Raw genomic sequence first — 57,363 nt, 5'->3', positions numbered from 1 at the left:
GGACAACAAATTACATATAAAAGCTTTAAAATCGCGTATTTTGTGCTTGTAGGTGTTATGTTCCTTATATTACTCTGCTCGGAAGGATTTTCTATGGGTTCCAATTTGGATGGTGTAAAAAACCTTCCACTCTTTATTGCACTCTGTTCTTCCTTTCTTATTTTCCCTATTGTTGAACTCATTGTCGCCAAACAATATAAATAAAAAAAGTGGTTTTCTAAATGCAGAAAACCACTTTTTTATGTTTAAATACCTTCTGCTATTGCTTTCAGCTTATTCACAGTCCGCCAGTTCCTTACTGTAGCTGGCGTATGTAATTTTTGAAACTGGTTCATTAGTTTAGAATTACGAATGCTTTTTTTGAAAAATAAATACACTACTCTTCCTTCGATATGGCAATCTTCTATGTCACTTTTGTACATAAGTAACCGCTTACTGTCTTCTTCAGAAAGTGGATTAGCTAAAAAGGCCACATGTACACTTTCTCCTTCTAATAACGAATGGGTCTCGTAAGGACACTTTTTAATAATATTAATAAATTCATCATTTGCTCGTAACATGACTGGAACATTGAAATCAAAAACGTTCTTAATTTCACATTCAATTCGTTCCTTTAAAAAACTTATCTCTTCTTCTGACTCAAACACTACATTTCCACTTTGAATATATGTTTTCACTCTTTTTAACCCTATTGATTCAAACATTATTTTCAAATCTGCCATTTTGATTACTTTATGTCCACCTACATTAATTCCCCGTAGTAGTGCAATATAAATTGTCATATGATTACCCCTCACGTATTTAAATGCTTAACAATCGAATTGTTTTGCACCTTTATGCTTCTCGAATACTTACTTTAATACATCTAACATATCATGTACGGAAAATATCTCAAATTAAAAAACTTACTACATGATTTTTTTCAAGAGTAAGCTTTGTTATCTCATTATCTCGTTATAGGTAAATGTAATATGAATTGTTGTCCAATTGGTCCCATTCTTCTAAACCCTTTATCTTGAAATCCAACTTTCTCATATAACTTTTGTGCCGGAATGTTTTTTTCATTTACAGCAAGAATCACTTCATTTTTTACTGGATAATAATATTTTACAAAGTCTTGTAATAACGCCAATGATTTCTTAGCATATCCCTTATTTTGTTTATTGTGATTAATGGAAAAAGAAGTTAAAAGTATGGCATCCTTATTTTCTGTAAACTCCTGTACCCTATCACCTGTTTGTAATATAAATACACCGACAGGTACTCCGTTATAGTCTAAAATAACAACTACATTTTTCGTTCGATCATTTTTCGCTTTCTCCAGTAATTCACCTGGATTCGCCGTAAATTGAACTTGTTCACTTGGTAAAGTAAATGATTGTATTATCTCTTTATATTGCTCCTTATACGGCACTAATTGTATTTCTCCTGTATGTATGTTCATGCTTAACTCTCCCATTCCTTCAAGTTATTAACTTAAACCTTGCTGTGTTTTAGAATGCACTTTTCCATCCAAAAATGTTATTTTAGCAAATGATTTTGGATCGTTTCCTTTCCAAGCAAAAATTTGCTTAATTCGTGTAGAATGTTCTTCCCCTTCTTCTATGAGTAAATCCCCTTCAAAACCGATTAAATCTTTCACTTCTAAATAAGTCATTCCTTCATTAATATTTGAGAAATGATTTATATTAATGGTCTCTTGCTTTTTATTTTCCGTTATAGTAGAAGACATAGCTGTTTTCTTCTTCACTTCTTTCTTCTGGTCACACGCTGTCATACTAAAACCTATGCATAAACTACCTAATATGAGTGCGCTTTTTTTCATCATAACGGCTGTCCCTCCCCTCATTATTAAACCATATATTCCCTTAAAAATAAACTGAATATTTAATCTTGAAGAAAAACCCCGTACAATTTAGTACGGGGTTTTCACTATTTTTTCAAATGGTTATTTGACTGATCTTCTTGTTCTTTTCGTAGTTCTTGTTCTTCATCTTTTGGTAATTGTTTATCATTATCTTTAATCGGATTCGTTTCTCTATTTTCAATCATATCATTTGGAACTTGCGGCATTACTCGGCCAACAATTGCTGCTAATTCATCAAGTATGCCTTCACCAGTTTTACCTTTTTTAATTTGCTTGCCTATTTGTTTTAGTCTTTCATACGTATCAACATCTGCTACAACGACTGCATTTGCACCGTTTGGGTCATTCTTCAAACTCTCTGCAACAGAATACTTAATTGACTCAACGCGAGTTCGATCAAGTTTCGCTTTCACATCAATACCTACAACAGCATACTTCCCAACTACTACTGCTGTCGCATCGTTTACACCAGGTATACTTGCAGCTAAAGATGCCAGATGATCAGCTGCTTTTTCATTTGGCTTATTTGATTTATTTGTATACGTAACATTTTTCATCGAGACATTTTTTTGTTCTGGCTTTTCATTAGGATTGTCTTTTTTTCCAATGCTACATCCAGTAATAACGAAACAAAGCATTAACATATATATAATGATTTTCATTATTTTCACCACTTTATCATTGATGTTTAATCATAAATTTTCTCAACAGCTTGCATCTTCTTCACTTTTTCTTCTGCACCGCTATTTGCGTTAATGAAAATTTGGTACGTATCTTTCCCTAAAGTACCAATATATTCATAACAAAGTACTTCATTATGCAAGTCATTTACTACTACAGCTTTACGTTCTTCCATAACTTTTACATCGGGGTTAATTTTCTTTCTCGCCTCAGCAGCGGTTAGCTTCGCACTCGGAATCGTTCGTTTTTGATGTGATGCTAAATATTCCTTTGCGGAAAAACCAACAATCGACCCATCATCTAAGGCAATTTTCATTTGGATTGCTTCTGGATAAATACGCACTCCATTTTCATTTACAACGTACGTAAACACACCGATATTATCATATTGAGAACTATCAAACAGCTCCATATTTGTAAACTTGTGATCCTTTAAAAATGTTAATCCTTTACTTCCTGCATCATTTAAACTGATTTTTTGCTCTTTAATTTCTCGGTTGTTCATTACCCAAATTGGATATCCACCTTTTCCGGTAATATCCATATAATACTCATTGTTCGTTGCTGGATCTTGAATTTTCACACTGTAGAATGATTCTTTTGCACCTTTTCCACTTTTCTCAACTTCTACTTTTTCATTCCCTTTTAAGTTTAAAAATGATTTCGCGATTTTTTCCGCTTCCGCTTTCGAAATCGCCTTTCCTTTTGCTTCAAATCCGCCTTTTTTATTCTTTTGTGCACTTGTAAAAGTCGGTCCAAAGTTTGTGGACGAGTATGATGTTACATTCTTTTCTACCGTCTTTAATCCATCGATAATTGTGTTATCTGCTGGATCTTGGTTTGACGCAAGAGCCATTTCTACATCCATCCAGCGAAGATTATTTTTCAATACAAGATGCTGCACTTTTCTCAGTTCATCTTGTATATTTGCTGCATTTGAATATAAACCTTGTAACGTTTTATATTCTTGATCATTTAACGGATCTTTTTCTAAATCACGAACCGCTGCACGATAACTAAAATCACCGATATTCGCCAGGAACTCTTCCGTTTTATTAAATGGCATTAATGTTAAAGGTAATTGTCCTACATCAGAACGAGCCTCTGATGTTAAACGCCATACATCTACTAAAGCTGGCGATAATGAGGAACGTGAATTCATCGCCAGTGTTGTTCCAATTTTATCGTGTAATAAATCAACTTCATATGCTAAATCATGAAACGCACGCTGATAACTATTTTCCGCTCGAATTAATACTGCATTTTTCTCTTGATGCTCTTTATAGCCCCAATACCCTGTTCCAACTACACCTACTGTTAACAATACGATGATAATACCTCGTAACATGTTTCCACCTCCGCTCTATTTACAGAAAATATGCTTACCAATTTTTTTAATTTGTGGACGAGTCCAAATCCATTTACTTGTCGCAGTATCTGGGTTGAAATAATATAATGCATTCCCAGTTGGGTCCCATCCGTTGATCGCATCTAATACGGCTTTTTTCGCATTTTCATTTGGCGTTAAATATATTTGTCCATCTGCTACTGCTGTAAATGCTCTCGGCTCAAAGATTACTCCTGAAACAGTATTTGGAAATGATGCACTTGTGACACGGTTTAAAATAACCGCAGCTACTGCAACTTGTCCTAAATACGGCTCACCACGTGATTCTCCGTATACAGCGTTTGCCATTAACTGAATGTCATTTTGAGAATAACCGTTTGGAACATTTGTCCCTGTACTTTTTGGCGGCTTATTTTCCTGTTTACCTCCACCACTGTTCCCTTTATTAGTTGTAGTATCTTTATTAGCGGTCGACTTATCATACTTCGTTGCCTTTACAAGCATTTGCTTCGTTTTAGCACCCGCTAAACCATCAACTGGCAATCCGAATTTTTGCTGAAAGTTTCGAAGTGCCCAATATGTACCCCATCCGAAAACACCATCAACTTTCCCCGTATAAAATCCGTTATATTTCAAACGAGTTTGCAGTTCAATGACATCTTCTCCAGATGCCCCTCTTTGAATCACTTGATTAGAAAAGGCTTCCACATTTTTGGTCTGTATACTACTTACCATTAAAGATAGCCCGATAAAGACAAGCAAAATCGCTATTTTAAAAACAGCTTTTTGACGCATGTATTTCCCTCCTTAATTACGGAAATGATTTCATGGTTATGTTTTGTAAAACCCTCGCTTTTATGTAAAGAAGACAAAAAAATCCAAACTTATATGCTTGAAGAAATATGTAAACAATATACAAAAAGAATAAAAGGAGCTTATTATGAAGCGATTCTTCGTACGTACAGCATTTATATTTTTTTAATAACAACATGTTCAAATATATATACCGACCCATCTATTGTTCACGCACAGCCGCCATATGCAAAATGGGGTAAACTAGCCGTTGAAAAAACGAAAGAACAATATCCGAAAGCTGAGATTATCGATTACCTTCATATAGGTAGACAACCAAAAACTGTTCAAATAACAGTTGAAAAGTTTAAATTATGGCTACGTGAGGGTGGAAAAGAGTATGGTGTTTTTGTGGATGTAGAGTTTGATACGAAAACAGAGGAATTTTTAAAGATGTCCTTTCAGAAGACAAGTCGGTAAAACAAAAAAACCTCCGTCTTTACATACAGACAGAGGTTTCTTTATGTACTTCTTCCTTAATAAGGAGGATTATTTTTTATATGCAAAGATCGATTCCCTAATATTTTTACTAATCCGCAAATAGCTCCAATAACAACAGATATCCCTATACTATATAAAAATACTCTCCCATATCCACCTATTCTCGGATCTAAAAACGGATATGGGTACCAATTCACGAATGGCCCGCGTATTAAGCTATAGACAACATATAAAAGCGGGAAAACAAGCCAACTCGCAGCCTGTTTCCATGTAATGGTCTTCGTAGGTGGATTTATAACCCAATCTAAAATCATCGCTAATGGCATGATGTAATGAAGTACAGTATTTACCCATGGTATCGCTGTTTGAAGTGACTCTTCTAATCCCCTTAATAACAAAAAATAAATAAGTCCTGTTGTCAGTATGTATACTGTAGCTGCACCGCGAAGAACTCCAAATTGCTCGGAACGTCCAAATAGAGCTGTCCCCAAACTACTAAATAGTAGAATTACCGCAACTAAAATATTACTTTCAATTGTGAAGAAACTAAAAAAGTTAACTGGATTGAACGGTTTCACTTGTGCCCTTGTAACAAATTGAGTAATAAGTGCACTAAACGCTAGAAGACTTAATAACAGTCTATAAATCGCTATCATTTTTGCACTTCTCATAAAACACCTCATTTCTCTACTTATTTATGATTGGAATTCTCTTTTATATGCTCTATAAATAACTTTAATGGTACGAGGCCACGTTTTGGCATGTGGCTACTAATTACAGCTACGAGCTCTAACTGCGGAATGATAATAATGTATTGCCCTCCGTATCCCATAGCAAAATACATACAATACGGTATGTGAAATCTTTCATTATTTAATACCCACCAGTGATATCCATATGCTCCGACATGTTCATACGTTTCAAATAGAGCCTCACCTGATTCTTCTAACCATTTCGATGATACAATATCATTTCCCTTCCAATATCCATTGTTCAAACATACTTTTCCTAACTTTAATAAATCTATAGATTTCATTTTCATACCGAATCCGCCAACATATATACCTTGCGGGTCTTGTTGCCACTCATACTCCGTAATGTTTAACGGCTCAAATAAATACTTTTTCGCGAACTGCTCCGTCGACATTCCAGTTGCTTGTTGAATGATGTAACTAAGTAAATGAGAAGAACCTGAATTATAATTCATTTTCGTACCTATTTCTTCAATGAACGGCTTTTCTAAAATGTATTGCACCCAATTGTCTGATTCCACAAAATCATTCGGGAAAACAACCCCATTTCCGAACTCTTTCCAATTTTCTCCTGTTGTCATCGTTAATAAATGATACAGCGTTAATTCCCTCTTTTCCTCCGGCACATTGGGAATCCATGTTGTGATTGGTGTATGTATATTATTTATAAATCCTTTATCAATTGCGATACCAATTAATATAGATACGATACTTTTTGTAATCGAATTAATTTTAAATAAGTCATTTGCACAATCTATCGTTTTATAGTACTCAGTCGTTAATTCCCCCTTTTGATAAACAAGAAATGTATTAACCTTTTTCTTTTCAAATTTATTTTGTAATTGCTCGAAATTCAAGAAATCTTCCTCCATCTAAATGGTTATGTAATATTTGTTATTCATTTCGTTCTCTCTATTAAATCATATTTGTTATTAAAACAAAAAATAAACTTGCCAGCATTTAATAGCTGACAAGTTTATTTTTATAATTTCGTTCGAACGTTCCAAAGCTCTGGGAAGAAGCATTGATCAAGCACTCGCTTTAAATAAGATACGCCAGAAGAGCCACCTGTTCCCATTTTATGACCAATAATTCGTTCTACCGTTTTCATATGACGGAAACGCCATTGTTGTAGCCAGTCTTCAATATCGATTAATTTCTCTGCAAGCTGATATAAATCCCAATATTTCTGCACGTCCGCATATACTTCTATCCAAGCCGCTTCTACAGTTGCATCCTCTTCGTAAGGCTGCGTAATATCACGATTTAACACATCTTTATGAATTGGGAATCCTTCTTTAACAAGCGCTTGTATCGCCACATCATACAAACTTGGTGCATGAAGTGCTTTATGAAGACGAGCATGTAATTCTGGGTCCTTTTCATAAATCTTTAATGCATGTGGTGTTTTATAACCAAGTGCATATTCAATCATTCGATATTGATACGATTGAAAACCTGAAGCCTGACCAAGTGAATCACGAAACTCAATATATTCTGATGGCGTTAATGTCGCAAGAATATCCCAAGATTGAATGATTTGCGACTGAATTTTTGATACACGTGCTAACATTTTAAAAGCTGGTGGTAATTTATCTTGTTTAATAGATTCAATTGCAGCATTCAATTCATGTAAAATTAGTTTCATCCAAAGCTCACTCGCTTGGTGGATAACGATAAATAACATTTCATCATGATGATCTGATAATCTTTGTTGACTAGATAATAAGCTATCTAGCTGTAAATACTCTCCGTACGTCATATTCTCCTTAAAATCCGTATGAATCCCTTTTTCCATAATTACCTTTTCATTTTCTTTCATATTAGCCAAACGCCCCTTTGTGTTCATTTCTACTTATATTGGTCTAATAACAGCTCGAACTGGACTCCCATCCGCATCTGTTAATGCAAGTGGTAATGCAATAAGTTCGTAATCGCCGTCTACTACGTGATCGAGTACGACATTTTCTAAAATGTGAATTCCATGTTTAAATAATTGATGATGTGCTGCTAGTTCTTTATCATCTAAAGGATCAACAGATGGTACGTCCACCCCGATTAAACGAATTCCCTTTTCAGAAAGAAAGGCTGCAATATCTGCGCGTAAATGCGGGATTACATCTGGGAATTCATTTGCTTTACCATGTGAAGATGTACGTAATAACAATCGTTCTACACCTTCTAAATGAAAGTTTTCTAATTCCTTTTTCCCGATGCTTTCAAGATTAGAAACGTCAATGATCCGTGCTGGACCAACATAAACTTGAATATCTAAATCCAACACCTTCTTACCGTCATTATCAAAATGAAAAGGTGCATCAATATGAGTACCTGTATGGATACTCATCGTTAACTTTCCGACATTTACTGAACCACTGTTTTCTTTTGACCATGAAACTTCATACGAGAACGGTGTATCCCCTGGCCATGTCGCGATATCATTATTTAGTGGTTGTGAAATATCAATCCACTGCGATGTTTTCATGCTTACGCCACAACCTCTCGCTTATTTTCAAAGTTTTTATATTCTTCATTTTTCATAATTTTCTTTAAGATTTGTACAGAGTTCCATACTTCCTCATACGTATTGTATAAAGCAACAGGCGCAAGTCTAACTCCATTTGGAGCTCTAAAGTCTGGAATAACCCCATTTGCTTTTAACGCTTTACAAATACGCGCCGCCTCAGCATGTTCTAAATAAATATGCCCGCCTCGTTTTTCATCCTCTAATGGATTTCCAATTGTAAATTCAAAGCCTTTTAATTCATGTTCAATTAAATCAAGCATATATCTCGTAATATGTAATGATTTTTCACGTAACTTCTCAATACCAGCTTCTTTAAAAATTTCAAGAGAACCGATTAATGGTGCAGTACTTAATACGTGAGGTGTCCCTATTTGATAAGCTCCAGCATGGTCAGCCGCAGTCAATGAATGCTCCATATCAAATTGCTTATCTTTTCTAGAACTAAACCAACCAGATAATCCTGGGAGTCTATTAAAGTGTTTATTATTTACATAAAGGCCCGCAACACCACCAGGACCTGCATTTAAATATTTATAATTACACCATACAGCGAAATCTACATCCCACTCTTTAAAATGATGCGGAATGGAGCCCATTGAATGACATAAATCAAAACCGATATGAATACCACGTTTATGAGCTTCAGCTGTTAATCGCTTCATATCAAGAATTTGTCCACTTCTATATAGTACAGAAGGCAATAATATTAAAGCGATATCATCGGTCATCGCATGAATAATATCATCTTCAGAAAGTGTTCTTCCATCTCGGCTTTTCACTCGTACTAAATGTTCATCTGGATCTAAGCCTTTTAAACGAATTTGACTCTGAAGTGCATAAATATCTGACGGAAAAGTTAATTCATCCGCAAGAATTTTTGTTCGTATTCCTTTCGGCTCATAAAACGTCGCAATAACTTGATGTATATTCGCAGTCGTAGAACCGGTTACAATCGTTTCTTCCGGTAAAGATCCAATAAGAGGTGCTGTCAATTCACCCAATTTCTCCGAAAGGAAAAACCATGGATGCTCACCTTCAGTCCATCCATCAATCCCAAACTCTTTCCATGAATCTAGCAAGGTGAGTAACGATTTCTCTGCTCTTTTTGAAAGCAACCCTAAAGAGTTACCATCTAAATATATTGTTCCTTCTTTTTTATAAAATTCAGATTGAAAATCTTTCAGTTCATCATGTTTATCACATTCAAGCGCATACTCATAAGTTGGTTGAAATGGTTCTTTATACATGGTGTCACCTTCTTTTAATTTTCTTTTTATTCTAACTAATTGAAATATATCATTTAAATTGATATAACGTCAATGATATTATGTCAGTTGACTTTATATACAAACTTCTTTTACAATACAATTATATTTTCAGATATTTCAGTATAAAGAGGTGATTCCTTGAAAAATTCTACTCTTTCAACAAGAAAACACCGCTCCTTAGAAACAAAAAAGAAACTATTACATTCCGGTTATACTATGTTTATAAAAAACGGATTTCAGAAAACTACAATCACGCAAATTATTAAACATGCAGAAACTGGTTATGGAACAGCATATGTATATTTTAAAAATAAAGATGCTCTCCTCGTCGTTTTGATGGAAGATGTTATGAATCGCTTTTATGATATTGCTGATCGCTCTTTTTCCCCTCAAACAAAGGCCGAAGCACGAGATATGATTCAGAATCAAGTGCGCGCTTTTTTACAGTTAGCACAAGAAGAAAGAGCTATATTACAAGTTGTTGAAGAAGCAATAAGAACCTCAAAAGAAATACGTCAAAAATGGGATGAGATTCGCGAACGCTTTGTAACACGGATTATACAAGACATTACTCATTCCCAGGAAAATGAATTAGTACGAACTGAGTTAAATAAAGAGATTGTCGCATGCGGCTGGTTCTCTATGAATGAAACGTTTCTTTGGACAATCGTGCAAAATGATAAAGAACTAGAATTAGAAGAAATTGTACATAATTTAACGGTAATGTATACGACGGGGTTATATAAATAGCACATTATAACCTCAATAAACCGTTACTCAATATGCTTAGTAACGGTTTATTTAAAATATTTTATTAACGATACAATAATACAAAAAAGTGATGTAAGTAATAGCAAAAGCCCCATATTCTTATTCTCTTTTTCATCCTTCTTAACGTTGTGTATCCCCATACCGGCAAGCATAAAACCTAAAAGTAATTGTAAAATGAGCATACTTTGCTTCGAATCATCATTCCAACTGTAAATAGAATAGCCCATTATAATAAAAGCGAGTATAAATGTGATAATTCTAATCATAAAAACACCCCCCTGTGTGATTCTATTGTTTTAACCTACTCACCATTCCAACAATAAACTTATACTCAGCTCTACTTTTTCTTACTTTCTTAAAGCCCTCTTTCGTATCAAAAATAAAACACGTTTTCCGAAACCAAATCCGTACATATAAAGACTCAAAATAAATAGGTTTAATAATTCCTCGTTCCTCGAATTCAGTTCCATCTTTATTTTCGGTTTCCGTTCGAATGAACCACCTATTCCCGATTCCAATTTCAATATACTTCACATGCTAACCCCCTTCAGGAAATCTTCTTTCTAATTATTCTATTATTTCCCTGGCAAGCGCACATTCCGACAGAACGTGAGCCCATAAAGAAAAAGTAGATTACAAAAATCTACTTTTATAGCCTAAATTTTTGCATACGTTTATAAAACGTACTGCGTGGCACATCTAATAGTTTTGCAGCTAATGAAACATTTCCGTTCGTCTTTTCTAGCGCTTCAATCATGCTATCACGCTGTATTTTTTCACGGAAATTTAATGTATGCTCCGTTTTATTTTCTGCTTGCAATTCAAGTTGATGTTGATTTCCCATCATTGTTTGTAATAAAAAAGAGATTTGTTTTTCGCATATTTCCCGTCCTTGCGACAAAATGTATATGCGTTCTAATACATTTAATAATTCTCGAATATTTCCGGGCCATGTATGCTGTGAAAATTGATTACAAATACTCTTTGGAAATACAACATTCCAATCCTTTCGTTCACAAAAATGTTGTATGAAGTACGGAATATCCTCTTTTCTTTCTATTAACGACGGAACATATAGCGGATAAACATGTAAACGATAATATAAATCTTGACGGAATTTCCCTTCTTCTACTAATCTTAGTAAATCTTTATGTGTCGCAGTAATAATACGAATATTTACTGGTACCTCTTTTGAACTACCAATTGGGGTTACTGTTCGTTCTTGCAAAACACGCAATAATGCCACTTGCATCTTTGGCGGCACTTCACCAATTTCATCTAAAAATATTGTTCCTCCGTCTGCTTGTTCGAATTTCCCTTTATATCCTTGGCGCCGCGCACCTGTAAACGCACCTTCAGCATAACCGAATAATTCACTTTCCATTAATTCTTTCGGTAATGAACCGCAGTTAACAGCTATAAAAGGACCATTTTTTCTTGGACTATTTTCATGAATCGCTCTCGCTACATATTCTTTCCCTACACCTGTTTCACCACATACATATACACTAGCGTCAGTTGGTGAAACAAGCTTAATTTCTTCTAAAGTATGTTGAAATACGCTGCTTGTCCCAATAACTCCAGGGAAAGTAATTCCGTTTATAAACGGGTAAGTAGAAAATAAATTTTCTTGTTTATTTTCCTTTAAGTAAATACATTTCCCGATCATTCTATCATTACTATATACCGGTACCTCTAATTTAGGTTTCAATCCATTGTGCATTAAATCTTCAAGTTTCATTCGTGACCAATTACATACTCGTTCACGAACCCTCTTGCTCGCAGAAACGATAACATCACGATGGTTACAAATAACAACTTGTTCATCACTGTCAATTACATCTAAAAAACGATGGATTAAATGCAGTTCATTTTGATGTACTCGAATACTACATTCACGTTCAATCGCATGCGCGATCGAAGTTACCATTCCGAGCATATATGGATGTGAAAACTCAATTGGACAAGAGAAATCTAGAACACCAATTAATTTCCCGTCATCATTATGAATCGGAGAGGCCGCACAGCTCCAGCTATGAGATGCGACAGAATAATGCTCTGTACCACTTATCATAATAGCCTCTTCAATCTGTAACGCTGTTCCTATCGCATTTGTACCAACAGCTGCTTCCGTCCATTTCACACCTTCAATAAAATTAATATGTTTCGCTCGTTTCAACGTTTGCTGATTTCCACTTAATGATAGAACATAACCATCTGGATCAATTAATAATGCCATCATTTGCAGTTCATCAATGGTTTTTCTCATATTTTGTATTTGAGGTATTGCTATATCAAGGAAGATTTCACTCTTTTTCTTTTGATCCTGAAAAATATCAGAAGACAAAATTTTCTGACCTTTATTCATATGAGGATTCACATTTGCTTGTTTACATCGATGCCATGACTCTGAAATTCTTTCGTTTATACGGTTCGAATCAAGGACTCCTTCATCCACAAACTTTTTCCATGTATGTAAGTAAAACGGTGAAGCTAACATTGTATCATCTCCCCTATTAATTGTTTTGGAGATTTATAAAACATACTTTTATTATAAAACTGAATAAAAGCGTTTTCAATACAACTAGAAAGATGACACAAATATGTTAATAATTTGAATATCTTAATGAACTTCTTTATTCTTTTTTAGTAGAACTATATTTTGTATAATGGACGCAAAGAAAATACATAACCAAAACCACTTTTGTGGATTGCCGTTTATAAAGAAAACTATCACCGCTATTGCAAATAAAATAGTGGATGCTAAACTAAAATATAATTTTGTTTTAATTCCCATTATTCCCCACCCCTCTATCACTTTACAGTACATACTAACTCTTCATTTTTTAACTCTAATATGTACTCCTGTAAAACATATTCTTTCCCGCCATGTTTTTCATACCAATCGTGTATTCTTTTAACATGTATCTTGTCGCTTCTAATTTTTGATTCAATTTCTTTATACTGTTCATAACTATCATATTCCCATAGTGCAAATACTTCAGTCGTACCATCATTATTATCTTTCATCCAGCGCCCTATTAAACGAGAACCATATTTTATTTGATTAGGTAAATTAGTATCATTGAAATGATCATTAAATATTTCTATGAATTCATTTTTTACTACATAGTATTTCCTTCTGTAAAACATACTTCTTCACCTCTTTTATGAAAAGTATCAGTAAACCTTCCCATTACTACCGTATTATAATACTTACCATCCGACAGTTTTTTATCATTTTTTAGAATACCTTCTACCTCCAAACCTAATTTTTTATAAAGTTTGATGGCTTTTTCATTTGTCTCTAACACTTGCAATGATATCTTTTTCACTTCATTTTCATCAGCCCACTGAATAGATTGTTGCAATAGACTCTTACCCATTCCATATCCCCAAAACTCTCTTAAAATACAAACACCAAACTCTACTTTATGAGATAATCTCTTCAAATTTGATCCTTCACATCTCGAAAATCCTACGATTCGATTGTGCACTTCTACAACTAAAAAAAGATTCTTCATCTCTTCACTATCTGTTTTTACTATTTTTTGAAACCCTATCTTATCAATAAACCCCTCTCCAGCTTCTCTATCCATATTTTCAGTTTCGCCATCGATCTGAACTCTAATTTCTGATAACTGCTCAGCATCCGTTTGAACTGCAGAACGAACTGTATAAGTTAATCCATTTATATGAAACTCTTGTCCTTTTATAATCATTTCAAACTCCCTTTTAATTGAGGTCTATTGACGCTATTACAATTTCTTTACCTTGTTTCTCAAATTGTTGAATCGTTTCTTTACTAGCCCCTTCATCTGTTATTATAAGGTCAATTTCTATTAGTGACTCTCCTTTTATAAAGCAGTCTATTCCAAGTTTATTATGAGGAGCTAAACAAATATTTCTTCTAGCAATTTTACTTACTGTTTTTCCAAAATAAGCAACTTCCGGTGTCGCAGTACTTATACCATTCAATGAAATACCGCCACCTGTAGAGAAATAAAGATCAATAGAGAATCTACTTATCAATTCAGAGGCCAGTGTATCTGTCATATTTCCTGATGGTTTCACTTTTCCACCAATTAAGTACGTATCAATGTTCTTATATTCCCGTAACTTACTAGCAATTTCTAAAGCATTCGTAATAACTGTAAATGATGTTTCAGGTAAATACTTTAACATGGCATAATGAATGGAAGCCCCGCCAATAAAAACGGAATCTCCTTCTTGTATGTAGGATACAGCAACTTTCGCAATCGCATCTTCATCTATTGAACTATCACGATAACGTTTCGATGGTTCGGCAGCTAAGTTTCTCACTCGCGTAAGTTCAACTGCACCTCCGTGCGTTCTTTTTAATAAACTCTCTTTCTCCATAATAGATAGATCTCTTCTTATAGAATCAATAGACATATCAAAACTTTCCGCAAGATCCTTTGCGATTACTCTTCCATCTTTCTTAAGTAACTCTAAAATTTTCTCTCTACGCTCTTCAGTGAACATGTTATCACCACCATTATTGAAGATTCAGAAATTTAATCTTTATTTTAATTATATGCATGCTTTTTCTGTATTACAATATTTTCAATTCTTATTCATTCCGTTTTATACAGTTTTCTCCCTCTTTCTATCCCATTAACTTGAAAACGAAATAAGTGTATATTTGCATATTCCACAAACATACTTCCATTTACTTTCCTATTGATGTAAAATTATTCCTATGTTTTACTTTTTAATACAGAAAGGGATTACTATGAAATCTATAATTAAAGTAACTTGTACAGCATTATTATTTACAGGAATAATGGCAGGATGTAGTGGAAATACTGCACCAAAACACGAAAAGAGCGCTTTTGAAAAGAATGCAATGCACTATGGGGAAATATTTAAAAACGAATACTATAGAGCAACTGTTGAAAATGCAAAATTCGATAAAATAGACAAAGAGTGGCGTCTCACAGCTCGCGTTACTATAAATAATGCTCGTGCTGACGGACAAACGATAGATCTTTCAGAAATAAAATATTTCATAAAAGATGAAAAAACGGGTGAAAAATACGAAGGTGAATTTATACAAAATGAAAATGCTAAAAAGGTTCCATCTGAGTTTTCTTTAACTACCGACATTGTATTTAATATGAAAACTTCTCCAAAAGATTTAAATAATATGTATTTATACATAGATAGCAAAGCTGCGCCGTTAACAGATACATATTGGAAACTTGATAATTTAGCATCTAAATAAAAAACAGTCATATAAGACTGTTTTTTTGTTTGTAAAGTTATAAAGTTTACTAGTTACTTTTCTCAAGCAATACATCTTTTGCACAAATCGTCACTTCTTCAAATGGGCAATCAAATAAAACACCCAATTCGAAGCCTTCATTAGTAAGATCTATTTCATGACATAACCACCAAGCACCTTCAAAATTTTCCGGAATAGAACATTTCGTTACGCCTGTAAAAGTTACTTCCAGTTTGTCAAATTCACTGAAAGTACCACTGCAATCTAAAGTTATAATTAGCGTATCTTTTGATCTTCTCTCTACTGATTTGACTACACTGTCATGTAGTGAGTATTCATGTAGTTGAACGACATTCTGCGTGAGCTTTTCTTTTATAGCATTATAATTATCTATATAAGCTTGTTCTAAATCATTCATTCTTTTCTCATAATCTTCTGTCCAATCAAGCATAAGTTTCTTTAACTTTTCTGATGGGTATTCTGACTTAATTGTATTGTCATGAATGTATGGATGTAGTGACTTAGGTAGAAACTTTAATAAATCTTCTTTCTTTTCTTCCATGTCTTCTCTCAAACTTTTCTTATAATCCATTCCTACCTTTTCGCTCTCTCGCAAAATCTCTTCCCATTCTTCTAATGTTTCTGAGAAAATTAAAAATCCAGATACTTGCATTTCTTTATACCAATCTTTATTGAAATACTTCAATGGCTTTCCTCCTAAAACATTTCAACATCCAACAAAAGCAATATATCTATTTATTATATCATTCCAATAGCTATTTTTTCTAAAGAATAAATGCAAAAATGTAAATATTCCGCCTATTATTTCTAAAACTTCAGAATATTTACAAAAATGTGAAATTAGAATACATTTTACATGTACAAGTTTTACCTGTACAAAAATCTAAACAAAAAGGGATGGTTATATGTTGAAGAAATTAGTAGCAGGGGCATTAGTAGCAGGTTTTGCATTAACTGGAGGATTAGGAGTAGTAAGTGCTGCAGAAAAAGATAATACAATTAAATCATTTGATTATTTAAAAGTTGATGAAAAGAATGTTAATTCATTCACAAAATTAAGCGATCAATCAAAAAAAGACATCCAAATTACTATGGTACTACCTAAGCAAAATGAAAATGGAGATTGGTTAGCTTATGGCTTTACTAGCAGAGAAACATTGAATGCTTTTATTGAAAAGGATAAAAAGGCACTTAAAAATCAAATTAACCCTTTAGGTAGTGGTGCTGGTAGTACCGATTTTTATGAGCATCAAAATAAAGGTGGACAGTATATTTATTGGAGCAGTGGCTTTAAAAACCTACCTTCTAGCTGGAACGACAGAATTTCTTCTGTAAGTACAGCTTCACCTTCTGCAAGTTATTCAACAACACTATGGGAACATTCTTCAACTCAAGGATATGGAAAAGGTGTCTCCTTTAGACACTCTGATTGGTATGGTCAAACTGCTAATTTAGCTGCAGATTGGAACGATATAACTTCAGCTATTGAAATTAAATAGTAACAGCGCTTTTCAATTAAATAAGTGAAGAAGTTTCAAAATCACTATACTCTCATCGATTAAAAAAACATGAGAGTATAGTGATTTTTCTAGTATCTTTTTATACATATTGCTACTTAAATATTATTTACTAAAAAGACCAGTCATATTAGACTGGTCTTTTTACCTTCAAGCATGTACAGCATGTCCTACTGCCTGCAATAATGCTTCATGGATTGCTTCAGATAAAGTTGGATGTGCTGCAATATAATCTCTCATTATATCAGCGGTTACTTCTGTATGAATCATCACCGTTCCTTGTCCGATTAGTTCGGTTGCACGAGGACCGATAATAGAAATCCCTACAATTTCTTGATATTTAGGTTCCACAATAACTTTTACTTTCCCCGTTTGTTCTCCAATAATAAGCGCTTTTCCGTTCGCTGTAAATGCGAATTCTCCGATGAGGATGTCACCGTATTGCTCTCTTGCTCCTTTTTCTGTTAAACCGACACTAGCAATTTCTGGAGCTGTATAAATACAGCGAGGTACAGCATGATAGTTTACTTTCACATCTTCTCCGCTCGCGTGTAATGCCGCTGTCGTTCCTTCATGGAAGGCAACGTGAGCAAGCTGTATTCCACCAATCACATCACCCGCTGCATAAATATGTGATCTGTTTGTTTGCATATGTTCATTCACATAAATTCCTTTATTTGAAAATTGAATGCCTGCTTTTTCTAAAGCTAATTCTTGTACACGTGATTTTCGACCTACAGAAACGAGAATGAATTCCGGGTTGGCTTCTTGGATACTTCCTTCATATTCAAATGAAGCCTGCTTCTTATAATTATTTAATCCTTTTAAAGCCGCTCCTGTAAATATTTTTACGCCATCATTTTCTAGTTTCTCCCTTAAAATTTGTGCGATATCTTCATCTTCACCAGGTAATAATTGCGATGCCATTTCAACAATCGTAACTTTTGTTCCAAGACGACTATAAATGCTTGCAAACTCGCAACCTATTACACCACCACCAACGATTAATAATGATTTTGGTATATTTTCTAGGGACATTGCATGACTACTATTTAAAATCCACTTCCCATCAAATGGAGCAAAAGGTAATTCAGTTGGTTCTGATCCTGCCGCTATAATGAACTGTTCTCCATCTACTACATCTTCTTTATCACCGTGTGTAACTCGCATACGGTGATCCGTTTCAAATTTCGCTTTACCTTGTATAACTTTTATTTTATTTTTCTTCATTAAATATTGGATTCCTTGGACGAGCTGCGTTACGATTTGTGATTTTCTCGTCTGTATTTGTTTCCAATCAATTGATATATTCTGCTTATCTACTAATACTCCAAAACGATTCGCATGATTAACAATATCGTATACTTCCGCACTTTCTAACAATGATTTCGTAGGCATACAACCGACATTTAAACAAGTCCCGCCAAGATCAGCTTCATCAATAAGAGTGACATCTTTTCCATTTTGAGCCGCGGTAATTGCCGCTACATAACCAGCAGGTCCGCCCCCAATAACAACTAAATTACTCATTTTCTCACCTTCTCTTTATAAAAGAATTGTTACAGGCTCTTCTAAATAACTTTTAATTGTGCGTAAAAATGCAGCTGCTGGTGCACCATCTAATACACGATGATCGAATGTTAAACTTAAAGGTAACATACTTCCTTTTCTTAATTTTTTCCCTTTATATACAGGAACATGTTCAATTGCACCTACACCTAAAATACCAGTTTCAGGTGTATTTAATACTGGTGTGAAATATTCAATCCCGAAGCTACCTAAATTACTAATTGTAAATGTTGTCCCTTGCATATCATCACTACTTAAACTGCCTGCTCGTGCCTTTTGTGCCACATTTTTAATCTCTTTAGATAACTCTACTAAAGATAGATTATTAGCAAAGCGAATAGCTGGAACGACTAATCCTTTTTCTAACGCGACTGCCATACCCAAATGAATATATTCAAATTGATGAATGGCATCATCTATATAAGCGCTATTCATTTCTTTATGCTCCCCAAGCGCTAATACAACAGCATGAGAAACGAAATCCGTAATGGTTAGTTTGTTATCGTATCGTTTTTGTACAACTTCCGCTATTTCTTTATGTAAAGCAACTAAATCTGTAACATCTACTTTCATCGTTAATGTTAATTGCGCACTATTTTGTAAGCTTGCATGCATACGGTTCGCAATTGCTTTTCGCATACCAGTAATAGGAATGACTTTACTTTCTTCTTGTTCAAGTACTTCTGGAATTGCTACTCTTTCTTCAAGCGCCTTTAATACATCTACCTTTGTAATTCTTCCGCCAGGTCCTGTACCAATTAATGATCTAATATCGAGATTTTCAGTTTTTGCAATTTTCTTTGCTACTGGAGATATTTTAACTCTTTGCTTCGTCACATCTATCGCATATGGTTCTGGATGTTGTACCTTTTTAGGTTCTGGATTAGATGCTTTTTCTTCTACAACATGTATGTTTTCATGAACTTCTACTTTTTCGTCCGGTCTACCGATGTAGCAAATTACAGTACCCGGCGGCACTCCCTCATCTTCACTTACAGCTATATCAAGAACAGTTCCATCAGCTGGTGCTTCTATTTCAGTTTCGATTTTTTCCGAGTTAATACTAGCAATTAGTTCACCTTTTTCTACATTATCACCTGCTTTAATATTCCAGCTCGTAATAATACCTTCTTTCATCGCCATACCTAACTTCGGCATTACAACTTCTACAGCCATGTTTCTCTCTCCCTTCTCATCGTTTCATTACACACGTAATAAAGATTGGTCTCCGATCATTTCTGATACAGTTTCAATTACTTTCTCCGGCGTTGGTAAATATAACTTTTCAAGTGGTGGCGAAAACGGAACTGGTGTATGTGGTGCTGTAATTCGTTTAATAGGTGCATCTAACAAATCGAATCCTTTATCCGCTACAATTGCCGCAATATCTGTTGCGATACTACATCTTGGATTTGCTTCGTCAATAACAATCAGGCGATTCGTTTTTTCAACAGATGCTAAAATCGTATCTTCATCAAGTGGTGATAAAGAACGCGGATCGATTACTTCTACTTCAAGTCCTTTTTTCGCTAATTGCTCAGCAGCAGCGAGCGCTGTATGAACTTGTTTTCCAATTGCAACGATTGTTACATCAGAACCTTCACGTTTAATATCTGCTTTTCCTAAAGGAATTGTATAGTACCCTTCTGGTACTTCGCCTTTCATATTGTAAAGTGTTTTATCTTCAAAGAAGATTACTGGGTCGTCATCTTCAATTGCCGCTAATAATAAGCCTTTTGCGTCATAAGGAGTGGAAGGAACGACAACTTTTATACCTGGAATGCTCGTAAATAACGCATATAAACTTTGTGAATGCTGTGCCGCTGCGCTAAATCCAGCACCGTGCATCGTACGTACTGTAACTGGCACTTTCGCTTTTCCACCGAACATATAGCGGAACTTTGCACCTTGGTTTAATACTTGATCAAGACAACTACCGATAAAATCATTAAACATTAATTCAGCTATCGGGCGTAAACCTGTTGCAGCAGCTGCCATCGCCGCTCCCATATAACCCGCTTCTGAAATTGGAGTATCTAAAATACGATTTCGACCAAATTCTTGTACAAGTCCTTTCGTAACACCGAGTACACCGCCCCATGCTTCATCATCTTGCAAGTGATCCACTTGTGCACCGCCTGCAACATCTTCTCCGATTAAAATTACATTTTCATCACGACGCATTGATATTTTCATCGCTTCATTAATTGCAGTTGACATACTTACTGTTCTAGTCATTATTTTTCACCCTCCTCTTATTTGTAAGAAACGTATACATCTTTTAATAATTCTTCATCCTCTGGATATGGACTGTTTTCACTAAATTCAATTGATTTTTGTACTGCTTCATCTACTGCCTTTTCCATATCCACAAGTTCGGATTCCGTTAATAAAGCTTCATGAATTAAATGCTTGCGGAAATGCACAATCGCATCTTTTTCATTTAAATGTTCTTCTTTTTCTTCCGCTGTTTTATACGTTTGTGCTTCTCCTTCAAAATGACCGTAATTACGATATGTCATGCATTCAATTAAAGTTGGGCCACCGCCATTACGTGCACGCTCAACAGCCTCTTCCGCCGCTTTATATACTGCTAATAGATCTTTTCCATCTACTTGAACACCCGGAATGTTATATGCTTTTGCACGATCAGCAATAGAGTTACAACTAGAAGCATATTCAAATGTTGTTGCTTCACCATAACCGTTATTTTCTGCGATAAAAATAACTGGTAACTTCCAAATCGCTGCTAAATTAACCCCTTCATGGAATGTTCCTTCATTATTTGCTCCGTCACCGAAGAAGCAAACACTTACATCTTTCGTTCCTTTATATTTAGCTGTTAATGCTGAACCGCAAGCAAGTGGAAAACCTCCGCCTACAATCCCATTTGCACCAAGCATTCCTTTATCTAAATCGGCAATATGCATTGAACCACCTTTACCTTTACATAAGCCTGTCGCTTTCCCAAAAAGTTCGGCCATCATGCCATTTAAATCACAACCTTTTGCGATACAATGGCCGTGACCTCTATGCGTACTTGTAATACTGTCACTATCTGTTAAGTGGGCACATACACCAACTGCTACTGCTTCTTCACCAGCGTATAAATGAACGAAACCTGGCAGAACGCCTTGCGCGAACAATTCATGCACCTTGTCTTCAAACTTACGAATCTCTAACATTTTTTCATACATCCAACGAGCTTGTTCTTTCGTAATTTCATTCCCTTTACTTTCAGTTGTTTTTAACATGTCCAGCCCTCCTATTTTCTTGTTCATCTTTTATATTGCAAGTACTGTGCCAAATTCTAATCCCTGATTTAATAGGTTTTCTCTTTTCTTTCATAATAAAAAAGTGGACAAAATGAGACATCTGTCTCGTTTTGTCCACTTTTGTTCACCTAATTTGAGAATTATTATCTTATTCATTATCAAAACTCTTCTGTAATTTCCGAATGTAAATAATTTGACCAATGTGATACGCGTTATGAGTCGTTACATTAGCTAATACTTCCCACCACTTCGCAGATACAGGAAATCCAATTACATCACTTTCAACCTTGTCTTCATTTATGAGACTTTGCCATTGCAACAGTTTCTCTAATAGTTTTTCTCTTAACTCTTCAAATGTTTGATTATCTGAAAGCATAAAACTTTTGTTATTATCACCAATAGCAGGCACAGCATTAACATTTGATTCTTTGTACCTAGTTTGCCACGTCGTATTCCAATACAGTAAATGTTGTACAATTTCAGCTATACTATTACACTCTTCATTCGGTTTCCAGAAAGCTTCTCTCTCAGATAAATCCTTAACTGCATCTGAAAATGGAATATACCAACTGGGATCATTCGCATTTGCTAATAACTGATCTGCTAATACGTCTTTAACATGGAACACTTTGCTTCCCCCCATTAAAAAGATTCATTTCAAGACAATACTCACTTCTCTATATACGCTGAGTTTGCCAGATCCCCTCTTTTTAGCCTTAATCCCAAACATATGCACATAAAGAAACCGAAAGCACCTAATCCATAAGCTGTTGTATATCCACTTTCCCCGATAATCCATCCTGCAAGTCCTGGTCCAATCATTTGACCAACTGCATAGAAAACGGATATAAAACTAATTGCCATTGAGACATATTTCGGAGATACTTGCTTTGAAGCAGCAACTTGAATTAATAAAAGGATACCTCCGAGGCTGGAACCCCAAATAATTGCCGACACGATAAAGCCAATGATATGTCCAAATATAATTGGAATCATATCACCTATTACAGCTAATAAAAGTGCAATACATAACGTCTTCTTTATACCAATCCGATCCGAAATCAATCCCCAGACAGGAGCTCCTACGATTGAAAACATTCCTGCAATCGCATAAACAGTTCCCGAAATTGATGCCGAAATACCATTATTAATCATAAAACTAGTTTGATATAAATTTGGAATTAAATAAACAACGCCCACAATAAAATACATCCATGCAATGATGTATAACTCTTTCGTTTTCCATAAAAACGACTTATTATTCCTTTCCCCCTCATCTTCAGTAACTTCTGGATTTTTCAAAACAATTGAGGCAACGAATACAACAATACATGTAATAACGCCAAACAAAAGCCATGAACCACGCCAACTATACTCTGGAAATGTACGTACTATATAAGGAACAATTATTCCACTAAATAGCATGCCTATGCCAGCACCGCTTAATAATAGCCCCATTGCAGTTCCTCTTTTTTCTGGAAACCATCCTACTGTTATTGACATGAGTGGTGTATATACAAGAGCACTTCCAGCTCCAGAACATAGCATAAAAATAGCAGCTATCCAAACTGAAGGAACAAATGATAATCCTATTAAACTTATAACGACGAGCCAACTCCCTATTAATAAAACTGATTTTGCTCCAAAACGGATAGTAAGTATTCCAGATGTTCCGACTGTTAATAAATACCCTAAAAAGAGTATAGTTCCTAACATACCTGCTTGAGCTGTAGATAAATGGAGTCCTTCTTGCATAAACGGTAATATAATTCCATATGCCATACGTGCAAAACCCGTCGTTGTTATAATAAGAAACATTCCTGTTAATACAAATATCCAAAAATGACTTTCATTCCGTTCTTTCATTTAAATTCCTCCATAAAAAGTTATTTCCAATTGGATGTTGTTTGTAATTATAATGACCATTACAAAAAGCAACTACCAAATGACGGAGGAATTTACGGTATAGCGGATTATTCCTTTTTTACGTTAATAAATACGTAAAAGTTCTGATGGATTCATTCCATACTTTTTACGAAATAACTCTGAAAAATGACTGACATTATTGTATCCAACTGCAAATGCCGTTTCGGTCACATTACTATTTCCCGAACGCAGTAAATCTATCGCATGTTCCATACGCTTTTCTCGTAAATATGCAAATGTGGACATCCCAAATAATTCTTTAAACCCAATTTTTAATTTATAATCATTTAACTCTACTATTTTAGCTAATTCTAATAATGATGGGGGTGATTCCATTCGTTGAAGTAAAATTTCTTCAGCCTGTTTTATTTTATTCAAATCCTGTTTTGATAATTGACTCCTTTTATTTGCGTCACAATCATTAAGCAACACTCTCCCAAAATGTATAGAAAGCAATTCGAGCGCTTTACTTTCTAATTCTAGTTGACTAATACGATCCTTTTGGGGATGCTCTATCATTCTCTTAATAAGACTAGATGTTATAGAGTCAATTGGATTTTGAAACTTTTTAAAAGATTGATTTCCTAATATAGAATGAAAATCAAGACTTTTTTCAATAGCATTATTCATCATGAAATGATTAAACAATTGTACAGGAATCCCAATCGCTAATGAATATAGAGGCGTTTCTTTTTCATATTCAAATACTACATCAAAATCATTCATAAAATATAAATAGCTATTTCCAGTCATTAATTCATACGAAGAATGACCAACTTGCACTCCTCCGAACCCTTGTAAACAAAAATTAAGCTCTACCATTGCTGCATCAGATGCAAACTGGATGCGATGGTTATTATGAAATTGATAATTTGATAACACAATTTCCATACCTGAAAATGAAGTCCATCTTCGTATTTCACCCATACCTATTGTTTTTGGAACATTCATATGTCTTTTCTCTACAACTTGTAAACCATAAAAATATTTATGAAAAATATCATGAAAACCATTAGTCTCCATGAAACCCACACTCCTTTTATGTAAAAATCAAAATTTAATTGATAATTATTTTCAATTATATCAAATATCTTTATACAATAAATAGATTTTCTCTTTATAACTCGTTATGATAAAAGAAAAAGAAAGCGAGCGAACAATGAATAAAAAAATCGCGATTATTACAGGAGCATCAAGTGGATTCGGACTTTTAACGACACTTGAACTTGCGAAAAAAGACTATTTTGTCATTGCTACAATGCGCAATCTTGAGAAACAAATAGACTTAATATCTCAAGCTACTAAACTCGAATTACAACAAAATATAAAAGTTCAACAATTAGATGTAACAGATCAAGGTTCTATACATAACTTCCAATTATTTTTAAACGAAATAAACAGAATAGACATTCTCATAAATAATGCAGGATATGCAAATGGGGGCTTTGTAGAAGAAATTCCAGTAGAGGAATACCGTAAACAATTTGAAACGAACCTTTTTGGCGCTATTTCAATTACTCAGCTTGTTTTACCTTATATGAGAGAACAGAAAAACGGAAAAATTATTAATATAAGCAGTATTAGCGGCCAAGTCGGATTCCCTGGTTTATCCCCTTACGTTTCTTCAAAATATGCATTAGAAGGCTGGAGTGAATCCCTTCGCTTAGAAGTAAAACCTTTCGGAATAGACGTTGCCTTACTTGAACCTGGTTCTTATAACACGAACATATGGGAAGTTGGTAAACAATTAGCTGAAAACCAATCTGATACAACCTCTCCTTACAAAGAATATATGGATAAAATACAAAAGCACATAAACAATGGCAACGATACACTTGGTAATCCGATGGATGTTGCAAATAAACTCGTAGAAATTGCTGAAGCAAGGCGTACTACATTACGATACCCAATTGGGAAAGGTGTAAAATTTATGATCTTTGCGAAGAAGGTTCTTCCTTGGAGATTGTGGGAGTTTCTTGTATTGAGGAGCTTTAAGAAAATGTAAGTAACTTTATTGAAAAAATATGTAAGGGGTGCTAATTAAATGCTAGGTTTACCCTATGGTAAAGTGTTTTTAGTTCCGTGGTCCGAAGAGTGGGAATTTGAGTTTTCAAAAGAAAAACAATTAATTGAGGAACACATTGGAAAATATATTTTAGCGATACACCATATTGGAAGTACTTCCATCCCACATTTAAGCGCAAAACCTATTATTGATATTGCGATGGAATTAAGAGATTCCAAAAGTGGTCTAAAATGTATTACAAACCTAGAACAATTAAATTATAAATATAGAAAAATGTATTACCCGAAAGGTATTATTTCAATAAAGGTGAGCCAAGAACTCATCAAATTCATATGTATGAACAAGGGAATCCATATTTAATAGAACAAATAAAATTCAGAGATTACTTAATAGACAATAAAACTTCTCGTATGCAGTATGAACAGTTAAAGATTCAACTTTCAACAGCTAACCCAAATGATAAGCATAAATATGCAGAGGATAAAACAAATTTCATTAAATCCATATTAGCTAAAATAAATGATTAAATTGCGAAGACCGAACTTCGTACACATAATAAGAAACCATTCATGTATAGATGAATGGTTTCTTATTAATTAGTTATCTCATTATTTGTACCATCAATAATCATTTTATTATGCAGCAGGTGGAACGAAGTAAAATAGCATCGAAGTCATAAAAATAAATGCAAATAATCCAATTATCGAAAAAATATATTCTTTCGATTCTCTATCATACTTCCATTCCATCCATGTCCTTAGGATCCACGTAACCCCTAAATAAGTGAAAATGATAAACCAAATATTAGTGCTTTCGAATTTAAATATGTAAATAAAACTAATTATTAAATAAACAAAAAGCAGTCCTATTTCCAATTTTTTATGTAAGCTATTTACATATTTATTATATCCCCAAAACCCGCTCTTTGGCATATTCAATTTTTTTCTTAAAAATCGATCCAAAAAGTAGCCCGCTATACAAAAACCAAAAATTATAATCCAAAATGTATAGGTTCTCAATATCATTCCTCCTATTACTTCATTGAATTGTTTAAAATAAAGTGGACTATATTAACGGTTATTGAACGAGTATTCTTGAATGATCTTCATTAAAAATGATCGATTCTGCACGTAAGAAAGGGTTTTTCATTTCTTCTCTCCCTCTTCCTTTAAATTTATACTATATTAAAGGAAGAAATATAGTATGAACCCTGTTATTATTAATGCTGCAACTCCTAATAATGAAATCAAAAACTCCCGCGATTCCTTATCATATTTCCACTCCATATATGATTGAAATCCATATAACGTAATAAAAAACAAAAGAGGTACATAGCCCATATATATACGATTTGGAAGAAAAGTGCTTATAGCAATAACAACTATATAAGAGGAAATAATAATTCTATTTCCCCATTTCTGTGTATCATTCACATATTGGTTATTCCATCCTTTTTGTTTCGGTATATTTAACTGTCTTCTCGCTATTCTTTCAAAAACCAATAAAGATAGCACCCATAAAATTAATAAGGATATTTTTGTAACTGACAGAAACCCCTCTCCTTTTTATTTTTTCACTTTAATTTTCTCCGGCTGATCACTCGGATACGTAGCATATGCATCATTTTCATAATCCCAACTAATAATGGTCGCACTATCTCGTCCTAATTGATGATGAACGTGTTCTAAAATATTGTGAACATTTTCTTTAAGCTCTATATTATTTTTATTCATATCACTGTATAGGTTTAATGGCGTTTCATAACGGCGTTCCCCGCATTCTAATACCCCATCTGTCACCATTACAATTCGATTCTTTCCAGTACGTAGTTCACGAATTCCTGAAGAATAGCATGGAACGGGTAAATCAAACGTGTTTACATTACCAATCCATTCATAAAATTGACGTTGGTTTAATGTATATTGTCCTAATTTATGTAATTCATCATGAAATACATAAACTAGGCAATCACCAATAGATAGCCACCATATGTAATTTTCTTTTCTTACACATATTAAGCAAGCTGTTTCACCTTTTACTCTTTTGCACTTTTCTTTAAATGAGGAGGATTGAAAAATTGTAAGTATATGATTTTCAACTGATCGAAATACTGTTTCAATCAGTTCATTCATAATTACTTTTATATTTTCATATTCTGCTTGAATCGTACTTACTACTAAATCAACACTTTCTGCACTATTATGTCCGTCTAATATAACGGTAAATTCCCAATCACCATTCGACCAAACTAATGCACCGTCTTCATTCTTTTTTGCTCCGGCACTTATATTCCCGCCGTATTTACCAAGTACGATATCACCATATTGCTTGACTGAAGCTTCGTCTAAACACATTTCCCTACTTCCAACCCATGAATATTGTGCATTATTTGTTATATGCATACTCATTTACCATATACTTTCGTATTCTTTCGCATAGTTTTTTAATTTTCTCTGAATCTCCATGTGGTGCACCAGTCCAATTTGCTACTTCAGTCGGTGACCAAAACTCTTTTGGTGTATTTGGATAACGCGGAATAATGTGCATATGCAAATGTGGTACACCATTACCTGAAACGAAACTGTAAATATGTTCTGCACCTTTGCTTTCTTTAAGCGCTTTACTTACTCTACTTGTTATCAGTCCGAATGCCTTTGCCTCATCTTCAGTTAATTCAGCGAGACCAGGTACATGTCTCTTTATATCAATCATTACATAACCAAGATATGTTTCTTCTGCATCCCAATGGACATGTCCAACGTAAATGAGTTCATCTTCGTAAATAGCTCCACCTGGAACTGTAATGTTCCCTTTATGTTTTTCACAAATGAAGCAGTTTTGTTCTGCTTGATTGTTTATAGGCATATCCATCACCATCCTTTGCATATATAATATCATAAAAAAAGGAAAAATAGGTTTTATATTCCGAAAATTCAATCTCTTGAAATGAGAATTTTCACATTAAAATAATTTACAACTCATTATTTCTTCAAAATCGTAATCCCCATTCCAACTGCAATCCCAATCGCTATTCCGATTGCTATATTATCATTTAATACACCAGGAATTACACCGATTACAACACCTATAGCGACACCAATTGTCATAGCATCATTTCTTTTTTTATTATTAGCCAAAATAGCATCTCCTCTCATAATTTCTCCCCATATAATATCCATTTACATGAACTTTGCTGTCTACTAATATATTTGCTATTCCGCTTGAAAATTTCCAAAAAATGTACTTTATTACTTTTCCATTCCCCCTACATAATCCTCTTCGTTTGAAAGAATTTTTAAGTCACCATTACATATACATAGGCATTTACTATAAGAAAGATCAGTAATTTATTGAAGGAGGAACGATTCAAATGTATCCTCATTGGAATCCAAATATAAATCAACAATATGCTTACTCCCCCATCCAGTAAGGAATACACTGCATTATGATTCGCAATACATGATGCAGCGCATCGCAAGCCTTGAAAGCCAATTAGCTAAATTAATCTCATTAATCGAAGAAAATAATCAATTAATAAAATCAATGGAACAACAGCAAAACCAAGTTTGTGCACCAGCTGGAGGTTCTGTTATTGTTCGGATGTAATTCGAATTCAAAAAACACACTTTGTAGTATAAAGTGTGTTTTTTGAATTATTTTCTTTTTGTATAAAACCCTTGCGTAATTCGGTCTAATATAATCGCAATCACGACGATAGCTAGTCCAGCTTCAAATCCCATTCCGATATTTACTTGTGTTACAGAGCGATATACATCGACGCCAAGTCCTGGCGCTCCTACAAGTGAAGCTGTTACAACCATTGATAACGAAAGCATAATACTTTGATTCACGCCAGCCATGATCGTTCCCGTTGCGAGCGGTAATTGTACTTTAAATAATTTTTGTGATGCGGTAGAGCCAAACGCATTCGCAGCTTCAATTAAATCTTCTGGAACTTGTCTAATTCCTAAGTCTGTAAATCTGATTGTCGGTGGCATAGCAAAAATAACGGAAGCAATAATGCCTGGTACGACGCCTACTCCAAAAAATGTTATCGCGGGAATGAGATAGACGAATGCCGGCATTGTTTGCATAAAATCTAATGTCGGTTTTAAAAATTTTGAGAAACGTTCATTTTGAGATGCTAAAATGCCAATGGGAATTCCGATAATAATTGAAATAATAACTGACGTAAGTACGAGCGCTAATGTTTGCATCGTTTGTGCCCAGTAGTTAATATTTAAAATAAATAATAATCCGATGAGCGTAAAAATGACTAAAGATAATTTCCTCGTTGTGTACCAAATGAGGAAACATAAGATGATAATCATCACTATGGCTGGTATTATTGTTAAAAAGTTAGTGAGTAAATCAACAAATCCACCGATAATATAGGAGAATCCTCGGAACAAGCCTTCAAAGTGCTCATATAAACTTGCAACAAATGAATCGACCCATTCGCCTAATGGAATGCGCGGAATATTATTCATCGTCTTTCACCTCTTCCTCGATGTTTCCTGCAAGAGCTTGAATGACACTTTCACGTTTAATAATTCCTCTCAACCTTTTCTTTTCATCAATTACGGGTAATGGATATTTCATCTCCGCCATTTTTGCATACGTTTCTTCCAGTAATGTATCTAGATAAACGTGTGGAATATCGTTAAGTAATAAATCAGCAATTGGCCATTGTTTTTTCATTGCTTTACTTGCATCATCCGCTGTTAAAATACCTAAAAACTCATACTTTTTGTTCACAACATATACCGTAGAAACACCTGCATTTCTCATAATTTGCAGAGCTACACGCGGCCCACGATCGATTAATAACGTTTCTGGTCTTTTTAAAATAGATTCTGCCGTAATTACTTTTCCTAAATTCACATCCGCCACGAATTTCTCTACAAATTCATTTGCAGGGCTCATCATAATTTCTTCCGGTGTTCCAATTTGGACAATTTCTCCATCTTTCATTAATGCGATACGATCACCAATTCGAAGAGCTTCATCTAAATCATGTGTAATAAAAATAATTGTTTTTTCCATTTTATCTTGTAACTCTAACAATTCATCTTGCATTTCTTTTCGAATTAGTGGATCTAATGCACTAAATGACTCGTCCATTAGTAATACATCTGGATTATTCGTTAGTGCCCTTGCAATTCCAACACGCTGCTGCATACCACCACTAAGTTGACTAGGGTAATTATCTTTATGATGATCGAGTCCTACTAACTGTAGCGATTCTAACGCCTTATTTTCTCGTTCCTCTACTGGAACTCCTTGAATTTCTAACCCGTACGCAACATTTTGTATTACCGTGCGATGTGGAAATAAAGCAAACTTCTGAAAAACCATACTCATTTTCGTCCTTCTTACTCTTCGCAATTCTTCTTTTCCCATCGTTGCGATGTCTTCACCATCTATGTATATATGCCCGGCTGTCGGTTTGATTAATTGATTTAGCATTCGAACTAGCGTTGATTTCCCGCTACCGGATAAACCCATAATAACGAAAATTTCTCCGGTGTATACTTCAAACGTTGCCTTTTTCACACCAACGTTCATTCCTGTCTCTTTTAAAATTTCGGATTTGCTTTTTCCTTCTTTTAATAAGGTAAGCGCTCGTTGCGGATGTTTCCCAAAGACTTTTGTTACATTTTCAACACGTACCTTTGTATTATCCATGTCACTACTCCTTTTCTACCCATCTATTTACATAGTGTTGCGATTTTACAGAGAAATATTACATAAAAATGACATATATAAGATTTCTTTAAAAATTCTTGTTTCCGTTCATAATAAGAAGGTTCACTTATAGATTAATTTATAAAAAGCAAAAGCTTCACAGGAGGTTTTGAATGCGAAAAAAATATGGATTATAAGTCTGTTACTATTTATTAGTATGATTTTCACTTCTTGTAATGCAACAAATGCAAATTCGAAAGGAAAAATTAAACTTGGTGTAACAAGTTGGAAAGAAAATATCGCAACCGCAAATATGTGGAAAGTTTTATTAGAAGAAAAAGGCTATAAAGTTGAACTCATGTATTTAGAAAAAGCTGCGATATGGACTGGCGTCGCACGTGGTGATGTTGATGCGAATCTAGAAGTATGGCTTCCTGTTACGGATAAACCATTAAATGCCCGTTACAAAGATGACTTCGTCTTAAAATCAAAATGGTATGAAGGTACTGGGCTTGGTTTAGTCGTCCCTTCTTATGTGAAAAACGTTAACAGTATTGAAGATTTAAATGCACATAAAGATGAGCTAGATAATAAAATTGTTGGGATTGAACCTGGTAGTAGCCTAATGAATTTAACGAATAAAGCAATGAAGGAATATGATATAAAACTAAAACTTGTCCAATCTTCAGAAGCTGCGATGATGAGCGAACTAAAGAAGGCATATACGAAAAAGAAACCAATCGCTGTTACGCTTTGGAATCCTCATTGGGGCTTTTCAGAATTTGACTTAAAATATTTAAAAGACCCTAAGAAAGTATATGGTGAAAAAGATGACATTTATTACTCAGTTCGTAAAGGTTTCGAAAAAGATCATCCGGATATTGTGAAATACTTTGATCAATGGAAAATGAACGATGAACAACTAGGTACTTTAATGGTCATGCTAAATAAAACGAAAGATCCAGAAGAAGCTGCTCGAAAATGGATAAAAAAGAATCAAGCTTTAGTTGATGAATGGATAAAAGAATAAAGAATGACAAAAACAGGCTAGAGAATTTAGAATATTCTCTAGCCTGTTTTACGTTATTTTTTCTCAATAACTGCATCGACAATTCCATATTCCTTCGCTTCTTCTGCCGTCATAAAATAATCTCTTTCTGTATCATGTGCTACTTTTTCAACTGGTTGCCCTGTTCGCTCTGCGATAATTTTATTTATATCGTGTTTTAACTTTAAAATTCTTTTTGCTGTAATTTCAATCTCCGTTGCTTGCCCTTTTACACCGCCGAGCGGTTGATGAATCATGATTTCACTGTTAGGGAGCGCAAATCTTTTTCCTTTTGCGCCAGCTAATAGTAAAAGCGCACCAAATGATGCCGCAAAGCCCATACAAAGTGTTTGCACATCTGGTTTAATAAGGTTCATCGTATCTAATATTGCAAATCCCGCTGTCGTTGAACCACCCGGACTATTGATATACAGGAATATATCTTTTTCTGCATCTTCCGCTTCTAAAAACAATAATTGTGCTACTACACTGCTTGCAACTTGATCGTTAATTTCTGAACCAATCATAATAATTCGGTCTTTTAATAATCTTGAATATATATCATAGGAGCGTTCTCCTAATTTCGTTTGTTCTATTACGTAAGGAATTACACTCATTATAAATCCCTCCATCTGTTTTATGCCGCATTAAGCATACAACTGTAAGAAGAAGATTGTTTCATACTGAAGAATAACACTGGTTGTATTGATGGTAACTTAGTGAAATCTATTGTTGGGAGAAGTTTCGTCAACAATTCAGGTCTTTCTTCTCGAATAGAAGTTACAACGATTTCAACATCATCCGTGTACTCCACTATTTCAATGCCTTCTTCATTTACAGTTTTCAGCCTATTTCTACTCCTAAATAAAGATGCTTTCACTGCCCCTTCTGATACAGAGCATATTTTTGCAATATCCGCGATACTATATTGAAAAACATCCTTCAATAATAAAATTACGGATTGTTGCACATTTAACGAAGACAATACTTTCCCTACCATTTCATGCAAATCTGCAATTTTCCCATGTGGTTCTTCAAATGTATTTTGCTGTTCTAACTTTTCTTGAACGGATTTTGATTTCATTTGATCTAACCATTGATTTCGAGCAATTTTATACAGAAGCGTTATACAAATTTCCTTCTCACTATACTTTTGAAGAACTTTGCAAATTGCTTCTTGGGCAAGGTCTTCCCCATCCCATTTGTTTTTCGTCAAAAACGTACAGTATCTTTTTACCTCTGCATAATGTGTAATTAAAAAATTTATATTTGAATGATTCATATCGATATGATTCTTTAAAACCTGAGTTACTTTTGTGCACAAAATAACCACTCCTTTTCAGCGCTTACTTATTAAACGATTGAACAAATAAAAAAGTTACGGGGCTTATAATTAATTTTATGTTTATGTTCATGAATACGGGTCATAAATATGTTATATAGCATTTTACATGAGGAGGAATCAATTTGCCAAAATTAACAGTGGAAGGTACCGGAACTTTCGATATTAAAGAAGGAACGAAATTAGTATTAGCACTTGAAGATAACGGTGTACACATTCTTCATCGTTGCGGTGGCAAAGCAAGATGTACAACTTGTAGAGTTGAAGTCATTGCAGGTGATTTTTGTGAGGCGACAAATGATGAAAAACAAGCTATTACGGAAAAAGGAATTGAAGACCACTTACGATTATCGTGCCAAATGCGTGTACATAAAGATATTACCGTTCGCCCTATACTTACAGTTGAAAATTCCGGTTTAGATGCTGGATCACGCCCGGCGGAGTAAAATGATGAATTTAAAACAGCTTGCAGGCGAATATGCTGCTGGCTTTGTAAGAGATGGTATGACGATTGGACTTGGTACGGGTTCAACCGTATATTGGACGATACAAAAGTTAGGTCACCGTGTACAAGAAGGGTTATCTATTCAAGCTGCACCGACATCAAAAGAAACTGAAGTATTAGCAAAACAATTATCTATTCCGCTAATCTCTTTAAATGAAATTGATATACTTGATCTCACAATTGATGGAGCAGATGAAATCAATAATGATTTACAATTAATAAAAGGTGGTGGTGGTGCATTACTTCGCGAAAAGATTGTTGCCACCTCCTCTAAAGAACTTATTATTATTGCAGATGAATCCAAACTCGTTTCACATTTAGGTACCTTTCCACTTCCTATTGAAATCATCCCCTTCTCTTGGAAGCAAACTGAAAAGAGAATTCAATCTTTAGGATGCGAAACGCGTTTACGTATGAAAGATGGCGGACCATTTATAACTGATAACGGCAATTTAATTATTGATTGTATTTTTCCAAACAAAATATTGAATCCAAATGATACACATACAGAGTTAAAGATGATTACCGGTGTAGTTGAAACAGGATTATTTATCAATATGACGAGCAAAGCGATCATCGGAACAAAAAACGGTATAAAAGAATATTAAGCATTTTAAAGGCTGACTTTTGCAAGTCAGTTTTTTCTTTTATAGCATTACAGTATGATATACTATAAAAACACATTCATATCACACTAGAAAGGGCTGAACAATTTGCAATCCAAACTCATAACAGAACTTACAGATTTAGAAACTGCCTTTCACATTCGAAAAGAAGTCTTTGTAAAAGAACAAGGTGTCCCACTTGAAGATGAATTCGATACATATGACCAAATTGGCGAGGCATGCAAACATATATTAGTTTATTATAATGAACTTCCTGTAGGAACTGGCCGTATACGATTCGTTGACGGAATGGGTAAACTAGAAAGAATTTGTATTTTAAAAGACTATCGCAAATACGGATTAGGCAAAGTAATCATTCAAAAGTTAGAAGAGATTGCTCGTAACAAAGAAGCAAACAAAGTTAAACTACACGGTCAAACACAAGCTGAAGGGTTTTATGAAAAATTAGGCTATCAAACTTCTTCTGATGTATTTATGGAAGATGGAATTGCGCATATTATTATGACGAAAGTGTTATCATAATAGAAAGGTTACTATATGATTCTACATTATGTATTCGTATAGTAACCTTTCTGTAGCTTATTCGTTTGAAAGTCTCTTCGATGAATATTCTAGATTAATACAAAAAGACGACGCTGAATACGTCGTCTTTTTTATAAGCAGAAAAGTTAACTCTCAAACTTCCTTTTTTTGCATCAAAGCCCATCATCTTTCATTTCATTTTGAGGTAAAGCTTACACTGTTTTCCATAAGGATAAAGCAAAAATCCAGTTTGGATCCCCATGTCCTTCATAATTCTGGACTGCTTCATACACTTTTCCCTCGTGTAAAACTCTATCTCCCTTTTTATATGCTTTCTTTGCATCCCACGCTTCATATGAAGCGCTTTCAGTTTTTGTAGTAATTGTGAATGTATCACTTTGTACGGATTCATTTCCAACTACATCCACTGCTTTCACTGCATATTTATAAGTAGTATTAGCGAGTAAATTTTTATCCATATAAGAAGTCGTATTGGATGTTGCAATTTTTTTCATTGTTCCTTCTATTTCTCTATAAATATCGTAATAGTCTACTCCAACGTTATCATCAGATGGGCTCCACATTAGATCCACACTTGACGCTGTTGTTCCCATGCTATGTAATCCTTTTGGTTGTGTTGGTGCTTCTGTATCAGGAGCCTCAACTGTTGTTTTCACTGTAAGCGCTGTACTTTCTTTCGATACATTGCCAGCTGTGTCAATTGCTTTTACAGTATAAGTGTATTCTGTACTTGGTTTTAATTGTTTATTAATAAAATGAGTGCCTAGTACAGTGTCAATCATCTCTCCGTTACGGAAAACTTGATATCCTTTCATCCCTACATTATCCGTAGAAGTGTTCCATGTTAGTTCTATACTATTTGCTGTTACTTTTTGCGCCTGAAGTCCATTTGGAATACTTGGAGCTTCTGTGTCTGGTTTCACATTATTGATGAGATTCACATCAATTACATTATAGAACGCATTTGCTGTATCAGCTACATCCCATACTGCTAAAATCACATGATATCCACTACGGTCAGTAGGTACATTGATTTTATGAGTTAAATTATTTGAAGCTGCAGAACCATCATGTTGCACAGTGCCAATTGGCTCAAAGTCCGCTCTTGTTAGTGCTTTATTTGGATTCCATCCTTTTTTTGTAATATAGTAGTGCCATTTGCTTGTTAAGTGAGGTGCTGTATACTTCCAAGTAAATGTATTTTCCCCACCAGTGATTATATTTTTAAACCAACGATTTGCTGTTTGTTGATCTAAAATACCGCCAAATTTTCCACCTGCAGAAGCGATTTGCCCATCAACTGGGCCACCTTGTGGGAATCCTTTTGGAGCTTCTAAACTTTGTGGTTCATACATAACACTTCCGCAGTTTACATTTAGAGCACCATAGGTTGGACTACATAAAGCGGAACGGCTACCAGGCTTTTCAACAAAGCCGTGCGCGTATGCATTTTGAGGAATAAGTGTCGTGCCGATAATTCCAGCTGTTAATGCAACAGCTCCTATACTTTTTTTGTTCATTTTCAAGTTTTGTAGTTGTTTTAAAAATCGATTATTCATGTTCCTGTCCCCTTCTTGTTATACTTCGTAGTGTAATGTGGGCTTTGATGTAAAAGAATAACAAGAGTCAATCTTATTTCGTGTATGCGTAAATATGCATACACCGTCGTAAAGAAACATTTCATTTCTTGTGAAATATTTCACTTATGGAATATATCATGACATAGAAATCACCTAAATGTGTGCAGAAGTTGTGCAGAAACAGTGAAATTACTACTAACACGTAAAACTACATCCTAAATTTATAAAGTAAAAGTGAGCAATAGAAATTGTAGTACTTGTAATGAAAAATTTTAGGTATATATATGGATGAATTGCACCAAGTCGTCTTGAAACCCTTCATCGTTAACTTAAAACGCATGGCAATGTGAGATCACATTATTTTAAAACAACGTGCCATCTCCATTTTCCATATATCTTTCTATCAATACTTTGAAATTACTTATCACTTGTAAACATTTCCGAATCCGTCAATATAGTTTCATAAAACTTATCATATTCTTCACTGTATTGAAGTTTTAACTTTTCTATTAAACTTGTATCTGGTGAAACAATGTCAATAACGTCTGTACTTATATACAATAAATAAGTATCGTTATAAAAAGAAATATACGCTTGCTGACCACCATTAACGACATACTTACAATACTTATATACTTCATCTTCATGTACACCTTTAATCGTAGTAAATATGATTGTACTTTCAAGATCATCAACGTCTACTTTCGTTTCTGTCCAATTCTTAATCTTCATGAACCTTCCAATTTTTGTTTTCTCATTTATTCTCTTACTTTTACCATATGTTATGTAACCGGAAATAAATGAAACATCAATCGTATCAGGACTTTTAAAAAGTTCAGTCAAAATCCCTCTTAATCCTCTCAAATTACCCTCAAATAATTCTATATCGAATCTAATTCTATTTTTCGCCTCCACTTGAAAAAATGGTGTAGCTGTCATATCAGCAAAATTTACATCTAGTATTTTCATTCTTTCCATTTCATCAATTCCTCGCTTCATATAACATAAAAGTGTCTATATCATTTAATATAGACACCCTTTCACATGTATAGTTTTAATAACGGCCTGTAAATTTAAAAATTTCATCAACAGCTTGCTTATACCCACCTGATTTTCGGAGAGACTCCTTCAAATTCAAAGCAGCTTCTTTACATGACGGATTATTTAATACTATTTCTACACTTTCACTTAGTTGATCCGCAGTTAATCCTTGCATTTGCAATTTAACTCCTGCCCCGAGACTCTCCACTTGCTTTGCGATTAGTGGCTGATCTGCACTTTGCGGAATTACAACGAGTGGAACACCGTTATATATCCCTTCATGCGTACTGTTCATACCGCCGTGTGTAATAAATAGTTTCGTATATTTGAGAAGTTCAGTTTGTGGTACATAGTTTTTCACAATGAAGTTTTTAGGGATATTACCTAAATCACTTATTTCCGTTTTGTTGCCAATAGACATAACAATTGTATGCTTACTATTCTTGAACGCCTTCATACAAAGTTTATAAAAATCAAGCGCTTCATTAAAAACAGTACCTAATGAAATATAAATCAGGCTTTTTTCTTCAATTGAAGTGTAATCAAAACCTTCATTTTTCACTTGTGTAGAGATAGATGGACCCACAAATTTGAATGTTTCATTAAATGTATCCCCAAAAGGTTGGAACTCCTTAATTGTATACACAATAGTAAGTGAAGCTGGATTGCAGAAAACTTCATACGGTGAATCTATATCAACACCATATTTTTCTGTAATTCCATTAGTTAAGTTTTCAAAATCATTATGTATTCTATCCTGAACTTCCAGTGGAATATTTTTAGAAAGATGGTCTAACATTTGTTTAAATGATTTTTCATCTTGTGCAAAAGATGTGCATGAATTTATGGCTGGAAGATTAAGAATTTGGGCAATTAAGCGACCACAGCCAAACATCGAATCATGAATAATATAATCAAAATGTTCACCTTCAATTTGTTCTAAAACACTAGGTATTACAACATCCGTTGTATGTAGAAGGCCGTTTATTCTTTCCTGTAAATAATTTCGACCACCGGAAAGAAATGCTTGTATAAATTTTTGATCATCAATCGTTCGTACAGTAGCACCTGTCTTCTCAATACGCTCCCTGAAAGCCTCTATTGAAAAATAAACTACCTCTTCACCGCGAGAAATCAGTTCTTCTACAACATGTAATGTTGGATTTATATGTCCTTCTGATCCAGCGTTAATGAATAAAACACGTGCCATTCAAAACACTCCTTAAATTTTAAAATTTCTATGTTGTAAAGAGTATGGATACTTTCCATACTCTTTACGGAGTTATATGTATCATTTTCCTGCTAAATTGACCTAGCAAGCCTAAAACCGAGATCATCTATATGAAATGTAGGATGACTACGACGGCGACAAGTAGCACCGCACCCTCTCGCTTCTTCAGCCCAGCTACCGCCTCGGAAAATTCGGTACGATCCATATACCTTTTCATCATACAAATCATAACACCATTCCCAAACGTTCCCTAACATATCATATACTCCCCATGCATTCGGTTCTTTTTTACCGACGTCATGAATTTGTCCACTTGAATTTTCATTATACCATGCTATTTTCTGAAGTTCCCCATACGTATATCCCGTCGTACCTGCTTTACATGCGTATTGCCACTCTGCCTCAAATGGTAATCGATAGCCCTTGGATTCTACATTACAACTAACCTTTTGGCCGTCATCACTAATAGAATAATACTCTGTTTCTCCCAACTTTTTAGAAAGTAAATTACAAAAAGCGATTGCATCATTCCATGAAATATTTACAACAGGTTTATTACCATTTTCATTACCATTTAGTGCACGATTCGTAATCGCGTAATATAATTCCGCTGTTACAACATACTTTGCAAGAAGAAATGGTTTTATTTGAACTTGCCATTCTTTTTTTATTCGATCATCTCTTAATTCTACTTTTCCTGCTGGAATTTTCACCATATTAGAATCAACCGGGCCAATGAATCTATTCAATCCTATCCCCCCATGTTACTTCTTTTTATAATCTAACTATTTATGGTATCATGCTTCTCTAAAAATAGTCTTACTTCATTTGAAGATTTTAAAATAATAACATCTGTATCCTTACTCAATTGATTTAGCCTCTTTAAAATTGAAGGGCGTTTCGTTTTAGGATATTCCCATATCCATTTAAAAAATTGCAAGTCAAACCTTTCTTCACATCCAGCACCCATATCCGGTCTTGTTTTATTACGATATTGCACAATTCTTTTAAAAGCACGATAAACACATATTGTTCTATGAATATCAAGAAAGATAATTGTATCAGCTGCGTTAATTCTTATGTCCATTGTCCCGCCATAATTCCCATCAATAATCCACTTTTCCCCTTTAACTAATTCATTTTGAACCGTTCTTTGCTCCTCTTTCGGTACACACTCCCAATTTGGTTTCCAAAATAGTGCATCAAGATGATGCACCTTAATATTTAATTTATTCCCTAACTGTTTTGCTAATGTAGATTTTCCTGAACCACCAGAACCAATTAATATAATTTTTTTCATATGAGTACGCTTCTTTCTATAGATTCTTCAATATCTTCCTTATTAGCAAAAATCCATAAAAACATCTCTTCATTTAACTTTAGTAAATCTTTTAACTGAACAAAATAAGTAATAAATATAATTTGAATTGAAAGCATTACATACCAAATTGATTGTAGTTCTGCTCTCGTTAAAATGTTTTGCTTATAATATCCTTTAAAAATTTCACTTACAATTTGTAACCATTACCCTCTTAATGTTTCATCACTAAATATCTCACTTAAAATACTTGTACAGCAATAGCATAAATCGAATACTCTAACGTTTTCTTCTAGAAGCTCAAAATCGATAAACCCTTGAAAATCACTTTCTCTAAAGATTACATTTGATAAGTGCATATCGCGATGAATAATTTGTTTCGGTAATGAGTGAACCGTTTCCTTGAAAGTTGTATGTATTTGATCCATTTTTTGAATTATATCCTGATGAACATGCTCATTCTTTACTAAATTCGGTAAAGCCCATTCGTATACCACTTTATATAACTCTCTTTTTATTAACTCGTTAGTACTATTCACTGAATTTAGTTCGTGATGTAAATTAGCCATTTCCTCTCCAATTGTGCTTCCTAGCACTTTTAGCTTTTCTGTATCTTTGATTTCTAGTACACTTCCGGCAACATATTCGTACAAACAATAATTCTTCTCTTTATACAATACGTACCTTTCATCATTTCTCGTTTTTACTAATTTTTGTACTTTAACTCCTTTTTCATCAAGCTGTTCTAATACATTTAGTTCAACTAGAAACTGTTTTATCGATCCCTTTCCCTTTAAAATATACGCTTTATTATTACAATGAATCTTCGTTACGTTTGGTTGAATTTCAGTAGCTGTGACACCTTTATCTTGAAACCAAAACTTTGCAATTTCTAATATATCCTTCATGTACAAATCCCCCTTTTTAAAGTCACTTATTTCTTCCGTAGCACAAACTCACCAAGCATTCCTACTCCAACACCAATTGTGTAAGCCACTAAATCACTCCATAAAAATCCGTAACCTAATACGAGTCCACCTAAAGTCGTTGCTCGAATGCTATCTATCCATTCCGCATGGTACAATTGACTAATTTCAATCCCGTAGCAAAATATCAAACTAATAAAAGCTAATTTCCTCGTTTCTATTTTAGGAAACAAAAATCCAAATCCAGTGAAAATCATTAATGCCCATAAAGCATCACCTAAGTACCCATTTAACAAATCTGGTAACGCAAAAGCAAACTTTCTTGAACTAAGACCTAAAATAATAACAACTATAGTAAACATTACATATAGTAATCTATTTCGTTTCGTATTCATTTCAAAAGCTCCTACTTCATAATTTAAAACTGCAAATAGCTAGTAAAATAGAACTATTTTACTAGCTATTTATAGTCGACTTCACTTTGTATTTAATCCAATAACTCTTGCTGCTTTTTCTTTGAAAACGATTGTAGTACTAAATCATACGACCAATCTATCATCTTATTAATTTGTTCTTGTCCTACATCCTTATGTATGTACACTGTATTCCAATGCTTTTTATTCATATGATATCCAGGAATTATTGTTTCTGGGTAATCTTCTCTTATTCGTAAAGAAAGTTCTGGATCACATTTTAATGTAATCGCAGCTTTTTCACCTTCTTCATGATTCACTATCGCAAATATTTTATTATTTAACCTCATACATGTTGCACTCCAGCCATCTGGAGAATCTTCTGTCGCTTTTCTTTTCGATAAACAATATGCTCTTGTTGCATTCATTCTAATTGGCACCTCTTATTCTTTTACTATTTGATTACGATGCATCACAATTTGCTTCGTCGCTTTAAATTGCTGTTCACCATAAAACTTTATTAGTTTCTCGCCGCAAAATAGACTTACAATATCAATATGAGATATCTCTCGAAGTAACATTGTAAGCATCTTCTCACCAATACCTTTATTTCTTACACTCTCATGTACGACAACATCTTCAATATACGCCCGAAAAACACCGTCAGTAACAACTCTAGCAAATCCAATTAATTCGTTTTCTTCCCATACTCCAATAGCTATACTATTCTTTAACATTTTTTGAATATCGACTTCTTTTCTTTCTGGCCACCAGCCTACAGAACCGTAAAGTTTCTTTATTTTTTCTACACAGATTGGTTGTTCATGTTGTAATTTATACGTGTACATTTTTTCTCCTCTAAACTAGTATACATAATATTATTATAATCTCTTTTCTAAAAAGTGTTGACTATGCCCTTTAGGATGATCTTCAACAACACCATATTCTCGGTATCCGTGCTTTTTATAAAAATCTGGTGCTTGGAAACTAAATGAATCTAGCAAAATGAGTCTACATCCTTTTTCCATCGCAATTTCTTCTATTTTATGTAACAATTGACTACCATAACCATCATGACGAACAGATTCATCAACCCATAAAAAATCTATATGAAGATGATAAAAATACATCGTTCCTGTTACCCCGCCAAAGATTTTTCCATCTTCATCTTTCACTACGAAGCTTACTTGTTCCATCGGTTGCTTTACTTCATCTGTTAAAATAGACATATTATATTGAATTACTTTATTTTTTATGTATTCTCCTTCAGTGCGAGTACCGTTTTCTATATGTTTCATTTATATTTCGTCCTTTCAAGTTCGCAAACTATATTTAATTTTTATTCCTTCTCTTTAATAGACTAATGAATACAAATCCGCCATATGTAACAAAGCAAGAAAACACAATTATCACTGGTACAGAGACATAACCTGTTCTCACATAACTTATAACGGCAAAACTAGCGATTAATAATAAAATAGATGGCCAAAATATAAGAGCTGTTTGGAGTAAAGCCATGTTCCTTATATATTATAGAATGAGTTTATATTTGTGTCATAAGGGCTTATGCTTATTTTTATTTTTAAAGGCTTTTTCCTTATACTTGCGTGTTAGCTGATTCATAAACTATAGAGTGTAAGTGGGTGAATGATAAGGATGGTGTAAAAATGAGTAAATTTAAAAAAAATTTTCATATTCCGTGCGAATGTTTCGGTCCCCCTTTACCTCCACCTGAAATTGGTCCAACGGGTCCAACAGGTCCAACAGGCGTAACTGGCCCAACGGGTCCAACAGCAGTAGGATGTTGTCCATGTAATAATATTCTTGACAACCCTGGATTTGACGAGCCGGCAGTAGTAGGAGATCCAGTTCCAGGTTGGAATCAAGCAGGTTCCGTTTCAGAAGTAGGGTTTCCAAACGTTCATAGTGGCCGGTTTCTGTCAAATGGTTCATTTAGTCTCTTAGCTGCATCAATTAATCCAGGTGGAAGTATTAATCAAACAGTTGATGTTGACGCAGGTTGTTGTTATACGTTTTCTTTTGCTGCAGATGTAAGGGATGGTGCATTTCTTATAGCTTCAGTATCTTTCCCAGAACTTGGGCAAGCATGTCCTCCTGCCCCTGTAACTCTTGGTCCATTAAACATTCCACATATTGTACCAGTTATGAATCAACCACAATCTCTTTTCCAACATTATATTCTTGTTGTGTGTATACCTGCTACTGTAACTACAGCATGTATTTCTTTCCAAAATACTGCTACAGGGGGCGAAGGCGCAACAGCTTTTGTTGACAATGTTGTATTTCAGCCGACTGGTGGACCTTGTACTTCATGTTCACAAAATTTCTAATGTATTGAAGTACTTGAATTTTTTCGTTTTGCTGGCGGATCACAAAACCATTAAGGAGAGCCTTTGTGCTCTCTTTTTATGTTAGAAATCACCAGACACTCCCATATGCTGAACGCATTCCTTTATAGTCCCGATACATATGAGCGATTCACTTTTGTAAACGGTATACTCCTTTAGGTGCACTATTCCCCTCCCTGCTATTAAAATAACGTTTTTATTCAATTATCGGTTACAACGTTTGTTTGACTTGTCATCTTATATTCTTTATATAAGCACTTCAAAGCTTCTAGAATTGTTTCATCAACCTCTTTATTATCAAATCGATTAGGTAAATCTCTTCCCCCAATTACATAAAGAAACGGAAATTTATGAAACATTCCTATTATACCAATATTTATTATAGCGGTGGATAAACCACCTGTCATATGAGCTAAATGATAATAAGGTATACCTTCATACTCTCCTTGTTGTCTTACCATTCCATTAATAATGGGTTCCCATAATTCTGGTGCGGATTTATATCCTTGGAAAATATGTACTAAAAGTGAAAGAACTTGATTTAACTCTCCGACATTTTGCTCATCTCTAGGGTTTTCCTGTATATGAATCTTTGAAAAGTACGTTAAAACATTTTCTCTGACAGTTTCCCATCCTCCGCAGTGCATTACAACCGAGTGAGCAATATAACTGTCGTGGCAAGCTATCATTACTTCAACCGCTTTACTAAGTGTTAATGTAGTTCTTCCTTGTAAATGAGGATATAACTGCACACTATCCTCATTTGGATTAAACTTAATGTGATGAAGTGTATCATTCCAATTAATTTGTTTGTCCTTTACCATCTTTGCTACTGTAAATCCAATTGCCACTTTTGCTGCTGATGCTAAAGGAACGTATAGCTCATTGTTATGGGTAGCAACTATATTTCCATTCTTTGTTGAATAAACAAGTATTCCAACTTGACCAATTTGTATTTCTTTTATTTTTCTAATGACAGCCTGCATATTCATCCCTCTTCTTATATCGTTTTATCATCTTCTCAAAATTCGATATAGAATATAAGAATCCTTTTTTGTTAAATGATAATCATGAATACAATAAGAAAAAGATAGCATGAGATTTCTTCATACTATCTTTTGAAGTATATACAATTTCCTTTTAAAATTATTTTTTACAGTAATAGATACAGCTATTCTTCAGTAGGATTTTTAGGACCATTAAGCTCCAATTGATAAAAAGCTAAATCTAGCCATCCATTGAACTTATAACCAGCCTTTTTTATTGTTCCCGAATAAACAAATCCGAAGTTTTTATGCATTGCAATGCTTTTTTCATTTTCCGCATCAATTCCAGCAATTAAGGTTATATATTCTCTTTCTTTTGCAATTGTAATTAATTCTTCCATTAAAGAGGACCCAATTCCATTTTTTCTATATTCTTTATCAACATACACAGAATGTTCAACTGAATATTTATAGGCAGGCCATGCCCTAAAGGGGCCAAATGTCGCAAATCCTACTACTTTATTATCTAGCTCGTAGACTAAAATTGGATGGCCATCAGCCTTTTTTTGTTCATACCAATCTATTCTATTTTCAAGGGTTACAGGTTTGTACGCATATACAGCTGTTGAATTAAGGATTGCATCATTATAAATATCTAAAATAAATGTTACATCTTTTTTCATTGCTTCCCTTATCATTGTTTTCTTCCTTTCATAATGATCTTTCTCTGTACCTTTCTTTCAACTGATCTACCTAATAATAATACAAACTTATTTTTACAACCGAATTCTAGATTTTCGAAAACCATCAATTGCATTTAGTACCGCAGATAATATGAAGATAATTACCCCTCCACCAATTAACCACGTTTTAAATTCCTCTGGAGAAATTGTAAACACATTTGCCACATACGTAATGAATCCTTCGTTAAATAAATGAGGATTTACTACGATTACAATGAATACTATTGTTACAGCTAGCTGTAGTATTGCATTCCCAATTGCCACTCTTTTCGTCCATTGTCCTTGCACTAATTTATAAAGAGATATACCTATTTCGAAAACGATCATAATTACAACGATTGGCCAATACTGAAGTAAAACATCTTGATTGAAAGTTGGTGCGACAAATTTAAGTCCATCTGCTGCACCATTATATACGCCAACAAGATGATTCGCATAAAAGTAAAGGGTAGCCCAAACTGCTGTCCACATCAAACCTCCAAAAACTTCAAACTTTGAGATCGACTTTTTCTTTGGAACATACGAGATATTTTTCAAATCATCAGGAGTCCATTTTTTTAAACTTGTCGTCAACGGTTGGTTACCTTTGTCTTTATCTGTTCTTTCTAAAATAGCAAATACAAGTGTCAACCAGAAAAATACATGGAGGCCTACTTCGACAATTTCCCCAATTCCTTTACCTATCAATTGTAAAATAACATTTAATACTGCTTGATCACCAGTATAGCCTATAAAATTTTCTGCAATCATTGAAATGAGTGCGATAACAGCTGCAATTGGTATGATCATTTTTAATAATGTCGTATACACATCAAAATAACGTGGTCCAATTAAATGCATCGGTCTATCCAAATACCCATTAGCCAATGAAACTGGGCTCCCCAATTTTTCAAGGACACTCTTTACATCTTCCTCATTGTACTCATCAGGTAACATATCCTCTATTGTCGACCGTAGTTCAAGCGTAATATCTTCACGATTTTTTTCAGGTAATCTCTTCGCAACTTCATGGACATACATATCAATCAAACTCATTCTCGTCCTCCTCCTTTAATAGGTTATAAAGTTCTTTCGAATCCTTTATCCACTCCTTTTTCAATTGTAAAAATATCTCTAATCCATATTCACTTAAAACATAATACTTACGAGGTCTACTCTCCGTTTTATCCCAACTACTCGTCACTAGCTCCTGCTTTTCTAATCGGCGAAGTAGTGGATATAAAGTACTTTGATCTATCATGATTCCTGATTGCTCCAATAATTGGACAAGCGAATATCCATATTGCGGCGTTCTTAGTTGACTTAAAACCGCTAATGTCAATGTCCCTCTCCTTAGCTCAGTAATTAATGAATTTAATAAAGTATCCATTCACCCACCTCATTCTCATTACTATATGTCATACAGTATGTGTTTTATACTATGTATCGTACAGTATTAGTGTGACAAAAACAATGATTTTTCAAAAAAATAGACAATAAAAAGCACAAACGATATGATTTGTGCTTTTCTAGCTAACTTAAATGCCTATAATACGCTTAACTTTGTACCTCTGGTAATATAAATTCTCCTTTTTCTTTAGGAAATGGGACAACATCTACAATTGCATCAACGTTGATTACTCCGTATACATGCGGATATTTTTGACCGTTAGAAGCAAGTTCATATTTTATTTTTGCTTTTAACAGGGATGGATCAATTGTAAGTAATAAAACATCTTCTTCGTGACTGAAATCTTTTTTGAGCAACTTTTAAAGCTTGGTCTAATAATGAACAATGAATAAACCCCTCTTCTTTACGTGAGGCTTCATTAATCTCTCTAGTTGTTTTTGCGATTTCCCAATTTCTTTTTGTTATTACTTTTGTAATCATATCCATTCCTCCTATATCTTTATATAGAAAAAAAAGAGGTTTTTCTGTTTATTACTAGAAAATCCTCTTTTTTATTTATTTTAATCCCTTAATTAATGGCGACGCTTCCCCACTATGGAAAATCCATAAATCATGAAGCGATCTCGTACATCCGACATACAATAATTTCGCATCATGTTTTGTATTTTTGTAATGTTCTTCATCAACGTCGATTAGAAGTACGGCATCAAATTCTAAACCTTTCGCCAAATATACAGGTACTACCGAAATACCACCTTCATATTTGCTTTGATCTGCTTCAATGACATTAACAGTCAACCCTGCATTTGTTAACTTCTCATATATATCACGGCATTCATCGTCTGTTCTTCCAATTACCGCGATTGTTTTCACATCTTCAGTTTGCAAATGCTGTAATGTCTTTAAAACTTCAGTAAATTGGTCCTCTGCCCGAATCACTTTCACGTCTTCACCGCTACGGAAAACTGGTGTAGCAAGTCCTACAGGAATTTCTGCATTTTTTATTATTTCATTCGCAAATTCAATAATTTCTTTTGTAGAACGATAACTTCTCGTCAGTTCATAATAACCTGTTTCTTGAAATACTTCCTTAAAAGCATTCCAGTCTTCAATTCCTTGATAATCATAAATCGCTTGAGATAAATCACCTAATATAGTGAAAGAATTACCTAGTGTAATTTCTTTTAATACATATACTTGGAATGGCGAGAAATCTTGCGCTTCATCAATAACGACGTGATGGAATTTTTGTCCAATTTCAATTCCTGTTATGCGATGTTGTATATAAATTAAAGCTGGTAAGTCTTCTACATACACTTCTTTTTTACGACAATTCTTTTCTGTTTCTTGAACAAGTTCTTCAGGTAATACTTCGAGTATTTCTTTACTCTTTATCATTGAATTATATAGTGAAAGCGGGCTCATTTTCGGCCAAAAATTCATATATGTGTTCAATCTCTTTGTCGCTTCTTTTTTTAGTAATTTTTTCTCGTTTGTTTCTCCAAACTTTTTAAGCTCAATTTCAATCCAGCGCTTCATACGGCCGACTAAACGTTCTCTTCTTTTCTTTAATGGATAGTGTTTATATTCAACCTGCATCCATTTTTTAACGTCTTCCACTGGAATAACAGCTTTATCCCATGCCTCAAAATCTTTTGTTGGCACTAAATCTTTTTCAAATTGAATCATTCTTTCTTCAATAAACGACTTAAATTCCAGCGTGCCTTTCAATTTACCTAGCATAACCTTTTTTTCATCGCGATTAATTGAGAAAGCTTCTTTCAATTTTTCTTCTGTCTGCTTCAGTTTCACTGAACCCTCTAGCAGACGCAGTGCCCAATCTGGAAACGTTGTTTGACTAATATTTCCTACCCCTAACTCAGGAAGTACACTTGAAATATAGTCTAAAAACAAACTGTTTGGAGCGAATACGATCATTCTCTCCGCTTCAAGTTGTTCACGATATTCATAAATTAAAAAAGCAAGGCGATGTAAAGCGATCGTTGTTTTTCCGCTCCCTGCAACCCCTTGAATTAATAACGGTAAGTTTCTTTCCGCACGAATAATATCATTTTGCTCCGATTGTATAGTCGAAACGATATCTTTCAATTTATTATCTTTATTCTCACCTAATCGATATAGAAGAAAATCATCAGCATGTGAGACATCTTCATTTCCTTTCACATATGTATCAACAACACGTTCTAGTTCTCTCTTTCGAATCGAAATGTTTCGTTTTAAATAAACATCGCCTTCTACTAATCCGTCTGGTGAATGATAAAATGCTAATTCTTCACCACCGGTAAATGAATAAAACATACTTGCGACAGGTGCACGCCAATCAATTACAATTGGTTTCATCGTATCTTTATCTGAAACACCTACTTTACCGATGTAAATCGGCATTACGTCTTCCTTGCCATCCTCCTGAAAGTCTAATCTTCCAAAATACGGCTCATGTACACCAATACGTAAGCTTTGTCTATTAGACTCCCTCATACTTTCAAGAATTTGCTCTTTAAAATCTTCTCCATAATAAACCGGGATTTTTTCAAGCTGTTCTAATTGCTCATCCATCGTACATAAAATAGCTTTCATTTTCTGTAATTCTTCTTCAAATATGTTACTCATTTGATGATTCCCTCCTGTCCGTTCCAATTTTTTCAGTCGAGATACAATTGTATTAAAAATCCATTCATAAAGTCAATAGTTTGATTGAGAATTTTCCAAATTAAAGAAAAACACAAAAAATATGCCTCTTTATCTAAGCTTTTGAAGTATCTTTAAAACAAAATTTTCTCTCTCTTTATTTTTTCATTTCATAGATTGCTTACACAAGGAACTGTATGTAAAAATAATCATTCTAGTTATCCGAATCATTCCACTGACGACTTATTTCTAGGCCATAATCCATATTGTAAACTTCTTTTATAGCTTTAACTTTTTCAAGACTTTCATCACTAAACACAGGTTTATTTTCAAAAGAATGTAGAACGATTCTTTCAAGAAGAATGCCCAGCGAAATATCATGATATTCTGCCATCGCTTTCAAAACTTTTACCATTCTTTTTCCATCCTAATACCAGTTTGCACACGTTCAACTTTAATTTTTGTGTTTTTTTCATTTATTTGTTCATTATTTTGTTTCATAATTTCACACCCTTAATGCAAAAATATTATTTTGTTACCTTGGTAACAATTTATCATTATAACACCGATGCGTGTTTTGTCAATTGTGTCATTTTATTATTGGTTAAACATAATAGGTTCTCGCCCTATTACTATCATCAAGATAATGTAAATTTGTATCCATATAACGAAAAAAACGCTATTCTTTTTATAGAAATATACAAAAAGGATGGCGTTTTAATATGAATTTATCGATTTTTAATGAACTAGTATTAGTTTTCAAATAATCACAACAATATATGCTGCCTAATAATTTGGAGTGATTAGTTAGAAAGATTTGATTCGCTTAACAAACTAGTGAATATATTTCACAAAAACTAGTATACCTTTGTGTTTTATTTAGCCAAAACATAGCTCATTCTTCATTAACCCAACCTTTCAGTCTTTTAGAAGCTAACAAAGATATTTATATGAGTATAGAAGCACTCAACCAACTATTTTCGTTATTAGATTCTATAAATTTGAAATTCCCTTCACATAAATTCAGCTTAATGTGTACGAGGGAGACGCCCAATCTATTCTTTATTTCTTTTTTACTTTTATACGATACGATAAGCACTCATGTAAAGAAGCTTGCTCTTTATATCGCGATTTCTCAAAATCAAATGCGCCACCCGGGAAAATTGCTACAATATTTAAATTTGCTTCATCACATAGATCGCTAATCTCTTCAACTGTATAGCAACGTAAAGACTGTGTTACAATCTCATTAGGCTGATTAGGATTCCACCAATGATCTAACATTCTTTCATTTATACTATCATATTCATATTTTCGCATCGCTGAACTTAATGGCATTTCTTGTCCACTTACCTTTTTCCAATACAAAGGTTGATAAATATCAATAAGTGCACATCCATCTTCCTTCATCCAATCTTTAATCCGTTTTAGTAGAAACAATTGCTCATCATTTGTTCCTACACCAAATCCATCTAAATAACTAACAACATCAAATTTTTCTTCAAAGTTAATTTGATAAAAATCTCCACAATGAATGGCAATATCACTACTAGAATGTTCTTTTGCAAACATAACTAACTCTGGTACAAGTTCAACCGTAGTCATTTTCACTTGTAACTTAGACATCGCTCGTGCAAATCCACCATTTCCCGCACCAAGTTCTAACATCGTTTGAAATGGATGACCAACTTGTTCTTGAACTTCTTTAGCAACCTGCTCTAACCAGCTTTCTGTATTGATATCGTAATTCGACAGTTCGAATTGTTTTTGGTAAAATTCCTTCACATTTAATTCGTTCATTATTATTCTCCTCCTGCACTAGATTTTTCTGCTACAGGTGAGAAACTAAATTTCTGACACCCATGAAAAAAAACCATTCTTATTTCTCTATATTTACAATTTATCAAAATAATAGGATTTTTGAAAGTACCAATATAAAAAGCAGATAATGGTCGATTCCACTATCTGCTCTATAGCTGCTTTTATTTTCCTTGTTGATACTCCACCCAATCACCAGAAATGATAACTTTCTTTAGCATCTCTTTATCTTGAGCAATATACACAAATGCACGTATTTCTCTATCACCTAAATAAATCGTTTCGGTGATTCGGTCATATAAATCACTCTCTGCATTACCTGTGTATTCTTCAAGTTCATCTAACTTTTGCAGAACATCATCATTTACTTCATAAACTTCTCCGTATACCTTTTCCCCATTTGAACAAATCATCGCAGGATACCCTTCGTATGTATCAAATAATTTACCATACGTCCATGCTTCGTCTGCGATGCATATTGCACCTTGCATAATATGAGCATTCGTTTGCTCTTTTCTTAACGTGCCATACACGAAAACGTGATGCATAAATCCCTATCCCCTTTATATGTCTCTACTTTCTAATTTGTAAATAAGCACGAATCATAAAGTAACTCACTTCATTTGGAAGTTGGTCCTTAATCGATTTCAGACCACCCTCTGCATTTTGCACGGCAGTTTCAATTAGAGCTTCATACTCTGCTGGAACAAAGCTATTCCAGTCTACTTCCATTCCATCTTCAAAGCAGCGAATTAAATGATTTTCAATTGTTTGTCTTGATAAGCTACGTTCTTTAGCAATTTCATCAAGATCAATGCCTTGTTTATACATTTCATACGTTTCTAAATGAGAATTCGCTGACGCTTTTCCTGATTTTTTACTCTCTGAAACAACTTCAGTCTTAATTGTTTCCGCATAGTTTGGGTTATCCTCAATAAAGTGCTGAACTGCTTGTAAGAAGTGAGACCCGTACTTCACAAGTTTGTGTTCTCCGATTCCTTTTACAGTTAGGAGTTCGGAGTCACTTTGTGGCATTTTCGCACACATATCTTTTAACGTTTGGTCAGAGAAAATAACGAACGGCGGTACACCTTCTCCTTGTGCAATTTCTTTACGTACTTCACGAAGCACTTCAAATAAAGGATGATCTTGAACAATTTGTCTCGTTTCTACTCGTTCTTTGCGTAAAACATTCTCTTTACCAAGTAATACTTCTTTTCCTTTTTCCGTTACTTTTAATGTTGGATACGTACCATGTTCAACTGCAATTAACTCATCTGAAATTAAAAACTCAATAAACTCACTGACTTCTTTTACACTACGGTTTGATAAAAGACCGTACGTTGGCAAAGTATGAAAATTAAATTCAATGACTTTCTTATTTTTAGATCCAGTTAATACTTGTGCAATCATTTGCTTTCCGAATCGTTGGTTCGTCCTAATCATACAAGATAGTACCATTTGGGATTCTCTCGTCACATCGATACTTTCACGGTCGTCCGTACAATTACCGCAGCGACCACAATCTTCCTTCGGCTCTTCTCCGAAGTATTGCAAAATAAATGATTGTAAACATTGTTCTGTATGACAGTAATCGGTCATATTTTGGAGTTTTTCAAGCTCATTTGAAAAACGTGATTCTCCAGTTGATTGATCGATTAAAAAGCGTTGTACTTGCACATCTTGAGAAGAATATAACAAAATACATTCACTATCTAATCCATCACGACCAGCACGTCCTGCTTCTTGATAGTAACTTTCCATATTTTTTGGAAGTTGATAATGGATAACGTAACGTATATTCGATTTATCTATACCCATTCCAAATGCAGATGTTGCCACCATAACACTTATTTCATCTCGTAAAAAGAGTTCTTGCTGTTCATTTCGATCGTGGTCGCTCATACCAGCATGATATTTCGATACCGAAACTCCTGCTTTCCCTAAATCTTCATATAACTGATCGACTACTTTTCTTGTCGCTGCATAAATAATCCCAGATTCCTTCTGATTTTGACGAATATAATCTGCTAAATACGCATTACGATCCTGTCCTTTAATTACTGAAAACGATAAGTTCTCGCGCTCGAACGTTGTCATAATTGTATTTTCTTGATTAATTTCAAGCGTATTGCAAATATCTTCACGAACTTGTGGTGTTGCCGTAGCAGTTAACGCTAATACGAGCGGCTTTTCTGGAAGATAATCTAATATGCGATGTATATGTAAATAACTAGGACGGAAATCATGTCCCCACTGCGAAATACAGTGCGCCTCATCAATTGCAATCATCGGGATTTTCATATCGATAAGTTGATCAACAAATTCCATTGAATCAAGACGCTCAGGCGCCACATAAAGTAACTTATAATGGCCTTGTTTCGCTAATTGAATTCGTTGATTTGCTTCTGTAATAGAAATAGAACTATTAATATAAGTAGCTGAAATACCGTTTTGTACTAATGTATCTACTTGGTCTTTCATAAGTGAAATCAAAGGTGAAATAACTAATGTCGTTCCTTCGAATACTAATGCGGGAATTTGATAACAAATTGACTTACCACCACCCGTAGGCATAATACAGACTGTATCTTTCCCATCTAATACATTTTTAATTGTTTCATCTTGTCCTCTTCGGAATGACGAATAACCGAAATAAGACGCTAAAAGTTCTTGTGCTTTTGTAAACAAAAAAGAGTCACCTGCTTTTCTTTATCTTTCATCTATTCCCATTATATCATCAAACTGATTCTCGCCACTTTGAATTTTATAAGTATTTGAGTTCTATTTGCTTCCTACGTTTTCCAACATAAAAAACAAATCTAGTACACAAGAAGAAAGAATTTCAAAATAAATATTCATTTAATTTACCTTCCTAGAATACTACTAATCGTATACATATGAATTTGAGGAGGTTAAATTATGAAGAGTCGTTACAATAATTCCAACAAACCTAAAGCATCAAATAAACAACTCCAATTCTCTAATAATGATGCGTGGAAATATGAATCATTTTATAAGTATCAGCCCATATTTTCTTATAGCAAGCTTATGAATTTCCTTTCTCAACTTTTTAAACGTTAATACATGTGCCAAATATATATCATTCAAACAAATTTTCTCAACATATAACTTCTAGACTAACTACAATACAGTTGTTACCATATATAATAATCTGTTAGATAAACCCCTTATGTTGACCTGCTTAAATTAGCGGGTCTTTTTTTATACTTACATATTGCAATGTATCGTAGCCTGGCTGAAAAGTCTTTTCTCCATTTTAGAATCCTATTCCGCTCTCCACAAATGATTATAATTCCAAAAAGCAAAATATAAATCCGCTACATTCATACAAGCAATTCATTTTTTCTCAATACACAAAGTGAATTTCATTTGTTACTATAAAAGTACTCTAGATGAGTTTTTGCTCATCTACATTATCTAGTTAATGGGGCCTGCCGCGGGAAGCAGGTCCCTTTGACTTTATTAAAGCCCCACTTTCATTTGGACACATTTACCAGGTTTTTTTAAAAGAATTTTATGATAATATTACGTAGTCGAGTCCGACATCTCGGCAATACCCTTTTGAGGTCCTGCAATTTCCCTTGCAGGACCTCTATTATTTTAAAATTCTTTTTATTCATATATATCATAATTGTGTTTTTTATTCCCCTTCAACTTTCTCCTTTTCCAACTCTCAAAAAAACTCTTGGACACGTAACTTAAAAATAACGTTTATCATATTGTGAGATATACATGTTCAAAGGAGTGTAACTATTTATGTATACTTATTGGCAATCGTATTACTCCCCTTATCATATCACTAATGGAAACTTCGATTCATTTGCACGAAATTACCGAGTTAGTAAAAATGAAAACTTTCTAAAAGGATATATGCGTTCTTTATGGGAACAACACGTTGCTTGGACACGATTAGCCATTATAGGCATCATCTTTAACTTGCCCGACGTAAACGTTACCGTTGGACGTCTTCTACAAAATGCAACACACATGGGGCTATCACTTGAACCATTCTACGGAGAAAATGCAGTAAAAAAATATAGTGCATTAATTAAAGACCACTTAACAATCGCTGCTGATCTTGTTAAAGCCGCAAAAGCTGGTGATCAAAACGCAGCGGCCGCTATAGAAAAGAAATGGTACGCTAATGGAGACGAAATTGTTGAGTTTCTAACTAGTATCAATCCATATATAGAAAAAGAAGAATTTAGAAAAATGTTTTATGAGCATTTAGCGTTAACGAAAGCGGAAGCACTTGCCTTCCTAAATAAAGATTATGATGCCAGTGTAAAACTATACGATAAAATTGAAAAAGAAGCATTAGAAATGGCCGACATGATAACAAACGCAATCGTAAAACAATTTCCGCAAGTATTTCAATAAAAATAAGCCGATTTGAAAAAACAAATCGGCTTATTTAGTTTTCTATCAATGATATTTCACCACTCCTCTTTACATTTAACGTATATCGATATATTTTATTAATATCCGTTTTTTATAGGAGGAAATAGTTTGATTAACGCAATTGGTCTCGTATTTATTCTCACAAATAAGCACGAGAAAAAGAAGAAAGTTTATCTGAATGAAAAATTCGCATTAATAGACATTATTGATTCTAAAGAAGTATTTGATGATGAAGGTAACTCATTAGTAGAACTAACATGTAAATACAGCATATACTTAGATGAAAAATACTATTGTAAATCTCTCGATGATTATACTGGACAAGTATTCCCCTTCTTAAGCGCAAAAATAGGAAAGGGACTTCTTAGAAACTTAAATTATTACTTTTCTTACGTTGATGCCTATGATAAAAAACCACCTGTTAAAGAAATAAGACCTCTTATGAAACAAGTAACTAACAGATAGCGGACAGTATTCAAAAGAAAGCACCTAACTTCAGATGCTTTCTTTTTTGAATCAGTAACTCTCTAACTTTCATATCCTTCTAAATATATATACCCAAGCATACTTTAAAATAAAAACATTGGAGGATTAGGCTGAATGAAATATTCAGAATCAATCGTAAGTAAACGG

General features: G+C 34.1%; 64 protein-coding genes and 6 pseudogenes (1 of these 70 only partly in view). 16 read left to right on the top strand and 54 right to left on the bottom strand.

What is annotated here, in order from left to right; all coding sequences use genetic code 11:
• Positions 1 to 204: the 3' portion of a hypothetical protein gene (locus JFU54_RS28265; protein WP_002127690.1), read on the top strand. The gene continues 201 nt to the left of window position 1, outside the view; the window shows 204 of its 405 coding nt (coding positions 202–405); the start codon falls outside the window, past its left edge; its stop codon occupies positions 202 to 204.
• Between the two features lie 41 nt (positions 205 to 245).
• On the opposite strand, the gene JFU54_RS28260 is transcribed toward JFU54_RS28265, so the two are convergent.
• From JFU54_RS28260 to sleB, 6 genes are all read right to left on the bottom strand, one after another.
• Positions 246 to 782 (bottom strand): DUF1697 domain-containing protein, encoded by a 537-nt coding sequence (locus JFU54_RS28260; RefSeq protein ID WP_002013095.1) that lies wholly within the window; start codon positions 780 to 782, stop codon positions 246 to 248.
• 164 nt (positions 783 to 946) lie between these two features.
• Positions 947 to 1,444: a GNAT family N-acetyltransferase gene (locus JFU54_RS28255; protein ID WP_002013093.1), complete on the bottom strand. Its 498-nt coding sequence runs from the start codon at positions 1,442 to 1,444 to the stop codon at positions 947 to 949.
• A 27-nt stretch (positions 1,445 to 1,471) separates the two neighbouring features.
• Positions 1,472 to 1,828: a hypothetical protein gene (locus tag JFU54_RS28250; protein WP_002127693.1), complete on the bottom strand. Its 357-nt coding sequence runs from the start codon at positions 1,826 to 1,828 to the stop codon at positions 1,472 to 1,474.
• 104 nt (positions 1,829 to 1,932) lie between these two features.
• Positions 1,933 to 2,529 (bottom strand): YhcN/YlaJ family sporulation lipoprotein, encoded by a 597-nt coding sequence (locus tag JFU54_RS28245; protein WP_002085166.1) that lies wholly within the window; start codon positions 2,527 to 2,529, stop codon positions 1,933 to 1,935.
• A 26-nt stretch (positions 2,530 to 2,555) separates the two neighbouring features.
• On the bottom strand, positions 2,556 to 3,896 hold the full coding sequence (gene ypeB, locus JFU54_RS28240; RefSeq protein WP_002032722.1) for a germination protein YpeB: 1,341 nt from the start codon (positions 3,894 to 3,896) through the stop codon (positions 2,556 to 2,558).
• 15 nt (positions 3,897 to 3,911) lie between these two features.
• Positions 3,912 to 4,691 (bottom strand): spore cortex-lytic enzyme, encoded by a 780-nt coding sequence (gene sleB, locus JFU54_RS28235; RefSeq protein ID WP_002032721.1) that lies wholly within the window; start codon positions 4,689 to 4,691, stop codon positions 3,912 to 3,914.
• A 93-nt stretch (positions 4,692 to 4,784) separates the two neighbouring features.
• Between sleB and JFU54_RS28230 the strand changes: the two genes are divergently transcribed.
• The gene (locus tag JFU54_RS28230) at positions 4,785 to 5,168 is read left to right on the top strand and encodes a DUF3889 domain-containing protein (protein WP_242489459.1); all 384 of its coding nucleotides are present in this window, start codon (positions 4,785 to 4,787) and stop codon (positions 5,166 to 5,168) included.
• 56 nt (positions 5,169 to 5,224) lie between these two features.
• Here the strand turns inward: JFU54_RS28230 and JFU54_RS28225 are convergent, their stop codons facing one another.
• The 5 genes from JFU54_RS28225 to kynU all read right to left on the bottom strand — a co-directional run bounded on the left by JFU54_RS28225 (position 5,225) and on the right by kynU (position 9,715).
• A complete protein-coding gene (locus tag JFU54_RS28225) occupies positions 5,225 to 5,860 on the bottom strand; it encodes a Pr6Pr family membrane protein (RefSeq protein WP_201067395.1) in 636 nt (211 codons plus the stop codon).
• Positions 5,861 to 5,880: 20 nt separating this feature from the next.
• Complete coding sequence (locus JFU54_RS28220; RefSeq protein ID WP_201067392.1) at positions 5,881 to 6,798, bottom strand: serine hydrolase domain-containing protein; 918 nt, start codon at positions 6,796 to 6,798, stop codon at positions 5,881 to 5,883.
• A 125-nt stretch (positions 6,799 to 6,923) separates the two neighbouring features.
• Positions 6,924 to 7,763: a tryptophan 2,3-dioxygenase gene (gene kynA / locus JFU54_RS28215; RefSeq protein ID WP_044444363.1), complete on the bottom strand. Its 840-nt coding sequence runs from the start codon at positions 7,761 to 7,763 to the stop codon at positions 6,924 to 6,926.
• Positions 7,764 to 7,796: 33 nt separating this feature from the next.
• The gene (kynB, locus tag JFU54_RS28210; protein WP_002065849.1) at positions 7,797 to 8,426 is read right to left on the bottom strand and encodes an arylformamidase; all 630 of its coding nucleotides are present in this window, start codon (positions 8,424 to 8,426) and stop codon (positions 7,797 to 7,799) included.
• 2 nt (positions 8,427 to 8,428) lie between these two features.
• Positions 8,429 to 9,715: a kynureninase gene (kynU, locus tag JFU54_RS28205; RefSeq protein ID WP_201067389.1), complete on the bottom strand. Its 1,287-nt coding sequence runs from the start codon at positions 9,713 to 9,715 to the stop codon at positions 8,429 to 8,431.
• Between the two features lie 159 nt (positions 9,716 to 9,874).
• On the opposite strand from kynU, the gene JFU54_RS28200 reads away from it, so the two are divergent.
• Positions 9,875 to 10,486, top strand: a complete 612-nt coding sequence (locus JFU54_RS28200; RefSeq protein WP_002165668.1) for a TetR/AcrR family transcriptional regulator — start codon at positions 9,875 to 9,877, stop codon at positions 10,484 to 10,486.
• Positions 10,487 to 10,533: 47 nt separating this feature from the next.
• Here the strand turns inward: JFU54_RS28200 and JFU54_RS28195 are convergent, their stop codons facing one another.
• The 6 genes from JFU54_RS28195 to JFU54_RS28170 form a co-directional block, all read right to left on the bottom strand.
• Positions 10,534 to 10,773 carry a DUF3953 domain-containing protein gene (locus JFU54_RS28195; protein WP_002165667.1) on the bottom strand — a complete coding sequence of 80 codons (240 nt, stop codon included), beginning with the start codon at positions 10,771 to 10,773 and terminating at the stop codon, positions 10,534 to 10,536.
• Positions 10,774 to 10,795: 22 nt separating this feature from the next.
• The gene (locus JFU54_RS28190; protein ID WP_000873838.1) at positions 10,796 to 11,041 is read right to left on the bottom strand and encodes a DUF3977 family protein; all 246 of its coding nucleotides are present in this window, start codon (positions 11,039 to 11,041) and stop codon (positions 10,796 to 10,798) included.
• A 115-nt stretch (positions 11,042 to 11,156) separates the two neighbouring features.
• Entirely contained in the window at positions 11,157 to 13,007 is a 1,851-nt protein-coding gene (locus JFU54_RS28185) for a sigma-54-dependent Fis family transcriptional regulator (protein ID WP_002165666.1), read from the bottom strand.
• A 314-nt stretch (positions 13,008 to 13,321) separates the two neighbouring features.
• The gene (locus JFU54_RS28180) at positions 13,322 to 13,660 is read right to left on the bottom strand and encodes an NIPSNAP family protein (RefSeq protein WP_002165665.1); all 339 of its coding nucleotides are present in this window, start codon (positions 13,658 to 13,660) and stop codon (positions 13,322 to 13,324) included.
• A complete protein-coding gene (locus JFU54_RS28175; protein WP_002165664.1) occupies positions 13,633 to 14,229 on the bottom strand; it encodes a GNAT family N-acetyltransferase in 597 nt (198 codons plus the stop codon). The genes JFU54_RS28180 and JFU54_RS28175 overlap by 28 nt, the downstream gene beginning before the upstream one ends.
• A 13-nt stretch (positions 14,230 to 14,242) precedes the next feature.
• Positions 14,243 to 15,013, bottom strand: coding sequence for a DeoR/GlpR family DNA-binding transcription regulator (locus tag JFU54_RS28170; protein ID WP_002165663.1), 771 nt, complete (start codon positions 15,011 to 15,013; stop codon positions 14,243 to 14,245).
• 250 nt (positions 15,014 to 15,263) lie between these two features.
• On the opposite strand from JFU54_RS28170, the gene JFU54_RS28165 reads away from it, so the two are divergent.
• A complete protein-coding gene (locus JFU54_RS28165) occupies positions 15,264 to 15,755 on the top strand; it encodes a hypothetical protein (protein ID WP_201067387.1) in 492 nt (163 codons plus the stop codon).
• A gap of 49 nt (positions 15,756 to 15,804) precedes the next feature.
• Here JFU54_RS28165 and JFU54_RS28160 read toward each other — a convergent pair whose 3' ends face one another.
• Positions 15,805 to 16,461 (bottom strand): DUF4085 family protein, encoded by a 657-nt coding sequence (locus JFU54_RS28160; RefSeq protein ID WP_201067384.1) that lies wholly within the window; start codon positions 16,459 to 16,461, stop codon positions 15,805 to 15,807.
• Positions 16,462 to 16,681: 220 nt separating this feature from the next.
• On the opposite strand from JFU54_RS28160, the gene JFU54_RS28155 reads away from it, so the two are divergent.
• Complete coding sequence (locus JFU54_RS28155) at positions 16,682 to 17,275, top strand: hypothetical protein (protein ID WP_000914428.1); 594 nt, start codon at positions 16,682 to 16,684, stop codon at positions 17,273 to 17,275.
• Positions 17,276 to 17,443: 168 nt separating this feature from the next.
• On the opposite strand, the gene lpdA is transcribed toward JFU54_RS28155, so the two are convergent.
• The 7 genes from lpdA to JFU54_RS28120 all read right to left on the bottom strand — a co-directional run bounded on the left by lpdA (position 17,444) and on the right by JFU54_RS28120 (position 25,086).
• Positions 17,444 to 18,823 carry a dihydrolipoyl dehydrogenase gene (gene lpdA / locus JFU54_RS28150; protein WP_201067382.1) on the bottom strand — a complete coding sequence of 460 codons (1,380 nt, stop codon included), beginning with the start codon at positions 18,821 to 18,823 and terminating at the stop codon, positions 17,444 to 17,446.
• A 15-nt stretch (positions 18,824 to 18,838) separates the two neighbouring features.
• Positions 18,839 to 20,038, bottom strand: a complete 1,200-nt coding sequence (locus JFU54_RS28145) for a dihydrolipoamide acetyltransferase family protein (RefSeq protein ID WP_201067379.1) — start codon at positions 20,036 to 20,038, stop codon at positions 18,839 to 18,841.
• A gap of 27 nt (positions 20,039 to 20,065) precedes the next feature.
• A complete protein-coding gene (acoB, locus tag JFU54_RS28140; RefSeq protein ID WP_201067377.1) occupies positions 20,066 to 21,100 on the bottom strand; it encodes an acetoin:2,6-dichlorophenolindophenol oxidoreductase subunit beta in 1,035 nt (344 codons plus the stop codon).
• A 17-nt stretch (positions 21,101 to 21,117) separates the two neighbouring features.
• A complete protein-coding gene (acoA, locus tag JFU54_RS28135) occupies positions 21,118 to 22,116 on the bottom strand; it encodes an acetoin:2,6-dichlorophenolindophenol oxidoreductase subunit alpha (protein ID WP_002127717.1) in 999 nt (332 codons plus the stop codon).
• 169 nt (positions 22,117 to 22,285) lie between these two features.
• Entirely contained in the window at positions 22,286 to 22,765 is a 480-nt protein-coding gene (locus JFU54_RS28130) for a DinB family protein (protein WP_002085139.1), read from the bottom strand.
• Positions 22,766 to 22,806: 41 nt separating this feature from the next.
• Positions 22,807 to 24,003, bottom strand: a complete 1,197-nt coding sequence (locus tag JFU54_RS28125; protein WP_201067375.1) for an MFS transporter — start codon at positions 24,001 to 24,003, stop codon at positions 22,807 to 22,809.
• Positions 24,004 to 24,126: 123 nt separating this feature from the next.
• Positions 24,127 to 25,086: a helix-turn-helix domain-containing protein gene (locus JFU54_RS28120; RefSeq protein WP_078185623.1), complete on the bottom strand. Its 960-nt coding sequence runs from the start codon at positions 25,084 to 25,086 to the stop codon at positions 24,127 to 24,129.
• A 136-nt stretch (positions 25,087 to 25,222) separates the two neighbouring features.
• Here JFU54_RS28120 and JFU54_RS28115 point away from each other — a divergent pair, with 136 nt between their 5' ends.
• Positions 25,223 to 26,068 carry an oxidoreductase gene (locus tag JFU54_RS28115; RefSeq protein ID WP_207192748.1) on the top strand — a complete coding sequence of 282 codons (846 nt, stop codon included), beginning with the start codon at positions 25,223 to 25,225 and terminating at the stop codon, positions 26,066 to 26,068.
• 39 nt (positions 26,069 to 26,107) lie between these two features.
• Positions 26,108 to 26,616 (top strand): annotated as a pseudogene (locus JFU54_RS28110) (GrpB family protein).
• Between the two features lie 108 nt (positions 26,617 to 26,724).
• Here the strand turns inward: JFU54_RS28110 and JFU54_RS28105 are convergent.
• The 5 genes from JFU54_RS28105 to JFU54_RS28085 form a co-directional block, all read right to left on the bottom strand.
• On the bottom strand, positions 26,725 to 27,108 hold the full coding sequence (locus tag JFU54_RS28105; RefSeq protein ID WP_078185625.1) for a DUF4181 domain-containing protein: 384 nt from the start codon (positions 27,106 to 27,108) through the stop codon (positions 26,725 to 26,727).
• A 165-nt stretch (positions 27,109 to 27,273) separates the two neighbouring features.
• Positions 27,274 to 27,591 carry a DUF4181 domain-containing protein gene (locus JFU54_RS28100; protein WP_201067372.1) on the bottom strand — a complete coding sequence of 106 codons (318 nt, stop codon included), beginning with the start codon at positions 27,589 to 27,591 and terminating at the stop codon, positions 27,274 to 27,276.
• Between the two features lie 63 nt (positions 27,592 to 27,654).
• Positions 27,655 to 28,491, bottom strand: a complete 837-nt coding sequence (locus tag JFU54_RS28095; protein WP_133059813.1) for a PP2C family serine/threonine-protein phosphatase — start codon at positions 28,489 to 28,491, stop codon at positions 27,655 to 27,657.
• Positions 28,475 to 28,966, bottom strand: a complete 492-nt coding sequence (locus JFU54_RS28090) for an HIT family protein (protein WP_078185648.1) — start codon at positions 28,964 to 28,966, stop codon at positions 28,475 to 28,477. The genes JFU54_RS28095 and JFU54_RS28090 overlap by 17 nt, the downstream gene beginning before the upstream one ends.
• Positions 28,967 to 29,070: 104 nt before the next feature.
• On the bottom strand, positions 29,071 to 29,244 hold the full coding sequence (locus JFU54_RS28085; protein WP_201067370.1) for a glycine zipper domain-containing protein: 174 nt from the start codon (positions 29,242 to 29,244) through the stop codon (positions 29,071 to 29,073).
• Between the two features lie 215 nt (positions 29,245 to 29,459).
• Between JFU54_RS28085 and JFU54_RS28080 the strand changes: the two are divergent.
• Positions 29,460 to 29,695, top strand: a pseudogene (locus JFU54_RS28080) (hypothetical protein).
• 47 nt (positions 29,696 to 29,742) lie between these two features.
• Here JFU54_RS28080 and JFU54_RS28075 read toward each other — a convergent pair.
• Both JFU54_RS28075 and JFU54_RS28070 read right to left on the bottom strand, forming a co-directional pair.
• Positions 29,743 to 30,579, bottom strand: coding sequence for an ABC transporter permease (locus JFU54_RS28075; RefSeq protein WP_002127727.1), 837 nt, complete (start codon positions 30,577 to 30,579; stop codon positions 29,743 to 29,745).
• Complete coding sequence (locus JFU54_RS28070) at positions 30,572 to 31,777, bottom strand: quaternary amine ABC transporter ATP-binding protein (RefSeq protein WP_002013036.1); 1,206 nt, start codon at positions 31,775 to 31,777, stop codon at positions 30,572 to 30,574. The genes JFU54_RS28075 and JFU54_RS28070 overlap by 8 nt, the downstream gene beginning before the upstream one ends.
• Before the next feature lie 217 nt (positions 31,778 to 31,994).
• Here JFU54_RS28070 and JFU54_RS28065 point away from each other — a divergent pair, with 217 nt between their 5' ends.
• Positions 31,995 to 32,807, top strand: a complete 813-nt coding sequence (locus JFU54_RS28065) for a glycine betaine ABC transporter substrate-binding protein (RefSeq protein ID WP_002013035.1) — start codon at positions 31,995 to 31,997, stop codon at positions 32,805 to 32,807.
• A 53-nt stretch (positions 32,808 to 32,860) separates the two neighbouring features.
• On the opposite strand, the gene clpP is transcribed toward JFU54_RS28065, so the two are convergent.
• Both clpP and JFU54_RS28055 read right to left on the bottom strand, forming a co-directional pair.
• Entirely contained in the window at positions 32,861 to 33,442 is a 582-nt protein-coding gene (clpP, locus tag JFU54_RS28060; RefSeq protein ID WP_002085123.1) for an ATP-dependent Clp endopeptidase proteolytic subunit ClpP, read from the bottom strand.
• Between the two features lie 20 nt (positions 33,443 to 33,462).
• Complete coding sequence (locus tag JFU54_RS28055) at positions 33,463 to 34,149, bottom strand: RNA polymerase subunit sigma-70 (protein WP_088039528.1); 687 nt, start codon at positions 34,147 to 34,149, stop codon at positions 33,463 to 33,465.
• Between the two features lie 143 nt (positions 34,150 to 34,292).
• Between JFU54_RS28055 and JFU54_RS28050 the strand changes: the two genes are divergently transcribed.
• The 3 genes from JFU54_RS28050 to JFU54_RS28040 all read left to right on the top strand — a co-directional run bounded on the left by JFU54_RS28050 (position 34,293) and on the right by JFU54_RS28040 (position 35,820).
• On the top strand, positions 34,293 to 34,613 hold the full coding sequence (locus tag JFU54_RS28050; RefSeq protein ID WP_002189833.1) for a 2Fe-2S iron-sulfur cluster-binding protein: 321 nt from the start codon (positions 34,293 to 34,295) through the stop codon (positions 34,611 to 34,613).
• 4 nt (positions 34,614 to 34,617) lie between these two features.
• Positions 34,618 to 35,280 carry a ribose 5-phosphate isomerase A gene (gene rpiA / locus JFU54_RS28045; RefSeq protein ID WP_002136714.1) on the top strand — a complete coding sequence of 221 codons (663 nt, stop codon included), beginning with the start codon at positions 34,618 to 34,620 and terminating at the stop codon, positions 35,278 to 35,280.
• A 105-nt stretch (positions 35,281 to 35,385) separates the two neighbouring features.
• Positions 35,386 to 35,820, top strand: a complete 435-nt coding sequence (locus tag JFU54_RS28040) for a GNAT family N-acetyltransferase (protein WP_201067368.1) — start codon at positions 35,386 to 35,388, stop codon at positions 35,818 to 35,820.
• Between the two features lie 212 nt (positions 35,821 to 36,032).
• Here the strand turns inward: JFU54_RS28040 and JFU54_RS28035 are convergent, their stop codons facing one another.
• The 10 genes and pseudogenes from JFU54_RS28035 to JFU54_RS27990 form a co-directional block, all read right to left on the bottom strand.
• On the bottom strand, positions 36,033 to 37,400 hold the full coding sequence (locus JFU54_RS28035) for a lytic polysaccharide monooxygenase (protein WP_201067366.1): 1,368 nt from the start codon (positions 37,398 to 37,400) through the stop codon (positions 36,033 to 36,035).
• 438 nt (positions 37,401 to 37,838) lie between these two features.
• Positions 37,839 to 38,399, bottom strand: coding sequence for a hypothetical protein (locus JFU54_RS28030; protein ID WP_002165644.1), 561 nt, complete (start codon positions 38,397 to 38,399; stop codon positions 37,839 to 37,841).
• A 76-nt stretch (positions 38,400 to 38,475) separates the two neighbouring features.
• Positions 38,476 to 39,672, bottom strand: a complete 1,197-nt coding sequence (locus JFU54_RS28025; RefSeq protein ID WP_201067359.1) for a macrolide family glycosyltransferase — start codon at positions 39,670 to 39,672, stop codon at positions 38,476 to 38,478.
• A 92-nt stretch (positions 39,673 to 39,764) separates the two neighbouring features.
• Positions 39,765 to 40,442, bottom strand: a complete 678-nt coding sequence (locus JFU54_RS28020; protein ID WP_002136721.1) for a formylglycine-generating enzyme family protein — start codon at positions 40,440 to 40,442, stop codon at positions 39,765 to 39,767.
• A 32-nt stretch (positions 40,443 to 40,474) separates the two neighbouring features.
• Positions 40,475 to 40,993 (bottom strand): DNA topology modulation protein, encoded by a 519-nt coding sequence (locus tag JFU54_RS28015; protein ID WP_201067357.1) that lies wholly within the window; start codon positions 40,991 to 40,993, stop codon positions 40,475 to 40,477.
• Positions 40,990 to 41,919, bottom strand: a pseudogene (locus tag JFU54_RS28010) (phosphotransferase enzyme family protein). Before JFU54_RS28010 ends, JFU54_RS28015 begins: the two are co-directional and overlap by 4 nt.
• Before the next feature lie 26 nt (positions 41,920 to 41,945).
• Entirely contained in the window at positions 41,946 to 42,332 is a 387-nt protein-coding gene (locus tag JFU54_RS28005; RefSeq protein WP_201067355.1) for a ribosomal maturation YjgA family protein, read from the bottom strand.
• 92 nt (positions 42,333 to 42,424) lie between these two features.
• Entirely contained in the window at positions 42,425 to 42,778 is a 354-nt protein-coding gene (locus JFU54_RS28000; protein ID WP_000994618.1) for an MmcQ/YjbR family DNA-binding protein, read from the bottom strand.
• A gap of 15 nt (positions 42,779 to 42,793) precedes the next feature.
• Positions 42,794 to 43,198 (bottom strand): GNAT family N-acetyltransferase, encoded by a 405-nt coding sequence (locus JFU54_RS27995; protein WP_201067353.1) that lies wholly within the window; start codon positions 43,196 to 43,198, stop codon positions 42,794 to 42,796.
• Between the two features lie 33 nt (positions 43,199 to 43,231).
• Positions 43,232 to 43,648 carry a GNAT family N-acetyltransferase gene (locus JFU54_RS27990; RefSeq protein ID WP_201067351.1) on the bottom strand — a complete coding sequence of 139 codons (417 nt, stop codon included), beginning with the start codon at positions 43,646 to 43,648 and terminating at the stop codon, positions 43,232 to 43,234.
• Positions 43,649 to 44,017: 369 nt separating this feature from the next.
• Between JFU54_RS27990 and JFU54_RS27980 the strand changes: the two genes are divergently transcribed.
• The gene (locus JFU54_RS27980) at positions 44,018 to 44,701 is read left to right on the top strand and encodes a collagen-like protein (RefSeq protein ID WP_201067347.1); all 684 of its coding nucleotides are present in this window, start codon (positions 44,018 to 44,020) and stop codon (positions 44,699 to 44,701) included.
• A 218-nt stretch (positions 44,702 to 44,919) separates the two neighbouring features.
• Here the strand turns inward: JFU54_RS27980 and JFU54_RS27975 are convergent, their stop codons facing one another.
• The 7 genes and pseudogenes from JFU54_RS27975 to JFU54_RS27945 all read right to left on the bottom strand — a co-directional run bounded on the left by JFU54_RS27975 (position 44,920) and on the right by JFU54_RS27945 (position 50,988).
• A complete protein-coding gene (locus JFU54_RS27975) occupies positions 44,920 to 45,705 on the bottom strand; it encodes a serine hydrolase (protein ID WP_201067346.1) in 786 nt (261 codons plus the stop codon).
• Between the two features lie 185 nt (positions 45,706 to 45,890).
• Positions 45,891 to 46,403, bottom strand: coding sequence for a GNAT family N-acetyltransferase (locus JFU54_RS27970; RefSeq protein WP_016101273.1), 513 nt, complete (start codon positions 46,401 to 46,403; stop codon positions 45,891 to 45,893).
• 78 nt (positions 46,404 to 46,481) lie between these two features.
• Entirely contained in the window at positions 46,482 to 47,483 is a 1,002-nt protein-coding gene (locus tag JFU54_RS27965; RefSeq protein WP_201067344.1) for an HAAS signaling domain-containing protein, read from the bottom strand.
• Positions 47,470 to 47,817, bottom strand: a complete 348-nt coding sequence (locus JFU54_RS27960) for a PadR family transcriptional regulator (RefSeq protein ID WP_002085093.1) — start codon at positions 47,815 to 47,817, stop codon at positions 47,470 to 47,472. The genes JFU54_RS27965 and JFU54_RS27960 overlap by 14 nt, the downstream gene beginning before the upstream one ends.
• A 167-nt stretch (positions 47,818 to 47,984) precedes the next feature.
• A pseudogene (locus JFU54_RS27955) lies at positions 47,985 to 48,318 on the bottom strand (DUF952 domain-containing protein).
• Between the two features lie 75 nt (positions 48,319 to 48,393).
• Positions 48,394 to 50,469: a HelD family protein gene (locus JFU54_RS27950; protein ID WP_201067342.1), complete on the bottom strand. Its 2,076-nt coding sequence runs from the start codon at positions 50,467 to 50,469 to the stop codon at positions 48,394 to 48,396.
• A gap of 232 nt (positions 50,470 to 50,701) precedes the next feature.
• Positions 50,702 to 50,988 (bottom strand): annotated as a pseudogene (locus JFU54_RS27945) (hypothetical protein).
• A 335-nt stretch (positions 50,989 to 51,323) separates the two neighbouring features.
• Between JFU54_RS27945 and JFU54_RS30445 the strand changes: the two are divergent.
• Positions 51,324 to 51,470 (top strand): annotated as a pseudogene (locus JFU54_RS30445) (IS4 family transposase); the annotation flags it as partial.
• Positions 51,471 to 51,549: 79 nt separating this feature from the next.
• Here JFU54_RS30445 and JFU54_RS27940 read toward each other — a convergent pair.
• The 3 genes from JFU54_RS27940 to recQ all read right to left on the bottom strand — a co-directional run bounded on the left by JFU54_RS27940 (position 51,550) and on the right by recQ (position 54,996).
• On the bottom strand, positions 51,550 to 52,287 hold the full coding sequence (locus JFU54_RS27940; protein WP_201067340.1) for a class I SAM-dependent methyltransferase: 738 nt from the start codon (positions 52,285 to 52,287) through the stop codon (positions 51,550 to 51,552).
• 182 nt (positions 52,288 to 52,469) lie between these two features.
• Positions 52,470 to 52,853, bottom strand: coding sequence for a gamma-glutamylcyclotransferase family protein (locus JFU54_RS27935; protein ID WP_002085085.1), 384 nt, complete (start codon positions 52,851 to 52,853; stop codon positions 52,470 to 52,472).
• 25 nt (positions 52,854 to 52,878) lie between these two features.
• Entirely contained in the window at positions 52,879 to 54,996 is a 2,118-nt protein-coding gene (gene recQ, locus JFU54_RS27930) for a DNA helicase RecQ (RefSeq protein ID WP_201067339.1), read from the bottom strand.
• Positions 54,997 to 56,085: 1,089 nt separating this feature from the next.
• Between recQ and JFU54_RS27925 the strand changes: the two genes are divergently transcribed.
• Together JFU54_RS27925 and JFU54_RS27920 are read left to right on the top strand one after the other, a co-directional pair.
• Positions 56,086 to 56,709, top strand: coding sequence for a hypothetical protein (locus tag JFU54_RS27925; RefSeq protein WP_016101266.1), 624 nt, complete (start codon positions 56,086 to 56,088; stop codon positions 56,707 to 56,709).
• 129 nt (positions 56,710 to 56,838) lie between these two features.
• Complete coding sequence (locus JFU54_RS27920; RefSeq protein WP_000606233.1) at positions 56,839 to 57,195, top strand: hypothetical protein; 357 nt, start codon at positions 56,839 to 56,841, stop codon at positions 57,193 to 57,195.
• The last annotated feature ends 168 nt before the right edge of the window (positions 57,196 to 57,363 follow it).

Origin of the sequence: Bacillus sp. TH19 (assembly GCF_016651075.1) — a bacterium.
Taxonomy (GTDB): Bacteria; Bacillota; Bacilli; order Bacillales; family Bacillaceae_G; genus Bacillus_A; species Bacillus_A mycoides.
This window is presented reverse-complemented; position numbering and strand designations above follow the sequence as displayed.

Excerpts from the sequence above, each read along its gene's own strand:
- JFU54_RS28245 (WP_002085166.1), bottom strand. The coding sequence starts at position 2,529 with ATGAAAATCATTATATATATGTTAATGCTTTGTTTCGTTATTACTGGA.
- JFU54_RS27995 (WP_201067353.1), bottom strand. The coding sequence starts at position 43,198 with ATGTACACGTATAAATTACAACATGAACAACCAATCTGTGTAGAAAAA.
- JFU54_RS27950 (WP_201067342.1), bottom strand. The coding sequence starts at position 50,469 with ATGAGTAACATATTTGAAGAAGAATTACAGAAAATGAAAGCTATTTTA.
- JFU54_RS27980 (WP_201067347.1), top strand. The coding sequence starts at position 44,018 with ATGAGTAAATTTAAAAAAAATTTTCATATTCCGTGCGAATGTTTCGGT.
- JFU54_RS28095 (WP_133059813.1), bottom strand. The coding sequence starts at position 28,491 with ATGCATATAACAAATAATGCACAATATTCATGGGTTGGAAGTAGGGAA.
- JFU54_RS27975 (WP_201067346.1), bottom strand. The coding sequence starts at position 45,705 with ATGCAGGCTGTCATTAGAAAAATAAAAGAAATACAAATTGGTCAAGTT.
- JFU54_RS28175 (WP_002165664.1), bottom strand. The coding sequence starts at position 14,229 with ATGATTATAAAAGGACAAGAGTTTCATATAAATGGATTAACTTATACA.
- JFU54_RS28035 (WP_201067366.1), bottom strand. The coding sequence starts at position 37,400 with ATGAATAATCGATTTTTAAAACAACTACAAAACTTGAAAATGAACAAA.
- kynU (WP_201067389.1), bottom strand. The coding sequence starts at position 9,715 with ATGTATAAAGAACCATTTCAACCAACTTATGAGTATGCGCTTGAATGT.
- JFU54_RS28260 (WP_002013095.1), bottom strand. The coding sequence starts at position 782 with ATGACAATTTATATTGCACTACTACGGGGAATTAATGTAGGTGGACAT.
- JFU54_RS28065 (WP_002013035.1), top strand. The coding sequence starts at position 31,995 with ATGATTTTCACTTCTTGTAATGCAACAAATGCAAATTCGAAAGGAAAA.
- JFU54_RS28000 (WP_000994618.1), bottom strand. The coding sequence starts at position 42,778 with ATGAATGCAACAAGAGCATATTGTTTATCGAAAAGAAAAGCGACAGAA.
- JFU54_RS27960 (WP_002085093.1), bottom strand. The coding sequence starts at position 47,817 with ATGGATACTTTATTAAATTCATTAATTACTGAGCTAAGGAGAGGGACA.
- JFU54_RS28030 (WP_002165644.1), bottom strand. The coding sequence starts at position 38,399 with ATGGAAAGAATGAAAATACTAGATGTAAATTTTGCTGATATGACAGCT.
- JFU54_RS28185 (WP_002165666.1), bottom strand. The coding sequence starts at position 13,007 with ATGTTAGCTTCACCGTTTTACTTACATACATGGAAAAAGTTTGTGGAT.
- JFU54_RS28155 (WP_000914428.1), top strand. The coding sequence starts at position 16,682 with ATGTTGAAGAAATTAGTAGCAGGGGCATTAGTAGCAGGTTTTGCATTA.
- JFU54_RS28025 (WP_201067359.1), bottom strand. The coding sequence starts at position 39,672 with ATGGCACGTGTTTTATTCATTAACGCTGGATCAGAAGGACATATAAAT.
- JFU54_RS27940 (WP_201067340.1), bottom strand. The coding sequence starts at position 52,287 with ATGAACGAATTAAATGTGAAGGAATTTTACCAAAAACAATTCGAACTG.
- JFU54_RS28075 (WP_002127727.1), bottom strand. The coding sequence starts at position 30,579 with ATGAATAATATTCCGCGCATTCCATTAGGCGAATGGGTCGATTCATTT.
- JFU54_RS27935 (WP_002085085.1), bottom strand. The coding sequence starts at position 52,853 with ATGCATCACGTTTTCGTGTATGGCACGTTAAGAAAAGAGCAAACGAAT.
- kynB (WP_002065849.1), bottom strand. The coding sequence starts at position 8,426 with ATGAAAACATCGCAGTGGATTGATATTTCACAACCACTAAATAATGAT.
- JFU54_RS28005 (WP_201067355.1), bottom strand. The coding sequence starts at position 42,332 with ATGAATACGAAACGAAATAGATTACTATATGTAATGTTTACTATAGTT.
- JFU54_RS28120 (WP_078185623.1), bottom strand. The coding sequence starts at position 25,086 with ATGGAGACTAATGGTTTTCATGATATTTTTCATAAATATTTTTATGGT.
- JFU54_RS28090 (WP_078185648.1), bottom strand. The coding sequence starts at position 28,966 with ATGGTGATGGATATGCCTATAAACAATCAAGCAGAACAAAACTGCTTC.
- sleB (WP_002032721.1), bottom strand. The coding sequence starts at position 4,691 with ATGCGTCAAAAAGCTGTTTTTAAAATAGCGATTTTGCTTGTCTTTATC.
- JFU54_RS28225 (WP_201067395.1), bottom strand. The coding sequence starts at position 5,860 with ATGAGAAGTGCAAAAATGATAGCGATTTATAGACTGTTATTAAGTCTT.
- JFU54_RS27925 (WP_016101266.1), top strand. The coding sequence starts at position 56,086 with ATGTATACTTATTGGCAATCGTATTACTCCCCTTATCATATCACTAAT.
- acoA (WP_002127717.1), bottom strand. The coding sequence starts at position 22,116 with ATGTTAAAAACAACTGAAAGTAAAGGGAATGAAATTACGAAAGAACAA.
- JFU54_RS28230 (WP_242489459.1), top strand. The coding sequence starts at position 4,785 with ATGCTTGAAGAAATATGTAAACAATATACAAAAAGAATAAAAGGAGCT.
- JFU54_RS28115 (WP_207192748.1), top strand. The coding sequence starts at position 25,223 with ATGAATAAAAAAATCGCGATTATTACAGGAGCATCAAGTGGATTCGGA.
- JFU54_RS28170 (WP_002165663.1), bottom strand. The coding sequence starts at position 15,013 with ATGTTCACTGAAGAGCGTAGAGAGAAAATTTTAGAGTTACTTAAGAAA.
- JFU54_RS28145 (WP_201067379.1), bottom strand. The coding sequence starts at position 20,038 with ATGGCTGTAGAAGTTGTAATGCCGAAGTTAGGTATGGCGATGAAAGAA.
- JFU54_RS27965 (WP_201067344.1), bottom strand. The coding sequence starts at position 47,483 with ATGAGTTTGATTGATATGTATGTCCATGAAGTTGCGAAGAGATTACCT.
- lpdA (WP_201067382.1), bottom strand. The coding sequence starts at position 18,823 with ATGAGTAATTTAGTTGTTATTGGGGGCGGACCTGCTGGTTATGTAGCG.
- JFU54_RS28125 (WP_201067375.1), bottom strand. The coding sequence starts at position 24,003 with ATGAAAGAACGGAATGAAAGTCATTTTTGGATATTTGTATTAACAGGA.
- acoB (WP_201067377.1), bottom strand. The coding sequence starts at position 21,100 with ATGACTAGAACAGTAAGTATGTCAACTGCAATTAATGAAGCGATGAAA.
- JFU54_RS28250 (WP_002127693.1), bottom strand. The coding sequence starts at position 1,828 with ATGATGAAAAAAAGCGCACTCATATTAGGTAGTTTATGCATAGGTTTT.
- JFU54_RS28015 (WP_201067357.1), bottom strand. The coding sequence starts at position 40,993 with ATGAAAAAAATTATATTAATTGGTTCTGGTGGTTCAGGAAAATCTACA.
- clpP (WP_002085123.1), bottom strand. The coding sequence starts at position 33,442 with ATGAGTGTAATTCCTTACGTAATAGAACAAACGAAATTAGGAGAACGC.
- JFU54_RS28085 (WP_201067370.1), bottom strand. The coding sequence starts at position 29,244 with ATGAGAGGAGATGCTATTTTGGCTAATAATAAAAAAAGAAATGATGCT.
- JFU54_RS28195 (WP_002165667.1), bottom strand. The coding sequence starts at position 10,773 with ATGATTAGAATTATCACATTTATACTCGCTTTTATTATAATGGGCTAT.
- JFU54_RS27990 (WP_201067351.1), bottom strand. The coding sequence starts at position 43,648 with ATGAAACATATAGAAAACGGTACTCGCACTGAAGGAGAATACATAAAA.
- JFU54_RS28070 (WP_002013036.1), bottom strand. The coding sequence starts at position 31,777 with ATGGATAATACAAAGGTACGTGTTGAAAATGTAACAAAAGTCTTTGGG.
- rpiA (WP_002136714.1), top strand. The coding sequence starts at position 34,618 with ATGAATTTAAAACAGCTTGCAGGCGAATATGCTGCTGGCTTTGTAAGA.
- ypeB (WP_002032722.1), bottom strand. The coding sequence starts at position 3,896 with ATGTTACGAGGTATTATCATCGTATTGTTAACAGTAGGTGTAGTTGGA.
- JFU54_RS27970 (WP_016101273.1), bottom strand. The coding sequence starts at position 46,403 with ATGATAAGGGAAGCAATGAAAAAAGATGTAACATTTATTTTAGATATT.
- JFU54_RS28255 (WP_002013093.1), bottom strand. The coding sequence starts at position 1,444 with ATGAACATACATACAGGAGAAATACAATTAGTGCCGTATAAGGAGCAA.
- JFU54_RS28180 (WP_002165665.1), bottom strand. The coding sequence starts at position 13,660 with ATGTTTTACAGAAGGAAATACTATGTAGTAAAAAATGAATTCATAGAA.
- kynA (WP_044444363.1), bottom strand. The coding sequence starts at position 7,763 with ATGAAAGAAAATGAAAAGGTAATTATGGAAAAAGGGATTCATACGGAT.
- JFU54_RS28165 (WP_201067387.1), top strand. The coding sequence starts at position 15,264 with ATGAAATCTATAATTAAAGTAACTTGTACAGCATTATTATTTACAGGA.